Below are 56063 nucleotides of genomic sequence, written 5' to 3' on the forward strand. Positions count from 1 at the left end.
CACCGGGGCGAAAGCGGCGGTGCTGATCACGGCTGCTGCAAGAGTGATGAGGATTCGTTTCATGGTAGTGCTCCTTTCGGTTCGGTGTGAGACCACTATAGCCAGACGTTCCAGTGCACAGTAGAACTGATGCAAGTGCTTACAATCGATACATTTGGCCAGATTCCATTAACAGACTGGAAACCTTATGCTACCTCGGCAGGCGTTTGCCAGCGCACGGTCGAGCTTGCCATTGAATCGGGAATCCACAACAAAACAGCCGGCGCAAAGGCCGGCTGTTCTTCATGCAGGGATCGACGGATGATCAGTCGAGCTTCCATGCGTAGTCGACCTTGGCCCAGGTTTGCGCTGGTGCGCCATCCTTGGTGCCCGGCTTGAACTTGCAAGCCGACAGGCCTTTTTGGGCTGCCTTGTCGAGGCCTTTGAAGCCGCTCGACTTTTCCAGCTTCGAGTCGGCGACGCTGCCGTCGGTGTTGACCAGGAAGGACATCGAGGTCGTGCCCTGCTCTTCATTCATCAGCGAGGCTTTCGGGTATTCGACCTTGCACTTCGACGGGTCGAACGAGGCCGGGACTTCACCGGCGAATGCCGAGCCGGCGATGGTGGCGAAAACGAGGGTGGCGATGGCGCTCAGGTAAGGCTTTTTCATGATTTTTATTTCCCAAAAAGGTAGTTGGTCTGCCGCTGACTGCCTGCGGTCTTTCAGTGAGTCCGGCTGGATTCGCCGTAAATTAAAATTCTTCCCATTCGTCGCTGCCCGCTGCAACCGGTGCCTTCTTCGGCTTGGCCGGAGCTGCCGCAGCGGCGGGCTTCTTCAGTGCCGCGCGCGGCGTACGTGCCGGACGCGCTGCCGGCGTACGCACTGCCGGCAAGGTCGCTACCGGTGCCGCTGGTGCCGGCGCTGCCAAAGTCGGCTCGACGCTCTGCTCTTCGCCTTCGACCAGCTTGAAGATGCTGACCACGCGGCCCAGTTCGCCGGCCTGGTCCTGCAGGCTCTGGGCGGCGGCGGCTGCCTCTTCGACCAGGGCTGCATTCTGCTGGGTCATGCTGTCCATCTCGATGATCGACATGTTCACCTGCTCGATGCCGGCGCTCTGCTCGGCGCTGGCGTTGGCGATCTCGCCCATGATGTCGGTTACGCGCTTGACGCTCGCCACGACTTCATCCATCGTCACGCCGGCCTGGCCGACCAGCTTGCTGCCGCGCTCGACCTTCTCGACGGAATCGCCGATCAGGGTCTTGATCTCTTTGGCCGCCGCAGCCGAACGCTGGGCCAGGCTGCGCACTTCGGAAGCCACGACCGCGAAACCACGGCCCTGCTCGCCGGCACGTGCCGCTTCGACTGCCGCGTTCAGCGCCAGGATGTTGGTCTGGAAGGCGATGCCGTCGATGACGCCGATGATGTCGGCGATCTTGCTGGCCGAGCTGTTGATCTCGCCCATCGTGCCGACCACTTGCGACACCACGTCGCCGCCCTTGCGGGCCACGTCCGAGGCGCTGGCCGCCAGCTGGTTCGCTTCACGAGCGTGCTCGGCGTTCTGGCGGACGGTGGTGGTGAGGGTTTCCATGGCCGAGGCCGTCTTTTCCAGCGAGCTGGCCTGCAGTTCGGTACGCGAGGACAGGTCGATGTTGCCGGCGGCGATTTCACGCGAAGCGGTGCCGATGGTCTCGGTACCGCGGCGCACCTGGCTGACGATGTCGACCAGGCTGTTGCGCATGCCGTTCATTTCGGCCAGCAGGCTGCCTTGTTCAGCGGTACGGGTGTCGATGGCGATCGCCAGGTTGCCGTGGGCAATGCTGCCCGCGATCTTCGTGTGTAGTCCGGCTCGCCGCCCAGTTGTTTGATCAGGCCGCGGGTGATGACCCAGGCCGCAGCGACGCCCATCACGACGGCGACGGCCAGCAGCACCAGCATGAAGTTACGGGCGTTGACGAATGCACTGGCCGCGTCTTCCTGGCTCTGCAGGCTCTGCTTGTCTTCCAGCTCCACCAGCTTGTCGAGCGCTTCGGTCCACTTCTTCTGGACAGGACGCACTTCCTTGATCATGACGCGGGTGGCGCTCATGGCGTCGTTCTTCAGGTACAGCTCGGACGCCTTGGCAATGGCAGGCATCGCGGTGGCTTCATGGCCCTTGATCTCGGCCAGCAACGCCTTTTCGGCGTCGGTGCCTTCGGCGCCGAAGATCTTGCTGACCTTGCTCTGGGCCGCGTCGTACTTGGCGGTCTGCTCCTTGAACTTCTTGAGCTCCGGTTCCATTTCGGTCGCGTCGGTCATCAGGGTCAGCACGCGCAGCGAGGCCAGGCGGTCACTGACGTTGTTGCGCATCTCGATGACGGCGCGGCTCGACACGTTGTTGACGCTGACCACGTGGTCGAGGCGGTCCTGGATCTGCGCCATGCGCAGGACGCCGACCACGGTGACCGCGACGAGCAGCACCAGCACCAGGGCGAAGCCCAGTCCCAGGCGCATGCCGACTTTCATCTTCGATAAATTCATTTCGCTTCCTAGCTGTTGATCAGATTTGCTTCGGTGGTGCCGTCGTCGGAGGCTGCGTTCCCTAACGGCAAGTCTTTCCCGTAGGATAAATCAAAAACTTACCGCCAAGGCTCGAAAACAGTGCAGTTATCAAAAAACGCAGGGCCGGGCGCAGAACGTTTTGTTGCAAATCCTCAATTCCGTGTTCGAAATTATGGAGCGGACCTTGCCATAGAGCAAGCGCAGCCTTCACCTGTCTACACAAATTTATATTTCCGTGTAGTAAATTTCCTACATGCAAGCAAAACAGCACGCATGTTCTTGTCGTACGCACCATAGCTGGTGACATAGGGCAATCGACATGATTGCCTCGACAATAACTGAACTACAAGAAGTGGGATTGGGAGAACGAAGCGCCTGCGAGCGCTGGGAGCAAACAGGAAGGCGAAGCAGGCGGCTGTCTGGCAGCCACCTGCCGGTAAGGCGATGGCCTTACAGGCTGCGGATCTGGGCTGCCGCTTCCAGCAACAGGCCGGGGTTGGCCGTGGCCAGCCTCTTCGGGTCCGACAACATCTGGCGGAAGGCACGCGCCCCCGGCAGGCCGGCCGTCAAACCGAGCATGTGGCGCGTGATGCTGTTGAGCTTGAGGCCATGCCCGCCATATTGCGCGAGCTGGGCGGCGATATACGGCACCATCGCCGCCAGCACCTCGGCGCGCGTCTTCGGCGCGGCGTCGTCGCCGTAGAAGCGGGCGTCCCAGTTCGCCATCGAATACGGGTTGTGGTAGGCCTCGCGGCCGAGCATGACGCCGTCCACGTGCTGCAAGTGCAGCGCGATTTCGTCATCCGTCTTGATGCCGCCGTTGATGATGATTTCCAGCTCCGGAAACTCACGCTTGAGTGCATATGCCACTTCGTAGCGCAGCGGCGGAATCTCGCGGTTCTCCTTCGGCGACAGGCCCTTCAGGATGGCATTTCTCGCGTGGACGATGAAGGTGCGGCAGCCGGCATCGGCGATCGTACCGACGAAATCACGCACAAAACCGTATTCCTCGTCCTTGTCGATGCCGATCCGATGCTTCACCGTGACGTCGATCGACACCGCATCGCGCATCGCCTTGACGCAGTCGGCCACCAGCTGGGGCTCGTTCATCAGGCAGGCACCGAAGGCGCCGCGCTGCACGCGCTCGGATGGGCAGCCGCAATTGAGGTTGATCTCGTCATAGCCCCACTCCTGGCCCAGCTTCGCGCTTTTCGCGAGGTCAAGCGGCTCGCTGCCGCCCAGCTGCAGCGCGACCGGATGCTCGATCTCGTCAAAACGCAGGTGGCGCTCGACGTCGCCGTAGACCAGGGCGCCGGTGGTCACCATCTCTGTATACAGCCAGGTATGGCGCGTGATCTGGCGGTGGAAGACGCGGCAATGGCGGTCGGTCCAGTCCATCATGGGGGCTACACTCAGTAACCTACTGTTTTTGTTACTCTTTTCGTTGTTCATTTTGGCTATGTGCAGCAATCAGTGCACACGTCGTGCACACAGGGTAAATAATTCGTTCATAATCCGGGCATAACTCAACATACATGAATTGCACACGATGGCGACAATAACGAAGCTACCCAGCGGGAAATGGCGGGCACAGGTTAGGAAAGGTGGCATGTACCGGGGAGAGACGTTCACCCGAAAGCGTGACGCTGAGTCATGGGCGAAACAAGTAGAAGTTCAAGCGGAGCACATTGTTGCGAGCGGATACCAGCCCGTACCAGAAGGTTATAGCGTAGGCGACCTAATCGACGGTTACGCCCAAGAGTGTAACATGGGCGGCCGCACCAAACAGGCAACCCATGCCATGCTGAGGCGGGAGCTAGGGAGCGTTCCGCTGAAACGCCTCAACAGTATCCACTTGCGTGACTTCATCGACATAAGAGTTAAAGCTGGTGCTGGCGGCGTGACGATTGCCGCAGACCTGTCCTTCTTCGGGGCGATCTTAAAGTGGGGCAAGCACTCCAGACGGATGGACCTGCCGACTGACCTCGCCCGTGATGCGCGCAGGGATTTGAGCGCCCGAAACGTGAGCACCCGCAGTAGTGAGCGTGATCGCGAGCCAACCACGGCTGAACTCGAAAAGCTTTACGCATTCTGGACTGCCAACAAGCGCCAGACGATCCCCATGGCGACTCTCTGCGCGTTTGCCCTTGCTACAGCCATGCGCCAAGACGAGATTTGCTCGATCCAACTAGAAGATGTGGATGCGGAGAAGCGCACGGTTATCATTCGCGACCGGAAGGACCCCCGCAAGAAAGAAGGAAACCACCAAACGGTTCCCCTGCTACCTGCTGCATGGGCACTAGTCGAACCACTACTGGCAATGCGAAAGATTGGACGGGTGTTTCCATATCAGGCATCCAGCGTAAGTACAGCATTCACCCGTGCATGTGCCAAGGTGGGCATCGAAGACCTTCGGTTCCACGATCTTCGGCATAAGGCCACAAGCGACCTGTTCCGCCTTGGGCTGTCAATTCCAGAGGTTGCGGTACTGACAGGTCATAAAACGTGGACCCAACTGAAACGCTACACCCATACCAATTCGGAAGATGTACACGCGGCTGTGTTGGCGTTATCCAAAGTTCAGACTCAGACACCATGACAAAAATTACTGACGAACCATTCAACGGCTTCCCAGCAGACGGTACACCTGTACAGTTCTTCGAGTGCGTGCAGCGTGCTCTTACGTGGCTTGAACCCTACCTGAACGACAACGACATCAACCACGCTACCTTAGTCGCATATTGCCGCTCATATGCCAATTTGGTGTTCTGTGACGGCGAGCAACAAGCGTACGACAGTCAGGAATCGCTGAATGCAGCGTTGAAACAGGTAGTAGTCAAACAGCAGCAGATCGTGACCGTTTTCAGCGGAGTACGGAACTCCATTTTGTCGGCACAGGCGCTTGCTCAGGTCGAAAGCCATAGCAAGACCCAGAGCGAGCGAGCATCGAAGCCTCGAAAACTGGAGGAAAGCGACTGCCGCCGCATCGCGAAGCGGTACTGGGACAGCAAAGCGGATGGGACCAGCTACGGTATTGTGAAGGCGCTTGCGGCTGAATACGATGTTAGCCCGACAACCATCCACGCCACAGCGAAAAAGTACAACCCGCTGAATTGACAAGTAACCGGGTTGCTGAATACTCGCACCTTACAGTTCAGTCCTCATCAACAACAGCAGAGGATCTGAAATGCAGGCAACCCACACCACCACCCCCAACGTAGCCGACCTAGCCCGGCTTGTGAACTGCCTAGACGAGCATGGCTTTGCCACGCTTGCAGGAGTTAAGGTGTCCACACTTGACGCATGGCGCAAACGAGGCCAAGGCCCGGAGTACGTCTTGCTCGGCAGGAACTACCTGTACCCTATCGCCGCAGTCGAGCGCCACCTTTCTTCACTTGTCAGAACTCGTAGTCCCAGCAATCCAGCGAAGACACTGATGTAGTCGATTCTCTATCGCGAAGACAGAAAACCACAGCCTGGTTGAGCATTTCACTACGTTTTATATGTAATAGCGTTGCTGAATTTTTGAGCAGACTGGATGCGGCGGTACCGCACTGACATCAACTGAGACAGCGCCAACTCAACAGCCTATCCAAGGCAATATAAGGCCCCTAGGAGGCGCTCAAAGAAGAAGTTGGTAGGCAGGTAGCCACCAAGAAGAAATCCACTCAGAAGACCGCTATTCCAAGATAGATAGCAAGCAGCACAGTTTGAAACACGTTATCGACAGGAATCCCGATTCGCCTCTTTGGAAGAAAGCCATTATCTCAGGCTCTCCTATGATGACGGAGTTCTCTTGACCTGTCAATGAAAGCAGTGATTTAAGCCGTTTTAAGCACTCCCATATAGGAGAAACCCCTAACCCGCTCGTGTACCACCGCCAATTTGTACTAGTAAGTAAGGAGAAGCAGTGTAGGAGCAGTAACAGAAGGAGTATCAACAATGAAGAAGGAAGAGACAGCCATTACACTAGCCAACGGTGGAATGCACAGCCAGAAGGCATACCGGAAGATAAAGGATATGCTCAACAATAACTACTACACCTCCCCACGCCTCTACCATCTTGTAATGATGGGTTCGGAACAGAGCCGAGACTACCAAGCAGCCATGAAGGCTCTTTGCCTCGAACTACGCAGGAAGGAGATCCCCTGTCAGTGGAAGGGTTGTCTTGAAGTAGAAGACGAGAAGGGATTGCATTTTCACGTGTTCATCCTGGCCGAAGCAAAGTATCGCAACCCATGCTCCGTCCTCAACCATAACTCCCAGCACTGGCTGAACGTGATGATGCAGAAACGTGAACTGACCTACTACATCGCACCACCAGAGAACCCCATGCACCGCACGAGACTGGGTAAGCGGGTGAACTACGCCACCCTAGCTGGGGACAAACTCGCAGACTGTCTGGTTTGGATTTCGTATCTCGTAAAGAGTCGATCTAAGATTCAAGGGATGAGTCGCACCTACTTCGGGAGCCAACCCAACCGCGCTTGTTAGGAGAAAGCGTCGTACAGGCCAACGCTACTACCTTGGCGAAAGGTAAGCGCAAAGCAGCTCCCAGTTCTGCTCGCGCTACCGTTGTTTTGCAAAGGCCCTGCGACATTTCTCGAACATTCGCTGATAAGCGCTTTTCGATGGGACGTTTTCCTCATACACCCAAAGTACGGTGTTTACAACAAACGGCGCAGCCGAGTCTTTTGAGTCAAGCTTCCCTTCCCTTATGAGTGCTCGAAGAAGCTCGTCTTGAGACACTCCTCTGTCCCGCTGCTCAGCGGACATCTTTGCTAAAGCTGCCATCGGCCTACATACACTATCATCGGCAAATGCATGCGATGCACCTAAGATCGCAAAGGAAAAAATCAGTGTTGTACGAAGCATTTAATTTTCCCGTCGTTAAAGTGATCTAGTATATTAACGAATGGAAAACATTGCTATCTCTAAGCGAGCAACTCCATATTTCTAACAATTATGCTTTCAACAGAGGGTTGGTATGCGAACCGTATTACTTCATCTAGAACGCCTGCAACGTCACTACGAAGCCTCGGTACGATCCTACGATGAAGTTTCATTACTTGATCTCTCGCACTCCCTTCGCGTATGGGCTGATCTCAAAACGGTGTTGCCACAGTTAGCTCCCGCGTTTTCCAAAACCTTGAGCTTCAAAACTTCTACGCCTGCAAAGAAAGTCTTACGCGCAGCACGTGGCTCTCGATTCGTCTTCGCTTTCATGCCCGGGGGAGTGATTACGTACGCAGCCAATGGAAGCATTGTCACAGGCCCTCAGGATATCAAGGATAGATCTTTCACTGTCGGGGTCAGCTGCAAAATCAACACTGATGGCTCGATGGAGCTAAAAAATTACTCTTTTATGGAAGTTGCCAGCGACCAACCAATGGTCAAGGCTGCTGCGGCAGAGGATGTCTCCCGCTGCAACTACTCCCAATGGCTTGGAGCTGAAGCTGTAAGGATGTCGTATCCAGACAAGACCGGCGAGCTGAAAATAGTATCGATTACGAGGGAAATGCTGGCATTCCCCCACCAGCGCGGACACTTTCGATAGGTATGATGTCCCTATCGGAGGAGTTACATGGCACGTGAAAGACGGTTGTTTTCAGAAGAGTTCAAGCGCGAGGCAGTCAAGCTGGTAGGCCAGCCTGGTGCAAGCAAGGCGGCGATCGCCCGCGACCTTGGCATTGGCGCCAATTTGCTGGGGCGGTGGTGCAGAGACGCCAACGTGGATGCAGAGGTTACGGGCGGGGGCGAGAAGGTATCGACCCAGGAATATGAGCGCATGCGGCGCGAGCTGGCAAAGGTCAAGACGGAGCGCGACATCTTAAAAAAGGCGCTCGGCTACTTCGCAGCCGACCTCAAGTGAAGTACGGCTTCATCGCCAAATATAGAGCCATCTGGCCAACGCGAACGATGTGTCGTCTGCTTGGTGTGTCGAGCAGTGGTTTTTACGACTGGCTCGGCCGACCAATAAGTGCGCATGAACGTGAGAATGCGCAGCTCCTCAAGGCGATCAAGCACAGCCACGAAGCCAGCGATGGCACATACGGTTCGCCGCGCGTAGTGCGAGACCTTATCGATGCTGGCTTTGCCTGCAGTGAGAACCGCGTGGCACGGCTGATGAAAGCTGCCGGCATCAAGGCCCGCCACAAGCGTCGCCGCGCACCTGGGCAGCTCGATTCGCCAGTCCACGCCATCGCGCCGAACCTGCTGGACCGGCAATTTGAAGCGCCAGGCCCGAACCAGAAATGGGCTGCTGACTTTACTTACGTATGGACTGGCGAAGGCTGGCTGTTTGTCGCTGTCGTCCTTGACCTGTACTCGCGGCGTGTGGTGGGCTGGTCGATGCAACCGACCATGACAGCGCAGCTGGTAATGGATGCCCTGCTGATGGCCATCTTCCGCCGCGGCCGGCCTCGGGCAGTATTGCATCACTCGGACCAGGGCTCGCAATACACCAGCGAAGACTTCCAGCGCTTGCTCGAATCGCACGGCATCGTTTGCAGCATGAGCCGTCGCGGCAACTGCTGGGACAACGCTGCAATGGAAAGCTTCTTTTCGACGCTGAAAACCGAGCGGCTGAGCAAAAAGCACTACCGGACCAGGGATGATTTACGGGCAGACGTGTTCGACTATATCGAAAGGTTCTACAATCCACGCCGGCGTCATTCCACTCTCGGGTATATCAGCCCGGTACAGTTTGAAAACCTAAAATGCGCCTAACGGAAGTGTCCGTGACGATGGGGGAAGGCCATGCTGATTCGGAGGGTCGCAAATACGCTCGATGGGTCGCATCCGTCAGCAGCTCACGAAGTTAGCGAATTCGAGAACAGCTACGATCCTGCTGTTCATTACTTGCTTCAGTACTCAATGGGAGGGTTATCGCTTCCTTACTTCATCTTGCTGAAGATTGCCCAAGATATCGTCGCTATTGCTCCGAAGCTACTCCGCATCGAGTCCCAAACCGTCCCCACGTAAAATCGTTCTGTTAAATGTGCAAGAAGTACACCTTGATGAACACACTAAAACAGCCGAGAAACACTGTTCAACAAGGCCGTAAAAGATAGTTGTTGCACATATTCCAACAATCTCTTAGACTTTGTTGAACACATCAACGAAGGAGAAGGTGAATGACCGCAGGACAAATAGTTGGGTACGTGCGCGTGAGTTCGGTGGACCAGAACCTCGCACGTCAACTGGACGGTATAAAGCTGGACAGAGTGTTTGAAGATAAGGCATCCGGCAAAGATGTGAAGCGCCCTGCTCTGGTAGCCCTACAAGCTTTTGTTCGTGAAGGCGATACCGTTATGGTGCACTCTATTGACCGCCTTGCCCGTAACCTTGTCGATCTGCGAGCGATCGTTTCGGGCCTGAACGATAAGGGCGTAGCCGTTACCTTCGTCAAGGAAAACTTGACCTTCAGCGCAGACACTTCCAGTCCGATGAACACACTCATGCTTTCCATGATGGGAGCATTCGCAGAGTTTGAGCGGTCGATGATCCTGGAGCGACAGCGCGAAGGTATCGCGGCAGCGAAGGCAGCAGGCAAGCCCGCGGGCCGACCAGAACGGCTCAAGCCAGCCGATGTGGAAGCGATCAAGGCCCGCTGCGCTGCTGGCGATAGTAAGGTAGCACTAGCGGCTGAATACAACGTGTCGAGAGGTACGCTTTACGCCGCCCTGAAGTGATTACGATAGCCGTAAATACGGCTTACTCCTTTCATCCCGTAATGACTCGTACTTCGTTCAAAAACTGCTCAGTATCCAAAAAGTAGTTCGGATATGCTCTTTTGAGTGAATTTATCGAGGACACGGATACGAGAACCACGCGCACTGACGAGCCAGCAGGAATAAGGCTTTCAGCGGTTGTATATTCATGGTGTGCAAGTCTGGACTGTTCTTTGCGATACCCTCTTACGAACACCCTTCGACCAGCAGGTTCGAGCCGGACGAGGAAGTAGCGCGCATTCTTCTGCTGCTCAACCCTCGGCAGAATCGCCCTGTACGCCGCAAACACGTTCGCCATGTGATGACTAGCGTTAAGCTGCCGTATTTCTTCGGAGAGCTTGAGAAAGTCGTCGGACGTTCCTGGAACCGTAGGGCACCCTTCCCGCAGCGCAAAGACAGAACTCATCAGTGCGAAGAAGCGCCTCCATTCCTCGCTCCCTAGGTTCGACTTCAGGGCCTGCCCAGTGAATGTTTCCGCTGCCTCGACAGCAGTAGCCCATTTATGTTGTAACTGTGTCCGAATCTGGATTTCAAGCTTCAGCCCGGCATAGGGACTAGAAGCACCAGCGAACGTGTACATAAGGTGGACACCCCGGTAGCCAGTTGGTTTGGGTGTTGCAATATAGTCCTTGCTGTTCGACAGTGTATGGACTAAAGGCGAATTCACGTACGTCGCCTCCAACCGTCTGACCAATTGGACGGTCGGCATGACGGCTCTACAACCACCAATATCCTGCATTTGCGTCAGCCGCATACTACTCTTGCTCCTGAGCTTGGCCGCAATCGAATCAAGTCGCTTGATACGCTGCACCACTAGTGCTTTCGGGGCAAGCTTCTGAGCACGGTTCTTTAGCGTGGTATGGAAGGTGTTGAGAGGATGTGCATGCGAGGCGCGAAAGTTGTCGATTATTGCCAAGCAGTCAGCGGGGTTTCCAACGGCGTCGGCAAAGGCACGACCAGCAGCGTTGTATTCGGTGCGGGTGAACTGTAGGGTAGCGTACGCCATACTGCCTCTTGGAAAAAAAAGATCATTTTAATCCGTAGAGATGCAGGGCGGAAAATTATGAAGAACTAGGGCCGTGTTCCTTGTGAAGTGAGCGAACGGCAGCAGTCTCTTGTCGATATTTCAATTTCCGGAAATGCTACAGTTCGGTCATCCCCATTGGCGTTAAGCGGCGTAACCGACCTCGCGGATTTTTTTATTTTTTTGACAAACCTAGAGGAAAGATCGGGTTTTGCAGTCACCGATGAGTGCACACATCATGCACACGAACCTCTTGAAACCCGCATGAATACTGGAAATTACGTCCAGTCCATCATGGGGGCAACGCTGAGGGTGCGGGGGCGGTAGGTCATGCGGAACAATCCTTTGCTGGCGCCTCGCGCGATCGGGGAAGGCGCAGGCAAGCCGGGCATTTTACAGAAGAATCGCCCTCCCCCTCAAGCGGGGCCTGTTTATGCGTCAGCCGGCGGTGCGCTGCGGCGGATGCCGTCGGCCAGGGCGATCCGTGGCTGCCAGCCCGGCGGCGGCGCGCCTCCCGTCCAGGGAAGCAGCATCTCGCGCGGTCGGTCGGGGCGCGCACCCCAGTCGGCGGCGATCGGCAGGCCGGCCACGGCCTCGAAGGCGGCCACCAGCTCGGTCAGGCGCAGCGGCGCGCCGGACGATACCCGGTAGTGCAGCTGTCCCGGCGCGGCCGTGCGCAAGGCATCCGCCGCCGCAATATAGGCATCGACGACGTCGTCGACATACACCAGGTCGAGCAGCTGGCGGCCGCTGGACATGGCCAGCCGTTCGCCGCTGCGCGCCGCGCGCCACAGCGCGGTCATCAGCTTGGGGCGGACGTCGCCCGGGCCGTAGGTGTCGAACAGCACCAGCGTCGCGACCCGGAATGCGTGCGCGTTGACGTAATACGCCAGGATCGCTTCGAAGGCCTGCTTGGTGGCGGCGTACAGGTTGACCGGATCGTAGTCGCGGTCGCCGTAGTGCTGCCAGGCGGTGCCGGTATTGACCAGCTTGCGCACGCCGGCGACCCGCATCGCCTCGGCCAGCTGGGTGGCGAACAGCAGGTTCGCCTGCACCAGCGGCGCGACGTCCTGGGGCCGGTGCTCGGCGACGAAAACGGCGGCCAGGTGAAAGACGACATCCGGCGCGGCCTGCTGCACGATCCGGACCAGGTCCTCGGTAGCGCCTTCGAAACGGTGCACGGTCAGGGCCGGCGCCGGTGCCGGAAAGCTGGAACCGGCGCGCAGCAGGACATGCACCTTCCAGCCCGCGGCCAGGAGCCTGCGCGCGAGATGTGACCCGACATAGCCGCTGGCCCCGGTGACCAGGGCGCGGCGAGGTGGCGCTTCGTTCACGTTAGTGCTCTGGACGAACAGGTTCGGCAACCAACGACATCGTCAAGACCTGCGGTAACGCCGCAAACCGGGCTGGCATGGGCTGCTGCCTGTTCCATCTGTCTTCCTCGTGACCCTCATGTGTGATAGCAAGATTATACGCTCGGGCAGCATGAGGCGCGCCGAGCGCTCCCACCTAAAATATTTCCACACGGCACTTAATGAACTGCTGAAAGCGGTCGTCTTGTACTTGTGAGAGCGCGAAGAGGCGCACCATTCAACCGATTCACCCAATACCAGGAGTTCACCATGCTGAGCCTTCACACCAACGCCGCCGGCCTTTCCGCCCAAAACTCGATCTCGCGCACCCAGACCAGCCTGTCGACCTCGATGACCCGCCTGTCGACCGGTTACCGCATCAACTCGGCAATGGACGACGCTGCCGGCCTGCAGATCGCCACCCGCCTGAAAGCACAGACCAGCGGCATGGCCGTTGCAATGCGTAACACCCAGAATTCGACTTCGATGCTGCAGACCGCCGAAGGCGCGCTCGACGAAGTAAGCAACATGCTGGTCCGCATGAAAGACCTGGCAACCCAGGCCGCCGACCAGTCGTCGACCCAGGCCGACAAGGACGCCATGCAGCTGGAATTCGACGCACTCGGCCTGGAACTGGGCAACGTGATGAAGAACACCACCTTCGGCGGCGCCAAGCTGCTGGTCGGCGGTACCGTTGCCAGCGCCATGAAATTCCAGATCGGCGCGAGCTCGACCGAAACGATGGCGGTCGACCTGTCGGGTGACGTGACCGCGGCCGACACCAACGTCGGCCTGGCCACCGCCAACTACGGCGGCGCCGCCACCGGCACCGAAATCGCCAGCGGCGCTGCCGCCACCGCCTCGATCGCCAAGCTCGACACCGCGCTGGCATCGGTCGGCAAGGTGCGTTCGGGCCTGGGCGCTGCCGCCAACCGCCTGGAACACGTGTACAACAACCTGGCCAACGTCAGCACCAACAGCAAGGCCGCAACCGGCCGCATCATGGACACCGACTTCGCCACCGAATCGTCGAACATGACCGCCAAGCAGATGCTGATGCAAGCCGGCACCGCCATGCTGAAGCAGACCAACCAGATGTCGTCGATGGTCATGTCGCTCCTGCAGTAATCGAATTGTCACTGCGGCCTTCCGGGGCCGCGGGACTACCCGAAGCCAACCGCCGCGCGGTTGGCTTTTTTTTGGCCTTCGAATAAACTTCAAAATAATTTCCGTACGGCATTTAATGAATCGATGCGGGCGGTCGTCTTGTATCGTTGAGAGCGCGCAGAACCTTGCTCCAAACGACCCAACCAACCAGGAATAACACCATGCTGAGCCTTCACACCAACGCCGCCGGCCTTTCCGCCCAGAACTCGATCTCGCGCACCCAGACCAGCCTGTCGACCTCGATGACCCGCCTGTCGACCGGTTACCGCATCAACTCGGCAATGGACGACGCTGCCGGCCTGCAGATCGCCACCCGCCTGAAAGCACAGACCAGCGGCATGGCCGTTGCAATGCGTAACACCCAGAATTCGACTTCGATGCTGCAGACCGCCGAAGGCGCGCTGGACGAAGTGAGCAACATGCTGGTCCGCATGAAGGACCTGGCAACCCAGGCCGCCGACCAGTCGTCGACCCAGGCCGACAAGGATGCCATGCAGCTGGAATACGATGCACTGGGCACCGAACTGGGCAACGTGCTGAAGAACACCACCTTCGGCGGCGCCAAGCTGCTGATCGGCGGCACCATCGCCGGCGCCATGAAATTCCAGATCGGCGCGAGCTCGACCGAAACCATGACCGTCAACCTGGGCACCGACGTGGGCCAGATCGCCACCGACGTCGGCGCCGCGACGGCTTCGTACGCTGCGGGTGCAGCCGGTACCGAAATCTCGACCTCCGCCGGCGCCACTACCGCCATCGGCAGCCTCGACACCGCACTGGCGTCGGTCGGCAAGGTCCGTTCGGGCCTGGGCGCTGCCGCCAACCGCCTGGAACACGTGTACAACAACCTGGCCAACGTCAGCACCAACAGCAAGGCCGCAACCGGCCGCATCATGGACACCGACTTCGCCACCGAATCGTCGAACATGACCGCCAAGCAGATGCTGATGCAAGCCGGCACCGCCATGCTGAAGCAGACCAACCAGATGTCGTCGATGGTCATGTCGCTCCTGCAGTAATCGAATTTGTCACTGCGGCCTTCCGGGGCCGCGGGACTATCCGAAGCCAACCGCCGTACGGTTGGCTTTTTTTTGGCCCTTCGAAACCAGCTGAAAATAATTTCCGCACAGCACTTAATGAAACCCGGCGCGTAGTCGTCTTGTATCTTTGAGAGCGCGGAAAACCTAGCGCCAAACGTCTAACCCAACCAGGAATAACACCATGCTGAGCCTTCACACCAACGCCGCCGGCCTTTCCGCCCAGAACTCGATCTCGCGCACCCAGACCAGCCTGTCGACCTCGATGACCCGCCTGTCGACCGGTTACCGCATCAACTCGGCAATGGACGACGCTGCCGGCCTGCAGATCGCCACCCGCCTGAAAGCACAGACCAGCGGCATGGCCGTTGCAATGCGCAACACCCAGAATTCGACTTCGATGCTGCAGACCGCCGAAGGCGCGCTCGACGAAGTGAGCAACATGCTGGTCCGCATGAAGGACCTGGCAACCCAGGCCGCCGACCAGTCGTCGACCCAGGCCGACAAGGATGCCATGCAGCTGGAATACGATGCACTGGGCACCGAACTGGGCAACGTGCTGAAGAACACCACCTTCGGCGGCGCCAAGCTGCTGATCGGCGGCACCATCGCCGGCGCCATGAAATTCCAGATCGGCGCGAGCTCGACCGAAACCATGACCGTCAACCTGGGCACCGACGTGGGCCAGATCGCCACCGACGTCGGCACCGCGACGGCTTCGTACGCTGCGGGTGCAGCCGGAACCGAAATCAAGACCTCGGCTGGCGCCACCACCGCCATCGGCAACCTCGACACCGCGCTGGCGTCGGTCGGCAAGGTCCGTTCGGGCCTGGGCGCTGCAGCCAACCGCCTGGAACACGTGTACAACAACCTGGCCAACGTCAGCACCAACAGCAAGGCCGCAACCGGCCGCATCATGGACACCGACTTCGCCACCGAATCGTCGAACATGACCGCCAAGCAGATGCTGATGCAAGCCGGCACCGCCATGCTGAAGCAGACCAACCAGATGTCGTCGATGGTCATGTCGCTCCTGCAGTAATCACGGCTAGCTCCGGCTGAACCCAGCCGGGCGTAACATGGGCCAGCCGCACTCCGGCTGGCTTTTTTTTGGATCGCGCCATGAATCCTCTTTCGCTCTCGGCTCCCCTTCTCCCCCCGACCATGCCGCAGTTGCAGGTCGGTGCGGTCTCCCCGGTCGCGGCGGTCGCCTTTGCCGCCGCAGAGGCCGAACTGCCGCTGCCCCAATCGCAGCCGCTTCCCCTCGCCCTTGCCGCTGCGGACACCGGGCCGGGAGACGGCGCCGCGATGCGTCCGGACCAGGTGTTCATGTCGCGCCAGATGAGCTTCGGGCCCAGCGATGGCCGTACGCTGGCGGGCAACTGGCGCACGATGGTCGGCAATTACGGGGCGACGCTGCTCGAACGCGACCTGCGCACCCGCGGCGGCGCGCTGGCGCCTGCCTCGCTGCTCGCGGGCCAGGAAGGACGCACGCCGGGGCGCGCACTCGACGGCCAGCTGCTGCCGGCCGATGCCTGGCGCTTCACGGTGCACGCGGGCAGCGCCCAGGCCCAGCATTTGCAGGTCTTGCGCAAGGGAGCCGACGGCAGCGGCGGACGCCGGCGCCAGCCGCGCGCGGCGCTGCGACTGGAACTCGAGCTGGCCGACGGCACCCATGTCGCGGTGCAGGTCGAGCCGGTGCCGGGCGGCGTCGCCATCGAGATGGCGGCGCCCGATGCCGCGGCGCTGGCGCGCCTGCGCGCCCTGCAGCCGGCCCTCGACGCAGCGGTGGAACGCGCGGGACTGGTCGTGGTGAGGTGGCATTTCAGGACCGGCATCGTGCCGGCCGGGGCGGCGCACGCGCTGCTGGCGGCGGAGGATGCGGCGGAGGTGTTGACCTTGCCGGTGTTCCGGGCGGTGGCGGAGTTGGCCTTGATGTTGCCGGCGCAGGGGTGATTGGCTGGCCGTAGTGGTTTGCATGGGTACGAACGCGTGGGCACGGGTGCCCACCCTACGTTACACAAGCGCCAATGGTGAAAAACACCTGCTACCGTCGTGCATCGTAGGGTGGGCACCTGTGCCCACGCGTTTACATCGTGTGCACGTCGCGAATTACCCTACCGTCCCCACGATCGACACTTCCCGGTTCTCGGGAATCTCGTTATACGACAGCACATTCAGCCCCGGCGCAAACAGCTTGGCATAACGCGCCAGCAGCGGCCGCACCTGCGGCAGCACCAGCAGCAGCGGCGGCGTGTGCTGCCCCTTCATCTGCTCGCGCGCGACCGGCATGTTGATCTGCAGTTGCGACAGCAGCTGCGGATCGATCGGGTAGTTGTCCAGCGCGACCTTCCCGCCCCCGCTCTGGCGCGCCTGGTTCAGGGAACCGAGCAGCATGTTTTCCAACTCGGCCGACAGGTTAAAGGCCGGCATGTCCTTCTTCTTGCCGAACAGGCCGGAGACGATCTGGCGCCGCAGCGCGCAGCGCACTTCGGCCGCCAGCAGGATCGGATCCTTGGTGGTTTCCGAAGAGTCCAGCAGCGTGGTGCCGATGACGACGATATCCTTCAGCGACACGCCTTCCGCCAATAACACGCGGAACACCCGCAGCAGCTGGGTGTGGTTCAGCGCCTTTTCCAGTGCGCTCGCGAGCTTCGGCGAGAGCGCAGTCAGGCGCTCCATCAGCGCCGGCACGTCGTCGTGGCGGAACAGTTCGTGCAGGTGGTCGCGGATCACTTTCGAGCAGTGGGTCGCGATCACGCTCGGCACCTCGACCACCTGGTAACCGAGGCCCAGCGCATGGCCCTTCTGGTCGGGCGTGATCCAGGTGACGGCCATTCCAAAGGCCGGTTCCAGGCCCGGGATGCCATCGAGTTCGCCGTAGACGTTGGGCGACGGGATCGCCATCAGGTGTTCGGGATGAACCTCGCCCTCGGCCACGACCACGCCCGACAGGCTGACCGAATACTGCGAAGGCCGCAATGCGAGATCGTCGCGCACGCCGATGGCGGGCAACAGCACGCCCATCGACTCGGACAGGCTCTGGCGGATGCCCTTGATGCGCTTGGTGAGCTGCTCGCCCTGCGCCTTGTCGACCATGTTCACGAGTTTATAACCGACCGCCACCGAAATCGGCTGCACCACCGGCAGCTGTTCCCAGTCGAGTTCCGGCGCGCGGTCGTCGCGCAGGGCCGCTTCGATCGCGGCCACGCCGGCATTGTCGGCCGGCTGCACGCGGGTATGCAGGCGCCAGCCGGCGTAGCCCAGGGCGGCGGCGAAGACGAAGAAGACCAGCTTCGGCATGCCCGGCACCAGGGCCAGGATCACCATCACGCCGGAGGCGGCGAACAGCGTCGTCGGCTGGGCCAGCAGCTGGCTGCCGACCTGTTTATCGAGGTCCCCTGCTTCGCCGATGCGCGTCACCAGGATGGCGGCGGCGGCCGACAGCAGCAGCGCGGGGATCTGCGCGACCAGGCCGTCGCCGATGGTGAGCAGCGCATACACGCGGAAGGCTTCGCCGAGCGGCAGGTCGTACATCAGCGAACCGATTGCGATACCGCCGATCAGGTTGATGATCAGGATCAGGATCGAGGCGACGGCATCGCCGCGCACGAATTTGGAAGCGCCGTCCATCGCGCCGTAGAAGTCGGCTTCGGCGGCGACTTCCTTGCGGCGCAGCTGCGCTTTTTCCTGATTGATCAGTCCCGCGTTCAGGTCGGCGTCGATCGCCATCTGTTTGCCGGGCAGCGCGTCGAGGGTGAAGCGCGCCGACACTTCGGAGATACGTTCCGAACCCTTGGTCACGACCACGAAATTAATGATCATCAGGATGATGAACACCACCAGGCCGACCACGAAATTGCCGCCGATGACGACGTTGCCGAAGGATTCGATGACGTTACCGGCGGCGTGCGTGCCTTCGTGGCCATGCAGCAGGACCACGCGCGTGGAGGCCACATTCAGGGCGAGGCGCATCAGCGTGGTGCCGAGAATGACCGTCGGGAAGACCGAGAAGTCGAGCGGCCGGCGGGCAGAGACCGCGACCAGGATCACGATCAGGGCCAGCACGATGTTGAAGGTGAACAGGACGTCGAGCAGCACCGGCGGCAGCGGCAGCATGATCATCCCCAGCAGCATCAGGAGGAAGACCGGGGCGGCAAACTTCTGGCGCCGCAGTTCGGCGATAAAGGCGTTCAGGGAATTCATGAAGCGGATACCTCGCTCAAATGGTGTGGCACGGCCACGTCATTGGGGAACCGTGGGGGCGCCTGGCGCCGGCCATCACGGAAAGCATTCAATTGCAGCACATAGTTCAGCACCTGCGACACGGCCTGGTAAAGCTGGGCCGGAATCTGCTGCTGCACCTGGCTGGTGTTGTAGATCGCGCGCGCCAGCGGCGGCAGCGACACTGTCTCGATCTTGTGTTTCGCGGCGACGCCCTTGATGTAGAGCGCCATCTCGTCGACGCCCTTGGCCACCACGTACGGCGCCTCGGCACGGTTCGTATCGTATTTCAGGGCCACCGCGTAGTGCTCGGGATTGACGATCACGACGTCGGCCGTCGGCACCGTCTTGTTCACGCTGCGCTGGGCCAGCTGGCGCTGCAACTGGCGCACGCGCTGCTTCACTTCAGGGCGGCCCTCGCTGGTCTTGTGTTCTTCCTTCTGGTCCTGCTTGCTCATCCGCTGGTTCTTCGCAAACTGGAAGGCCTGGATCGGCACGTCGAGCACGGCGAAGATCACGAACACGGCGACCAGCGCGAACAGAGCGTCGAACATCATCGTCCCGCCGTGCACGATGGCGTCGCCCAGGGGCAGGCGTTGCAGGTCGATGTAGCCCGAGATGCCGGAGCGCGTCACGTGCACCAGCACGAAGCCCAGCACGACCGCCTTGCCCACCGCGACCGCAAAGCCGACCAGGTGCTTCTGGCTGAGCAGGTTGCCCAGGTTTTTCATCGGACTGAGGCGCTCGGCCTTCGGCATCAGGTTCTGCCCCGACATCACCCACCCGCCCGGCACCAGGCCGCCGACGACGATCGCCGCCGGCACCACCGCCAGCGGCAGCACCATCTTGACGAACAGCGTGGCGGCGGCCATGAAGACCACCGACATCGCGTTTTCCATCGCCCCCGTTTCTCCGAGCGGAACGAAGACGAGCCTGAAGATCGACCTGAACGATTCCAGGTAGGCCGGCAGCATCATCGAGAACACCTTCAGGCTCACCAGGATACCGATTGCGGTGGCCAGATCGCGCGAGCGGACCACCTGCCCTTCCTGGCGCGCTTTCCTCAGCTTTTGCGCTGAGGCCTTTTCGGTTTTGTCGCCGGTATCAGCCACGAGCGGCCCTCATCTGTTGCTGCAGCATTTCGAGTACCGCATTCGTCACCTGGATATAGTGTTCGGGGATGAAGCGCACCAGCTGCACCAGCATCATCAGGCCGAAGATGGTCACCAGCGAAAAGCCCAGCGAAAACAGATTCAGAGAGGGCGCCACGCGGTTCAGGAAGCCGAAGCCGATCTGCACCACCATCGTCGAAAACACGATCGGGAGCGCCAGCAGCATGGCCGCGGCGAACACCCAGCCCACGTTCAGCGCCACCGTCTGCAGCACGATCGACCCGAGCCCCTGCCCCACCGGCCAGGCGTGGAAGCTCTGGCCCAGGACCGTCGTCAGCACGAGGTGCCCGTCGATCGCGAAGAAGACGAAGATCGCGACCAGCGCCAGCAGGCTCGAGATCACGTCCGACTGCTGGCCGTTGACCGGGTCGTTCATCTGCGCCATCGAAAAGCCGATCTGGCTCGAGGCGAGAAAGCCGAGCATCGAGATGGCCGATGTTGCGAACTGCAGCGCGAAACCCATCACGCCGCCGATCACCGCCTGCTCGAACATGGCGACCACGCCGGCCAGCGAAAACGGATCGGGCATGGCCATGTTTTTCGTCAGCGGCAGCATCAGGAAGGCGATCACCAGCGACAGCAGCGCGCGCACGGGAATCGGCACCATGCCGTCGCCGATCGCCGGCGCGCTCGATAACAGCGCCATGATGCGGCAGAACGGCCACCACAGGGCGCCGATCAACGGCAGCAGGTAGCTGACGAAATCCATCTAGCTTGCTAATGTGGCCGCGCGCTGGAACACCGACACGCAATAGTCCATCAGGTAGCCGGTCATCCAGTGACCGGCCAGGATCAGCGCCGCCAGCGTCACCAGGAGGCGCGGCAGGAAGCTGAGGGTTTGTTCGTTGATCTGGGTGGCCGCCTGCACCAGGGCGACGACCAGGCCCATGAGCAGGCCCGGCACCACCAGAACCAGCACCAGCAGCATCACCACGCGCAGCGCTTCGGCGATCAGGTCGACCGCAACATCAGGATTCATTTGAAGGCTCCGGGCTAATAACCGTGGATACTGCCCACGAGCGTGTTGACGGTCAGGGTCCAGCCGTCCACCAGCACGAACAGCAGCAGCTTGAACGGAAGCGAAATGACGAGCGGCGACAGCATCATCATTCCCATCGCCATCAGCACCGAGGACACCACCAGGTCGATGATCAGGAAGGGAATGAAGAGCATGGCGCCGATCTGGAACGCGGTCTTCAGTTCGGACAGCACGAAGGCGGCCAGCTTGACGGTGAAGGCACGCTCCTCGGGCTTCATCGCAGGCGCTTCGCCGGCCAGGTGCGCAACCTGGGCCAGCGCGCTCTTGCTGGTCTGGGCCAGCATGAAGCGCGACAGCGGGACTTCGGCCGTTTTCAGGGCCTGCTCCAGGCCGATCTTGTTCTGGTCATAGGGCAGGAAGGCTTCGTTCCAGACCTGCACGCCGATCGGGCGCATCACCAGCAGCGTGAGGATCAGCGCGATGCCGGTCACGACCCGGCTCGGCAAGCCTTGCTGCAGGCCGAGGGCCTGGCGCAGCAGCGAGAGCACGATCACGAAGCGGGTGAAGCTGGTCGTCATCATGACCAGCACGGGCAGCAGCCCGAGCAGCGTCATCAGCACCAGGATCTGCGACTTGACGCTCATCCCGGTCTTGGCGCCAGGGATGACGCCCGCCATCAGGTCCTGGGCGTTGGCAGCGGAAGCAAACAACAGAAGAGCGGCGCCCGCCAGCGTCAACGCTGTCGCAGCGCGTAGCGCGGTGTCCCCGACACGGCGCGTAGCGGTGCTACTTACCCTCATCATGCCGTGATCAGGTCCAGGTTCAGGCCGTCGAGATCGATCACCTTCAGGCCGTACTGTTCACCCGACACCACGACTTCAGCGCGCCCGATCGGAGCGCCGTTGACCTTGATGACCAGCGGTTCGCCGGCCACCGCGTCGAGCGGCAGCACGCTCGACGGACCGAGGTCCATCAGGTCCTGCAGCGAGATGCGGGCCGAGCCCACTTCCAGCGTCAGCGTGACCGGGATGCGGCGCATCATCTGCGGCAGGCGAGGATTGCGCGCGGGTGCGCCGACTTCCACGTTTTCGTCCAGCAGCACGTCGACATCCAGTTGATCGTTGAGGTTCATGTCCATTTATTCAGCGTCTTCAAAAGAGGTTAAACACAGCTTGCCCTTGTGCTCGGCGACAGCCGCCGTGAACAGGCGCGCTTCGTCGAGCAGGACGTCGGCGCGGCCGACGGAAACCGGAATCACGTCGCCTACCTTCAGGCCGAACAGCGCCTCCAGCGTGATTTCATGGCTGATCAGGCGTCCGTCCAGCTTGACCTTCAGGCTGGTGCCGATCGATTCACCGGTGCGCTGCGCGCGTTGCGGGCGCTCCGGCTGCAGGGCCTGCAGGATCAGGCCCATCATGCGCGCATCCGGCGCCATGAAGCAGCGCGCGGTACTGCCGCCCTGCGGTTCGCGCAGGGTGACGGCCAATACCCAGGCGTTCTTGCCGGGTGCCGCCGCCGGCGTTGCAGCGGTGGGAGTCGATGCCGCCGCGCGCCGTTCGACCTCGACGCCGGCGGCGCTGGCGGCCACCCGTACGCGCATCGCCAGCACTTCGAACAATTGCTGCGTCAGCGTGACGGCAAGGCGCTCTTCGGTGGCGGTGACGCGCTCGCCGGCCGGATCGCTCAGCGGCCTGGCCGGGCCCTTGGCGCTGTAGCGCGCTTCCAGCAGGCCCACCAGCAGGGCACGCTCGAAAGCGACGGCGGCCACGCCATGCGGTCCGCTCATCGACAGCCAGCGCAGGGCGCCGCCCTCCGGTGCGCGTTCGAAGGCGACCTGCGCCAGTTCGAAGCTGCTCCAGTAGCGGCGCCAGCCGGGTGCGGACAGCATCGCCGTCATATCCTCGGCGAAGGCGCCCGCAAACGACGGCAGCAAATGCACGGGCCGGCCCAGCAGGGCCGGATCGAGCACTTGATGGGGACGCTCTTGAACAGTTGAATTGTTAAACGGCATAAATGTCGTATTTAGAATAATTGGCAGGAAGTGTTTTTATTTCATTCCCTAAGGCAACAATTATACCTGCTTAGATGTTTCGGATCACTTGATATTCCTCTTTGAATTCCCCGTTGCCCTACGGTAAGATCGTATCTTCAATTGCGCGCCTCCCTGCGGCACAGAGCGGCCTTACGAGGGAAAACGTGAACTTTACAGCGGTTTGGATCATGTTTCTATGTAAGTTTAACATGCGCAATATTTAACATTTGGCGTAAAGGTCGCAGATTTTAATCGTCGAATGTCGCAGAAAAGCTACTCAGCCTGTCACCCACACGCAACATTGAACGCATAGGATTTAACAAATGGGAATTGAAATAGCCGGTCAGATCAAAGCCGACCTTGCCGCACTGACAAACGAAGCGCAACGCCTGGCGATTGCATCATCTGTCGAACTGGCAACGCCCAGTGGTCAAACCGACTTCTCTTTTGCCCAGACGATGAAAAATGCGATCCAGGGCGTCGATGCCCAGGACCAGGCAGCGGCCGTCAAGATGGCGGACGTCGACAGCGGCAAGAGCGACGACCTGGTCGGCGCCATGCTGGCCAGCCAGGAAGCCAGCCTCTCCTTCTCGATGCTGATGCAGGTACGTAACAAGGTCATGGGCGCGGTCGACGAACTGATCAAGCTGCCGGTCTGACTTAGTTGGAATAAACGGAAAACCTTAACGTGATTTCGAAACTCAAGAATGCCTTTGGCGGCGCCAGGTTCGGCGCCCTGCCCGGCCTGCCGCCGGCGCTGCGCAACAACCTGACGCCGCTGCTCGTGCTGGCGGTGGTCATTACCGCCGCCGTCATGATGTTCATGTGGCAGGACCAGGCCAACTACAAGCCGGTCTTCGGCGCCCGCGAAAAGGTCGCGGCCAGCGACATGATGACCGTGCTCGAAGCCGAGCACATCCCCTACCGCATCCATCCGGACAGCGGCCAGGTAATGGTGCCGTCCGGCGATCTGGGCAAGGTCCGCATGCTGCTCGCGGCGAAGGGCGTCACCGCCCAGCTGCCGGCGGGCCTGGAACTGATGGACAAGAACGATCCGCTGGGCGTGTCGCAGTTCGTGCAGGACGTGCGCTTCCGGCGCGGCCTGGAAGGCGAACTGGCGCAAAGCATCCTGACGCTGGACGCGATCGCGTCGGCGCGCGTGCACCTGGCGATCGCCAAGACCAATTCGTTTGTCGCCGGCGCCTCGGACCAGAGCTCGGCCTCGGTCGTGATCGCGACCAAGCCTGGCCGCACCCTCGGCAACGAGCAGATTGCCGCCATCGTCAACATGGTCTCGGGCAGCGTCGCCAGCCTGTCCCCGGCGCGCGTGTCGCTGGTCGACCAGGCCGGTAACTTCCTGTCCTCGCGCGTCGACCTGGCCGAAGGCTTCGATGGCGCCTCCCAGGGCGACGCCGCCGCGCTGCGCGTGTCGAACGAAGTGCGCGCCAACGTGAACGAGCTGCTCGGTCCCGTACTGGGCGCGAACAACTACAAGGTCAGCGTCACCGCCGACATCGACAACGACAAGATCGAAGAGACCCAGGAAAAATACGGCGAAGCCCCGAAGGTCACCAGCGAAGCGATGCGCGAAGAGCTGGAAAAGAGCCGCCTCGCGATGGGCGTGCCGGGCACCCTGTCGAACCGTCCTCCGGTCGCTGCCGATCCGGCCACCCCTGCCGCACCGGGCGCGGATGGCGCACCTGCCGCCGACAAGGGCAACGACAACGCCAACTCGCGCAAGAACGCGACCACCCGCCAGTACGCCTACGACCGCGCGATCACCCAGATCAAGCGTTCGCGCGGCCGCCTGCGCAAGCTGTCGGTGGCGGTGGTGCTGAACAACGCCAGCGCGGCCAACGCGAAGACCGGCTACACCCCGGCCGAACTGGCGAACATCGAGAAGATGCTGCGCGGCGGCCTCGGTATCGACACGGCGCGCGGCGACGTTCTCGCCGTGTCGGCCCTGAGCTTCCCGAAAGCCGCTCCGGTCGAGCCGTGGTGGCAGGAGCGCGACACCATCGTCGACGCCACCGGCTACGGCCTCTGGATCGTCGGTGCCCTGCTCGGCTATCTGCTGCTGGCGCGTCCGATGCTGCGCACGGTGACGGCGCGCATGGCGCCGGCCCTGCCGGCCCCGGGTGCGGCCGGTGCCGGCCCGGCCGCCGCGCTGCCGAATGCGACGGCCGCTGCGGCCCCTGCCCTGGCCAACGCCGCGGCCGTGGGCGCATCGCCGAGCGGCGCGGCCGCGGTCGTGCCGCTGCTGGAAAACTATGATCTGCCGCCTGCGGGTTCCGCCGTGGATGTGATGGTCGATCACCTCAAGGTGCTGGCCGGTAAAGAGCCGGAGCGCGTTGCCGAAGTCGTCAAACAATGGGTGCAGAAAAAACATGGCCGAACTGAACAATAACGACGAGGGCGTCGTCCTGACCCCGGTCGAGCAAGCTGCGATCGTCCTGCTGTCGATCGGTGAAGAGCCGGCCGCCGCCGTGCTGCGCTGCCTCGAGCGCGACGAACTGATCGAACTGACCCAGGTGATGTCGCGCATGAGCGGCATCAAGGTCGACTCGGTCAAGTACGCGGTCCAGAATTTCTTCGACGACTACCGCGAACAGAGCGGCCTGCACGGCGCCTCGCGTACCTATCTGAAGCGCTCTCTCGACCTGGCTTTGGGCAGCGACATCGCCAACAGCGTCCTGAACACGATCTACGGCGACGCGATCCGCCCGATGATGGCGCGCTTGCAGTACGCCTCGCCGAAGTGGTTGGCCGAATTCATCTCGCACGAGCACGTGCAGATGCAGGCCGTGTTCCTCGCCTTCCTGTCCCCGGCGCTGGCCGGCCAGATCATCGAAGGCCTGCCGGAAGCCAGCCGCGACCTGGTGCTGCTGAACCTGGCGCGTCTGGACGAGATCGACCGCGACCTGCTGAAGGAACTCGAAGACCTGGTCACGCGCTGCCTGTCCGCGCTCGACACGCAAAGTGCGAGCGTCGAAGGCGTGCGCCAGGTGGCCGAGATCCTGAACCGCCTGCCGAACAACCGCGCCGGCATGGTCGAACTGTTGCGCGCCCACGATCCGGACGTCGTGTCGCAGATCGAGATGTCGATGTACGACTTCTTCATCCTGTCGCGCCAGACCGAACAGGTCATCACGCGCCTGCTCGACGACATCCCGCTCGAGCAGTGGGCGATCGCGCTCAAGGGCGCCGAGCCGGCCCTGCGCGACGCCATCCTGTCCGCGATGCCGAAGCGCCAGGCGCAGAGTTTCGAGGACCTGATGCGCCGTTCGGGTCCGGTGCCGATGTCGCGCATCGAGCAGACGCGCAAGGACATCATGGTTGCCGTGAAGGCGCTGGCCGACGCCGGCGAAATCGACGTGCAGCTGTTCGCCGAGGCTACTGCGGAATGAAGCAATTCCGGCCTTATCACTTCCCGCCCCTGCACCAGGTGCGCGCCGCGAACGGTACCCTGCCTGCCGCCGGTGAGGGTGCGCCCTCGCAGGAGGACTGGGACAGCGCGCTGGCCGCCGGCTACCGCCAGGGCCAGCAGGACGGCTTCGACGCCGGCTACGAAGCCGCGCGCGCCGAAGGCTTTGCCCGCGGCCAGGAAGAAGGACTCGAGCGCGGCCTGGAAGAAGGCCGCGCCCAGGCGCTGGCCCACCTGGAGCAGATCGGCAAGCCGGTCGACAATGCCCTGAAAGCCCTGAAAAAACTGAAAAGCGATTTCAAGGCCGCCCAGCGCAAGGAAGTCGTCGACCTGGTCGGCAAGATCGCGCGCCAGGTCATCCGCGCCGAGCTGGCCCTGCAGCCGACCCAGCTGCTGGCCCTGGTCGACGAGGCCCTGGCCGCGATGCCGCCGGCGCGCGACACCGTCGAAGTGCTGATGAATCCGGAAGAACTCAAGCGCGTCAGCGAACTCGATCCGAAGCGCGTGAAGAAGTGGAGCCTGCTGGCCGACCCTTCCCTGGCGCCGGGCGAGATCCGCGTCAAGGCGGGCGACCACGAAGTCGATGCCGGCTGCCAGGGCCGCCTCGCCGCCTGCATGGACCAGGTGCGCGACGCTGTCGCGGGCACGGAAGAAGAACAGGCATGAGCGATCTCCTCGCCTCCCTGCGTTCGCTCGACATCGGCGCGGTTCCGGTCGCGACGCCGACCGGCCGCCTGGTCGGCGCGCAAGGCCTGCTGCTGGAGTCCGTCGGCTGCAAGCTGCACACGGGCCAGCGCTGCCGCGTCGAACTCAATGACGGCGGCTGGCTCGATGCCCAGGTCGTGGGTTTCCGCGACAAGGTCTCCTACCTGATGCCGTTCAAGAAGTCGAACGGCCTGGCAACGGGCGCGCGCGTGCTGCCGGAGAAGTCCGCAGCGAGCCTGATGATCGGCCCGTCCTGGCTTGGCCGCATGGTCAATGGCCTCGGCGAAGAGATCGATGGCCTGGGCCGCCTCGGCGGCGACCAGCCCCTGAATTTCACCCCGCCGAAGGTCAACCCGCTGCGCAAGACGCCGGTGGACGAACCGCTCGACGTCGGTGTGCGCGCGATCAATTCGATGCTGACCCTCGGTAAAGGCCAGCGTGTCGGCCTGATGGCCGGTTCCGGCGTCGGCAAATCGGTGCTGCTTGGCCTGATCACGCGCCAGACCGTGGCCGACGTGATCGTGGTCGGCCTGATCGGCGAGCGTAACCGCGAGGTGCGCGAATTCGTCGAGAAATCGCTTGGCCCCGAAGGCCTGAAACGTGCCGTGCTGGTCGTGGCGCCGGCCGACGAATCGCCGATGATGCGCGTCATGGCCACCGAATTGTGCCATTCGGTCGCGGCCCATTTCCGCGACCGCGGCCAGAACGTGCTGTTGCTGGTCGACTCCCTGACCCGCTATGCGATGGCGCTGCGCGAAGTGGCGCTGTCGCTGGGCGAACCGCCGGCCACGCGCGGCTATCCGCCGTCGGTGTTCTCGAACCTGCCGCAATTGGTCGAATCGGCCGGCAACGGCGAAAACCCGAACGGCAGCATGAGCGCCATCTATACCGTGCTGGCCGAAGGCGACGACCAGCAGGACCCGGTGGTCGACACCGCGCGCGCGATCCTGGATGGCCACATCGTGCTCACGCGCGAACTGGCCGAGCGCGGACACTATCCGGCGATCGACGTCGCCCAGTCGATCAGCCGCTGCATGGCGCAAGTGGTGACGCCCGAGCATTCGAACGCGGCGCGCAAACTCAAGGCCGCGATGGCAAAGCATGCGCGCGTGCGCGACCTGATTCCGCTGGGCGCCTACACGCCGGGCGCCGATCCGGAAACCGACCGCGCCGTGCGCCTGCAGCCGCACATCGACGCCTTCCTGTGCCAGGGCACGCGCGAAGGCGCGCCGCTCGACACTTGCGTCACCCAGCTGCAAGGGATGATGGCATGACCCGGCGCGACCAGATTCAGAGCCTGGGCACGCTGGTCGACCTGCGCAGCCTCGAGGTCGACAAGCTGCAGACGGAACTCGCGCGACAGCAGGCGACGCGCGCGCGCTACCAGGCCAACCTGGAACGGCTGCAGGCGCTGGCCGAAGGCAGCGGCGCGTCAGGCAATCCCCCCGCGGGCCGCCTGGCGCCGGCGCTGGCCCTGAACTGCGGACAGTACAAGCAAGCCGTGTTCGCCATGGCCGACACCCACCGCACCGACCTCCAGCTGCATGAGGCGAACATGGCGGTCTCGCAGCGCAACCTGGCGCAAGCCTGGACGCGCCGCGAACTGCTCGGCAAGGTGCTCGAGCAACAGCAGGACGCGCTGGCGCGCGAGCAGGATCGTGCCGCCCGCAAGCGCGAAGACGATATCGCCACCCAGTCGTGGCTGGCAGGCCGGGCGTAACGCCCCTCACAAGGAAAACTCATGGCAACTATCGGCACCTATGACCCGACAACGACGGCCCAGGCACTGGCGCAAAGCTTTACCGCCGGCACCCAGCAGATCCTGACGCGCCAGACCGGAACCGCCACCGCCGTCCAGAAGGCATTGACGTCGCTGAGCTCGGCGCTGTCCGGTTTCCAGACCAGCCTCTCGGCCCTGACCGGCGTGGGCAAGAGCCTGTCGGCCAACAGCGCCCTCTTCAGCGACACGAGCGTTGCCAGCGCCACCGCGACGCCGACGGCCGCAGCCGGCACCTATTCGTTCTTCGTCGAGCAGGTCGCCACCGCGCACAAGCTGTCGTACAGCGGCATGACCGACTTTGCCGGCACGGGCTCGATCACGCTGGGCGTCGGCAGCGGCTCGTTCACGATCGACCTCAGCACCAAGGCGACCTGGACCACGCGCGACCTGGCGGCGGCGATCAATGGCGCCACCGGCAACACCAGCCTGTCAGCCTCGGTCGTCACCACCGGCGCCACCTCCGAACTCGTGCTGAGCTCCACCGCCACCGGCGCGGCGAATACCATCAGCGTCAGCACCAGCGCCACCGCCGACACCGCACTGAAGACGAAAGTGGGCGCCGCGCCGACCCTGCTGTCGGCGGCACAGGACGCGATCGTGCACATCGGCTCGAGCAGCGGCACTGCCATTACCCAGCCCGGCAACACCTTCAACGTGATCGACGGCGTCAGCATGACGCTGACGAAAGCGCAGGCCCCCGGCAGCACGCCGGTCATGCTCACCGTCGCCGCCGACGCGTCGAAAACGACCTCCAACGTCCAGGCCTTCGTCGACGCCTACAACAAGCTGAAGACGGCGATCGACGGCATGGTGAGCCCGGGCGACACCGTCAGCGGCGGCGCGGCCGGGGCCTTTGCCGGCGACAGCGGCGTACGCGCCCTGCGCGACCGGCTCGTCAGCCTGGTGCGCGGCAGCGGTGGGACCAGCCTGGCCGTGTTCGGCATCATCGCCACCCGCGAAGGCACGCTTTCCGTCGACAACGCCAAGCTGACCAAGGCGCTGGCGGCCAACCCCACCGGACTCGATACCCTGATCGGCAGCAGCGGCGCCACGTCGACCGGCATCGCCGGCAAGCTCGACACCTACCTGAAGACCTGGACCAGCAGCAACGGCCAGATCAGCAGCCGCAAGGAGGCCGTCACCAAGCTGCAGGCGAGCTTGACGGATCGTCAAACCTCGCTCGACCGCCAGTACGACAGCGCCTACAAGCGCTACCTGGCGCAGTTCACGCAGCTGCAGTCCGTTCAAAGCAGCATGTCCTATAACACCTCGCTGTTCGACGCTTTGTTCAGCAGCGCCAAAGAGTAAACTCATAGCCATGTCCTATCAAGAAGCTTACGGTAATTATCATGCGGTCAATCTCGATGCGCAGACCTCGCGCGCGACTCCGGTCGAGCTTGTTTTACTGCTGACCGACGGCCTGCTCGACGAACTGGCGCGCGTGCGCGGCCACATCGTCGGCAAGCGTTACGAGCAGAAAGCGGCCGGCATCGACAAATGCTGCGAAATCATCAACGGCCTGGCCAGCTCGCTCGACTTCGAGCAGGGCGGCGAAGTCGTGGCCAACCTGGCCAACCTGTACGACTTCTGTTCCTCGCGCCTGCAGGGCGCGGGCATCAAGATGGATCCGGCGATGGTCGACGAAGTGGTCGGCGTGCTGACCACGATCCGCCAGGGCTGGCAAGGCGTGCAGGAACGCAATGCCTAAAAGTGCTGCGATCGGCAAGCTGGCCGCCGCCTTCCACGATGCCGGCGCCACGCGCGACTGGGAACGCCTGGACGCCCTCGCCCGCGCCCTTCCGGCGCAGTTGTCCAGCCTCGGCGCGCGCGCTTCGTGGAGCCCGGCCGAACTGGCCGCGCTGGCGCAGCTGCGCGCGGCCCACGACGGCGCCGCCGCTGCCTGCGGCGTGGCGCTCGACACCCTCGGCGCGCGCCTTGCCGACATGCGTAACAACAAGGATGGCTGGATCGCGTATGCGCTCACCAGCGAAACCGAATTAGCCGGACACCAAGAATGAATGTGACCCTGACCAACCTGAACCAGCCGGCCGCATCCGCCTCATTGGCAAAAGGCGCAGCTCCCGCGGCGGCGAACGATGCCGCGTCGCCCGCCGCGCCCGTCGCGTCCGATACTGCAGGCGCGGCGCCTGCCCAAGCTGCGGCACTCGACGTCGGCCAGCCGATCCCGGCCCAGCCGGCGCTCGGCTTTGCCCAATGGCTCGGGCTCGACCAGCTGGCCGCGCCGGCCGCCGACGCGGCCCCCGCCACACCGGACGGCGCGGTGGCCGCGGCCGAAGCCGACGCCGGGACTGCGGCCGACGAACAGCAAACCGCCGACACGCCCCTGCTGGGCGCAATGGCCATGTCGATGCCGCTGATGCCGGTCGCGCAAGCCACGCTGGCGGCGGTCGTCGCCGCGCTGCCGGGCGTACCGGCTGCTAAAGAATCCGAACCAGCCGCCGATACCGACATTTCGCTCCCGGGCGCATCGGCCAGGACCGGGCGCGCCGAACCGGCCGCGCAGTCCACCATCGCCGCCGCGCCTGCGCTGCCGCTGACCCAGGCCGCCGTCGAGGCGGCACCGGCCAGCGCACCGAAAGCGGCACCGGTCACGCTGGCCGCCGACACCCCGGCAGCGAACGGCGACGCATCGCGGGACCAGGCCGCGCCGGCCGTCGAGCGGGGCACAGCGAACAGCTTCGGCGTGGCCGCACCGGCGCCTGGCGCCGCGCAGCGCACGGCCGATACGGTCACGCTGTCGGGTCCACCGACCGCCTGGCGCCAGACCCTGCAGGAAGCGCTCGGCGAGCGCCTGCACCTGCAGGTCGGCAAGAACGCCGAGCAGGCCGTGATCCGCCTCGAGCCGCCGATGCTGGGCCGCGTCGAGATCGCGATCCGTCACAGCGCCGGTTCGCTGGAAGTGCATATTTCGGCGACCAACGGCGAAGTGCTGCGCCAGCTGCAAAGCGTCAGCGAAGGCTTGCGCAACGACCTGGCCCAGCGCCAGTTCACCGACGTCGCGGTCAACATCGCCCAGGCGCCGCGTGGTGCGAGTTCGGCGCCGATGTTCGCCGGCGGCGAAGGCCGCGGGCGCCAGCAGGACGGCCGCCAGCAGGAGCAAACCCCGGGCGAAGCCCTCGCAGAAGCGAATACCGGCAATTCCCCGTTCTCCTTGAACGGGCGCGGTTGATCCGGACATTCGGCCGTAGCTAACTAACTGAACGAACAATGAACAGCAAGATGAAAATGATTGTCGGCGTGTTCGCCGTCGTGCTCGTGGCAGCCGGTGCGGCCGGTGGCGCCATGTGGTGGATGAAGTCGCAGGAAGCCGCGCCCGGTGCGGAAAAAGTCGCGCACGCCGAGCCGAAAAAGGAAAAGAAGTCGGACAAGCCGGCCAAATACGTCACCCTCGACAAGGTGATCGTGATGCTCAAGCGCGGTCCGAACGAAACGACCACGCACTACCTGTCGACCGACCTGGTGCTGGCGACCGACGAGGAAGGCGAGAAGCCGACCAAGGAACACCTGCCGCTGCTGCGCGCGGTCGCGGTGCGCTCGCTGTCGGCCTACACGCTGGCGGAAGCCTCGACGATGTCGGTCGAGCAGTATGCCGCGCAGCTGAACAAAACCTTCAATGCCAGTTATGCCAGCGAAGAACGGGAAAAACCGTTCGGCGAAGTCATGATCGGCAAGCTGATCGTCGAATAAGGCCCGGGGATCGAATGGCCTATTCAGCCGACTACCTTGACGCCTCCTGCGCCAGCGACTACCAGGAGGCATCCGCTGCCGCCGGCATGAGCGCGCGCGAGGAGCAGCAGCACCTGGTCGCCTATGCGCCGCTGGTCAAGCGCATCGTGCGCCAGTTGAATTCGCAAGTGTCCGGCGTGATGTCGCGCGAGGACATGGAGCAGATCGGCCTGATGGGCCTGTTGGAGGCGCTGCGCCGCTACGGCGCGCCCGACACCGGCTTCGGCAGCTTCGCCTCGCTGCGCATCCGCGGCGCCATCCTCGATGAGCTGCGCCGCCAGGACTGGCGCCCGCGCGCCGTGCGCCAGGACGCGCACCGCGTGCGCGACGGCCTGCGCGCCCTCACCCGCAACCTGGGCCGCGAGCCGACCCCGCAGGAAGCCGCCGATTCGCTCGGCATCACCCAGGAAGCGTATTACCAGCACCTGCTGGACGACGGCGCCGAAGAGATGCTGAGCTTCGACGAAGTCCTGCAGGAAGCGACCGAGAATGCCCACAGCACGCCCGGCCCGGAAGATTCCTTCATGGTGCGCCGCAGCCTGGAACAGGCATTGGGCGCGCTGTCCGAGCGCGAACAGCGCGTGATCCAGATGATCTATGAGTTCGAGCTCAGCTACAAAGAAATCGCCGCCGTGCTCGACCTGTCCGACGCCCGCGTCTGCCAGCTCAACAAGAGCGCGCTGGCCAAGATGAAGGCCGCCATCGGGGCGCGCTGACCACAACAAGAGAAACAACCATGATCCTCATCCAGAAAGGCCTGTCATGCAGCAATTCCTAGGTATCTTCATCGTGCTCGGCTGCGTGTTCGGCGGCTTCGCGCTGATGGGCGGCACGGCCACGGCCATCTGGCACCCGGTCGAGATCCTGATCATCGTCGGCGCGGCCTTCGGCGCCCTCGTGATCGGCAACGAGAAGCACGTGCTGGCCGAGATGGCGCACCAGCTCAAGAAAATCGCGTCGCGCAAAAAGCACGACTCGGAATTCCAGCGCCAGCTCCTGCTGCTGATGTACGAACTGTTGCAACTGGCCGCCGGCGGCCTGAAGGCGCTCGACGCCCACGTCGAGGCCCCGCGCGAAAGCGCGATCTTCCAGCGCTACCCGCGCATCCTGGACGAGCCGAAGCTGCTGGCCTTCATCGTCGACAATTTCCGCCTGATGGCGATGGGCAAAATCAACGCCCACGAACTGGAAGGCGTGCTCGAACAGGAACTGGACGCGATCCACGAAGAACTGACCCAACCGTCGAAATCGCTGCACAAGATCGCCGAAGGCATGCCGGGCTTCGGCATCCTGGCCGCCGTTCTCGGCATCGTGATGGCGATGTATTCGGTGGCGGAAGGCGCGGATTCGGGCGCGATCGCGGAGAAGGTCGGCGCGGCGATGGTCGGTACCTTCATCGGCATCTTCTTCTGCTACGGCCTGCTCGACCCGCTGTCGAACATGATGAAGCAGCTCGTCAACGGCGAAGCGTCGACCATGGAAACCGTGAAGGTCGTGCTGTGCACCCACGTGGCCGGCAAGCCTGCCCTGCTGGCGATCGACGCCGGCCGGCGCCTGATCCAGCTGAACACGAAGCCGAGCTTCGCCCAGCTGGAACAGTGGATCAACGCGATGGGCGGCGACGACGAATCGCAGAACAAGCGGCGCCGTAACAGCGATCGCATGACGGGGTAAGCTGTGTCCAAGCTGAACGACAAGCATCACGAACAGACCATCATCAAGCGTGGTGGCGGCAAGCACGACCACGACGAGCACGGCGGCGCCTGGAAAGTCGCGTTCGCCGACTTTTGCCTGGCCCTGCTGTCGCTGTTCCTGGTGCTGTGGCTGATGGCCGCGCGCGAGAAGGAAGCGATCCAGGCCATGACGAAGGACGCCGCGGCCGGCCAGCTGGAAGGTCCCGGCAAGCGTCCGGAAATCGCCACATCGCCGAGCGGCAGCCTGATCGAACGCTTCCCGACCATGCATGACGGCATGGGCCCTGCCCAGGGCACCGGCGCCACGGCCGACACCCGCGTCTCCTACGACTCGCCGGCCGACCTGAAGTCGCTGTCGAAAAAGCTGGAAAAGATGAGCGAAGAAGCCGGACTGGCTGCCAACCTGCACGCCGAGGTGACGCCCTACGGCCTGCGCGTGATGCTGCACGATACCGACCGCCAGGGCATGTTCATGCGCGGCAGCGCGCTGCCGACCGGACGCTTCGCGCGCCTGCTGCAGAAAATGGGCCCGCTGTTCGCGCAGATGGAAAACCAGATGCTGATCGTCGGCCACACCGACTCGGTGCAGTACACGTTTGCAGAGAAGACCGGCATGTCGAACTGGTCGCTGTCCTCGAACCGTGCGATGGCCGCGCGCGCCCAGCTGCTCACGGGCGGCATGCGCAGCGACAGCGTGCTGCAGGTGGTCGGCATGGCCGACCGCGCCCCGCTCGACGACAAGCGGACCGATGCCGACGTCAACCGCCGCATCGAGCTGATGATTTTGACCCGCGCCCAATCGCGCTCGGTGGCCGCGATGTTCGGCGCACCCGGCGCGACCGAGCTGCTGACTGACGGCGTGTCGGTCAGCGCTCCTGGCGGAGAGACCAGGCCGCTGCGCGGCCAACTGGCGAAGTAACCATGACGATTCAATCCAAGACCCGAGGTACCCGCATGAAAATCACTGGAACCGGCGCCCCGACCATGACGCCTGCGATTGGCGCAGTTGCCGCTCCTTCCGATGCCGCTCCTGCCGCGGCCCCGGTGGCGGACAGCAGCCCTGCCCTGCAATCGGAAGTGCTGCAGCCCGCCGCCAGGGCGCTGGCCGCCCTGCCCGACTTCGACGCCGCGCGCGTGGCCGAACTGCGCGACGCGCTGGCCAAGGGCGAACTGCCTTTCGATGCGGGGCGCCTCGCGGGCCTGATCCAGCGCTTCCACGGGAGCCGCTAATGTCCGCTTATTCGCCCGCAGTTTCCCCTCGCATGACACGCCAGCAGGCGGCGGCCTCTCTGGTTGAAGGCGTCGAGCAGGACCTGGGCGCCGCGAGCGCGATCCATGCGCTGCTCGAGCGCCAGTTCCAGGCTGCCCTGCGGCACCAGGGCGCGGAACTGGGCGCCCTCGCCGAGGAGCTGACGCCGGCGCTGGACGCCATGGATGCGCGCCGCCGCCAGCGCGTGGCGCTGGTGCGCGCGCTGCAGGGCCCCGAAGGCACGATGGCCGGCTTCATCGCGGCCCAGCCGGAACCCGGCCGCGCCAGGCTGGCGGCGTCGTGGGGCGAGCTGGAACGCCTGGTCGTGCTGTGCAAGAGCGCGACCACGCGCAACAGCAACCTGCTGGCCGAACAGTTCTCGACCATGCAGCGCGTGCTGCACAACGCGGACGGTACCTATGCGCCACGCTGAGTTCTCGACGTCCTCGATCGCGGCCACGCTGCCGACGGAATCGACCCGCCCGACCGCCGCGATCGGTGGCGGCAGCGGCTTCGGCCAAACCTTCGCCAGGGTGCAGGGCGAAGTCGCCGATTTCATCCAGAACGGCGGCGGTGCCTCGGCGCCCGACCTGACGCCCGAGGGCAGCCTGTGGCGCGCGCGCAGCGCCGCCTCGGTGCTGGCCGCGCCCGAGGTGGATGGAAATTCCGACGACAAGTCGACCAGCGAAGACCAGCAGGCCTTCCTGGAAAGCATCGCGCCGTGGGCGAAGGAAGCGGCCGATAAACTGGGCGTTGCGCCGGAACTGGTGCAGGCTCACGCCGCGCTCGAATCGGGCTGGGGCCAGCGCCCCATCATGCGCACCGGCGCCGGCGACGGTGCGAGCAGCCACAACCTGTTCGGCATCAAGGCCGGCGGCAAATGGGATGGCGCCGTGGCCGAATCGGCCACCACCGAATACGTGGGCGGCGCCGCACTGAAGACGAAGGAACGCTTCCGCGCCTATCCGGATGCGGCCAGCGCCTTCCGCGACTACGCCCGGATGCTGCTCGATAACCCGCGCTATAAAGGCGCGATCGGCGCCGGCAACGACGCGCATGCCTTCGCCCAGGGCCTGGCGAAAGGCGGCTACGCCACCGACCCGGCCTACGCGTCCAAGCTGGCGCGCCTGGCCGGCAAACTGCAAGGCATCAACGGCTGATGAATCAGCGGGTCAGGCGAGACATCTCGCTCGGTTCCACCGTGCCGGGCGCGACGACCCGCATGCGCAGGGTCTGGCCGCTGGTGCTGTTGCGCACGCGGATCGTTGCACCTTTGGTACCGGCATCGAGCGCTTCGCCGGCCGTGCTGACCTCGATGCCTTCGATGCGCGCAATCATGACGACGGCGTCGCCGCGTTTGACCAGGACGGGTGCCGATAGCGAACTGTTACGGAGAACGTCGCCCGCGCGCAACATTCTGCGGCTCGTTTGGCCGACAGCGTCATTTGGATCAATCACAGGGTCCGTAATGCTGGTAATGTCCCGTTGCTCTACGGTAACATGTGACTCCGTGAGTGCTTCGTTTGCCGCGACCGGGGCGGCCATGACGACGACCTCCGCCGAAATGCGGGCCCGGACGATGTATTCGAGGCGGGAATTGCCGGTTTGAGGGCAGCGCACCGCGAAGCGCATACGGTTCGGTTGCCGGGTGTCGAGCGTTTCGACCTCGACCGGCCCCGGACACGCGATTGGTGCCCGCGGCGGTACCACGGCCAGCTCGAAGCGGGGAGCGCGCAAGCCGGAGGCGCTGGCCTGTTTTTCCAGCTGGGCGCGGGCAGCCTCCTCGACCTGGGTGGCGACGGAGGGCGCGGCGCACACCGGCGCCGAGGCCAGCGCAAGGGGCAGGACGAGAACAAGAACAGCACGAAGAATCATTGCAGCAACCCTGGCAATCAAAGATTTACCCATTCTAACGAAACACACTGCAGTTCACCGATGGAGGATCGAGCATGACGATTAATTTTAAGGACGCACTGGGAGTCCATGCCGACGCGCTGCAGGTACGCGCCGAGCGGACCAAGGTGTTGGCCGCGAACATCGCCAACGAAAGCACGCCCGGCTACACGGCGCGCGACCTCGACTTCGGCGCAGTGATGCAGGATCGGGCCGCCGAAGAAAACGGCGAACTCTCGCTCGACGGAAGCAGCGAAGCGCTGTACCGCGTGCCCTTCCACCCCAGCGCCGACGGCAACACGGTCGAAATCGGCGTCGAGCAGGCGGCGTTCTCGCAAAATGCCTCGGACTTCCAGACCAGCCTCACCTTCATCAACATGAAGCTGCGCGGTCTGGCCAAAGCCATCAATGGTCAATAAGGCGGGTCAATAACCATGAGCTTCAAGGACATCTCCACTATCGCAGGTTCCGCGATGACGGCGCAGTCGGTACGCCTGAACACCATCGCCTCGAACCTGGCCAATGCCGATACCGCCGCGCGATCGGAGGCCGAAGCCTATCGCGCGCGCAAACCGGTCTTCGCCGCCGTCATGGAAAACGACGCCGGCGGCCGCGTGCAGGTACTCGACGTCGTGCAGAGCGCCGACCCGGTGCGCAAGGTCTACGAGCCGGGCAATCCGCTGGCCGACGCCGAAGGCATGGTCGTCTACTCGAACGTCAACTCGGTGGCCGAGATGGCCGACATGATGTCCGCCTCGCGCGCCTTCGAGACCAATGTCGAGGTGCTGGGCCGGATCAAATCGATGCAGGCCTCCCTGCTGAAACTGGGCGAAGGCTAAGACCATGCTGACCAATAACTCCCTCGCCGCCTCGAACAACACCGCCGGCACCGACTCGGTCGCGCCCAGCGCCGAGGTCTCCGCCAACAAGGACATGTTCACCAAGCTGCTCGTGGCCCAGATCCGCAACCAGGATCCGCTGGCGCCGTCCGACCCGAGCCAGTTCGTCAACCAGCTGTCGCAGTTGTCGCAGACCGAAGCGCTGCAGAACCTCTCCAAAACCACCAGCGCCAGCGCCAGCGTGCTGCAAAGCCTGCAGGTGCTGGCGATGGGCGGCCAAGTGGGCTCGCAAGTGACGGTCGCCACCGACCGCCTGCGCCTGGACGGCGCGCCTGTCAGCGGCAGCATCCAGCTGCCGTCGGCGTCCGGCGCGACCAACCTGGTGCTGACCGGTGCCGACGGCCAGGCGCACAACCTGGCCCTGCCCTACCACGCGGCAGGTTCGCAAGCATTCACGATCGACCCGAGCGCCCTGGGCCTGGCGCCGGGCAGCTATTCGATCGCGGCCCGGACCGCAGACGGCGCCGCCGTGCCCGTCGAAATCGCCGGCACCGTGAGCAGCGTGCGTCTGTCGGGTACCGGTTCCGTCGTATTGCAGGTGGCTGGTGTCGGCGACATCGACCCGTCCGCCATTACTGGTTTCAACGGCAAGGCTCCCGCCTTCGCCGCTAACTGATATTCAAGGATCAAACAGCCATGAGCTTTAACATCGCCCTCTCCGGTATCCAGGCCATCAACGAGCAGCTGGAAGCCGTCTCGAACAACATCGCCAACTCGAGCACCTACGGTTTCAAGAGCAGCCGCGCCAACTTCTCCGCCATGTACGCAGGCGAGCAGGCGAACGGCGTCTCGGTCGGGTCGCTGACCCAGAACATCGGCACCAACGGCTCGGTCGAATCGACCGGCCGTTCGCTCGACGCCGCCATCGAAGGCCGCGGCTTCTTCGTGACCCGCGACAGCCAGGGCACGATGTCGTACAGCCGCGTCGGCATCTTCGCCGCCGATAACGCCGGCAACCTGGTCGACGCCGCCGGCCGCAAGGTGCAGGGCTATGGCCCGGCCGTCAATGGCGCGCTCGGCACCATGGGCGACATCAAGATCCCGACCGGCCAGATCGCGGCCAAGGCCTCGACCAGCGTCACGTTTGTGGGCAACCTGTCGGCCGACTGGAAACCGCCGGTCAATCCGACCTTCGACGCCAGCAAGTCCGACAGCTACAACATGGTGAAGCAGTCGGTCCTCTACGATTCGCTCGGCAGCCAGCACACCGTGTCGCAGTACTTCGTCAAGTCGGGCAATAACGTCAATGTGTATTACGGTTTCGACGGCGCGCTCCCGACCGCCGCGACCGCGACGCCGAATACCCTCACCTTCGACGGCAAGGGCCAGCTGACCAGCACCCCGACGTCGGGCACGCTCACCCTGACCACGACCAATGGTTCGAACCCGATCGCCTTCACGGTCGACTACACCGGCACCACAAAGTTTGCCGGAGAAGCGACCAGCACCACCAACCGCACCGACGGCTACGCCTCAGGCAACTACGTCGGCGTCGAGCTGGCGGCCGACGGTTCGGTCGTGGCGCGCTACAGCAACGAGCAGAAGCAGACGGTCGGCACCATCGCGCTGGCCACCTTCGGCAACGAAGGCGCGCTGACCGCGACCAGCGACACCAGCTGGCAAGCCAACGCCGCCTCGGGCCTTGCCCTGTACGGCACCCCGGGCTCGGGCCTGGCCGGCAAACTCAATACCGGTGCGCTCGAAGGCTCGAACGTCGACATCACCTCCGAACTCGTCGGCCTGATGACCTCGCAGCGTAACTACCAGGCGAACTCGAAGGTCATCACGACCGAGAACCAGATGATGCAAACCCTGATGCAGGCGCTGGGCTAAGGACTGACGCGCGATGGATAAACTGATCTTCACCGCCGTCTCCGGCGCCGAGCACACGCTGCGTGCCCAGCAGGTCCACGCGAACAACCTGGCCAACATGGACACGCCGGGCTTTCGCGCCAACCTGGAACTGGTGACCACCCAGAAGCTCGGCGGCTACGGTTACGACGACGTGCACATGGCCCGCACCCAGGCCGACGCCGTCTCGACCAAGCCCGGCACCGTGCGCGAGACCGGGCGTCCGCTCGACGTCGCCATCAACGGCACCGGTTATTTCGCGGTCGAATTCGGCGGCGCCGAGGCCTATACCCGCGCCGGCGCGATCGACATCGACGCCAACGGCGCCTTGTCGGTGGCGGGCCGCCCGCTGCTGGGCGAAGGCGGGCCGATCGTGCTGCCGCCGCATTCGGCGGTGGAAGTCGGTACCGACGGCACGATTTCGGTGATGGCCGAAGGCGCGACCACGATGCAGGTGATCGACAAGCTGCGCCTGGTGAATGCGGAAGGCCCCGAGCTGACCAAGAACGAAGCCGGCCTGCTTGTCGCCCGCAACGGCGACCAGCTGCAGGCGGATGCGAACGTCACCGTGCGCGCCCGTTCCCTGGAAGGCAGCAACGTGTCGGCCGTCGAAGAGATGGTCGCGACCATGGCCCTGAACCGCAGTTTTGAGCTGCAAATGAAACTGTTCCAGGCCGGTGACAAGATGAATGAGGCGGGTAACCGCCTGCTCGGCGCCTAAGCACGCTGACAATCAAAGGAGAATTTAATGAATCCAGCAATGTGGATCAGCAAGACCGGTGTTCAGGCGCAAGACGCCAAGCTGCAGGCGATCGCCAACAACCTGGCCAACGTCAACACCGTCGGCTTCAAGCGCGACCGCGTCGTCTTCGAAGACCTGCACTACCAGGTCGACGCCCAGCCGGGCGCGCAGAGCGCCGACAACACGGTGTCGAACGGCGTCCAGCTCGGTAACGGTACGCGCCTGGTCGGCACCCAGAAGGTGTTCACCAACGGTTCGATCCAGACCACCAGCCAGCAGCTCGACGTCGCCATCTCCGGCAACGGCTTCCTGCAGGTGCGCCGCCCGAACGGCGACGCCGCCTTCACCCGTGCCGGCCAGCTGCAGGTCGACGCCAACGGTACCCTGGTCAATGCCCAGGGCCTGCCGCTGGTGCCGCAGATCACCGTGCCGAACAACGCCACCGCGATCACCATCGCCGAAAACGGCACCGTCTCGGCCACCGTTCCCGGCCAGGCCGCCCCGACCGAAATCGGCGCCCTGACCCTGACCGGCTTCGTCAATCCGGCCGGCCTGCTGGCCCTCGGCGAAAACCTGTTCTCGGAAACCGCCGCCAGCGGCGCGCCGAACGAAGGCCGTCCTGGCGACGGCGCCCTGGGCAAGCTCAAGCAAGGCGCGCTCGAAGGTTCGAACGTGCAGGTCGTCGAAGAAATGGTCGACATGATCGCTGCACAACGTACTTATGAGATGAATACCAAAGTGTTGTCGGCGGCTGACAATATGCTGCAATACCTGGCGCAGGCGGCCCGATAATGCTCCGTTCTAGCCTTGCGGCAACTATCATGACGGTGTTGCTGGTGGGTTGTGCTTCCCGCGCACCGATTGATGCCGCCCCCGACCAGGATGCGGTACCGGTCGCGCGCACTGCCCAGCACGGCGTTTCCGGCGGCGTGTTCAGCAGCGACGCGCTGTCGCTGACCTCCGACGCCCGCGCTTACCGCGTGGGCGACGTGGTCACCGTGATCCTGCAGGAGACCACGCAGGCGAGCAAGCGCGCCGGCACCAGTTTCAGCAAGGGTTCGTCGGTGGGCGTTGCTCCGCTGGGCGCGCTCGGCAAGACCTTCGGCAAGACCCAGCTCGACATGTCGGCCGACCGCAGTTTCAAGGGCGACTCGACCAGCACCCAGCAGAACGCCCTGTCCGGCGCGCTGACCGTGATCGTGCAGGAAGTGCTGCCGAACGGACTGCTGCGCGTGTCGGGCGAGAAGAACATGACCCTGAACCAGGGCGAAGAATTCCTGCGCCTGAAGGGCTATATCCGCGCCGCCGACGTCGATGCCGACAACCAGGTGTCCTCGCTGCGCGTGGCCAATGCCCGGATCGCCTATTCGGCGAAAGGCGTGCTGGCCGACGCCAACTCGGCAGGCTGGTTGACGCGTTTCTTCACCGGACCGCTGATGCCCTTTTAAATTAGGACCGACATGATCCAGATTCGCCGCACTGCCCGACTCCTTCTCGCCGCTGCGCTCGCATTGAGCGCCGTGGTGCCCGCGCAGGCCGCCCAGGCCCTGCGCAACCTGGTCAGTATCGAGGGCGTGCGCGAAAACCCGCTGGTCGGCTACGGTCTCGTGGTCGGCCTGAACGGCTCCGGCGATTCGACCCAGGTGAAGTTCGCCAGCCAGTCGGTCGTGAACATGCTCAAGCAGTTCGGCGTCAAGCTCCCCGAGGGCCAGGACGCCAAGAACAAGAACGTCGCCGCCGTCATGGTCTCGGCCGTGTTCCCGCCGGGTTATCGGCGCGGCCAGGCGATCGACGTTACCGTGTCCTCGCTCGGCGACGCGAAAAGCCTGCGCGGCGGCACCCTGCTGCTGACGCAAATGCGCGCGGCCGACAACGAAACCTATGCGCTGGCCCAGGGCAACCTGGTGGTCGGCGGCCTGAACGCCACCGGCAAGAGCGGCTCCTCGGTAACGGTCAACACCCCGACCACCGGCCGCATCCCGAACGGCGCCATGATCGAGCGCGAGATCGCCACCGATTTCGCCACCCGTCCGCAAGTGCTGCTGCGCTTGCGCCACCCGCATTTCGAGACCGCGACCAATGTCGTGGAAGCGATCAACCGCCGCTTCGGTCCGGTGGCCACCACCGCCGACGGCACCAGCGTCGAAGTCGTGGCCCCATCCGATCCGACCGCGCGCGTCGCCTTCGTCGCCAAGCTGTCCAACCTCACCGTCGAATCCGGCGTCGAAGTGCCGAAGGTCGTCTTCAATTCGCGCACCGGTACCGTCGTCATCGCCGAGGGCCTGCGCGTGAAATCGGCCGCCGTCACCCACGGCTCGCTGAAGGTCGTGATTTCCGAAAGTTCGAACGTGAGCCAGCCCGGCCCGCTCTCGCGCGGCCAGACCGCGGTCACGCCGCAGTCCCAGCTGTCGGTCGACCAGGGCGGTGGCCGCCAGATGTTCAAATGGCCGGGCGGCGCCAAGCTGCAGACCATCATCGACGTGGTCAACAGCCTGGGCGCCTCGCCGGACGACATCATGGCGATCCTGCAGGCGCTCGACCAGGCAGGCGCCATCGAAGGCGAACTGGTGGTGATCTGATGGACCGCACCCTCCCCCTGAATCCCCTCTTGCCCCGCGCCGGTGCCGACAAGCCGGATGCGGTGACGCCGGCAGCCGAAGATGCCGCCCACGTCGCCAGGGCTACCCGCGCCGCGGTCGAGTTCGAGAGCTTCTTCATCTCGCAGATGCTCAAGGACATGCGCGCGACCACGCGCGAGATGGCCGACGAGGACAGCGTCTTCAAGGACAAGGTCAACCAGGACATGCAGGACATGGCCGACGGCATCCTGTCGAAGCAGATGGCCGGCCAGCGCGCCTTCGGCGTCGCGGACGCGATCCTGCGCCAGCTCGTCCCTGCAAAAATTACTCCAGGCAACACTTAATATTTCCATGCAACTGGTCGCCTGTCTCTGATAGGCCCCATGTTTCTCGAGAAAGACCTCCATGACCATCATGACCAACGCCCTGTCGGGCGCGCTCGCTTCGCAGATGGCGCTGTCGGCAACCAGCCAGAACATCGCCAACCTGCAGACCAAGGGCTATACGCGCCAGGCTGCCTTACTGTCGGCAGTGGGCGCCGATGCCAGCGGCAAGGCCGTCGGCAACGGCGTACAGGTCAGCTCGCTGCTGCGCTTTGCCGACAGCTACAAGAGCCAGCAGATGTGGCGTGCGGCCGGCGAGACGGGCCAGTATTCCCAGACCCAGCCCTACATCACCCAGCTCGAGCGCGTGATGGGCGACGACACGGCCAGCCTGTCGGTCGCGGTCGACCAGTTTTTCGCGGCGCTGAACGCCGTCGGCGGGGACAACGCCACCTCGACGCCGCTGCGCCAGCAGGTGCTGACCGCCGCCGGCGTGCTGTCCCAGCGCTTCAACAGCCTGAACAACGTCTACAACGCCCAGCAGCAATCGGTCAGCCAGCAGCGCAGCGCGATCGTCGACTCGGCCAATTCGAACATTGCCAAGATCGCCGCCCTGAACGCCCGCATCACCCAGGCGAATGCCGTCGGGACGCCGGCGTCAAGCCTGATCGATGCGCGCGACCTGGCCATAGACGAACTGGCCAGCCAGATGGGCCTTGAAGTGTCGGACCAGCCGGGCGGCGTGCGCGACGTCTCGCTCAAGACCGGACAGGCCCTCGTGATCGGCAACGTCCCCGGCAAGCTCGAGGCCATTGGCGGCGTCGGCGCCCAGACCTTCGTCCTGAAGTTCGCTTCGACCACCTTCGGCCTGGACGCGGCCAAACTCGGCGGACAGCTGGGCGGCCTGACGACCTATGAACAGGACGTGCTGAAGCCGATGCAGCAGGGCGTCGCCGACATCGCCAGCCAACTGGCGACCAAAGTGAACACCCAGCTGGCAAGCGGCTATGCCATGGACGGCACCGCGGGCAAGCCGCTGTTCGTCTACACGCCGGGAACGACCAACATGATGGGTGTCTCGGCCAGCCTCGATCCGACCGGCCTTGCCTTCTCCAGCGACGGCAGCCAGGGCGACAGCGGCAACCTGCTGCAACTGGTGAACATCAACAGCCAGGCGATCAACGTCACGGGCCTCGGCTCGGTCCTGCTGAGCGACGCCGACACCCAGCTGGTCGGCAAGCTCGGCCTGCTGAGCCAGCAGAACCAGGCGGGCCTGGCCACGGCCCAGACGATGCGCACCCATGCGGTCGACGACTGGCAGTCCACCAGCGGCGTCAACCAGGACGAGGAAGCCGTCAACCTCGTCGAGTACCAGAACATGTACCAGGCCAACATGAAAGTCATGTCGGTCGCCAACTCCCTGTTCGACGCCACGCTGGCGATGATGGGTTAAGGAAGAATCATGCGCATCGCTACCGCCCAGTACCAATCGAACATGAACCAGTCGCTCCAGCTGAACCAGGAGCGCATGAGCAACCTGACCCAGCAAATGGCCACCGGCAAGCGCATCCAGCTGCCCTCGGACGATCCGGTCGACAGCGTGCGCCTGTCGCGCCTGCAGCGCGAGGAAGCGGCGATCGGCCAATACCGCGACAACATCGCCTCGATCAAGATCCGCCTGACCAAGACCGAAGGCTACCTCGGCAGCATGGTCAACGACATCAACTCGGGCCGCGACCTGATGGTCTGGGCGCTCGACGGCAGCAACACGCCGGCCGACCTGCGCGCGATGAGCACGCCGCTCGAGGCGCTGCGCGACAGCCTGTTCTTCAATGCCAATTCGGTCGACCAGGAAGGCCGCTACGTCTTTTCGGGCACCAAGACCGCGACCCCGCCGATGGCCTACAACCCGAATGCCGCCCCGGGCTCGCGCTACAGCTATGCCGGCAACACCAACGAGCAGCGCGTGGTGGTCGGCAACGGGCTGACCCAGGTTGCGAATGACAACATGAAGGGCATGGAAGCGCTGCTCAACAGCATCGACGCCACCATCGCCACGCTCGCCGGTCCCGCCATCAACGTGAATGCCCCGGCCACGCGCAACGTGCTGGTGGCCAACCTCGATGCCTTCGACGCCGGGCTCGACATGGTCTCGAGCAAGATCGCCGTCCTCGGCGGCAAGCAGAACATCCTCGACACGCTCGACGCCAACCATGGCAATATCAGCCTGTCGAACCAGATGGCCATCACCGACATCGGCCAGCTCGACATGGGCCTGGCGGCGACCGAGCTGAACGGGTATTCGACGGCCCTGCAGGCCACCTACAAGGCGTATGGCCGCATCGGCACGCTGTCCCTCTTCTCTGCCCTGTAACCGATGGACACCACCCTGCGAACCGCTTCCACCACGCTTCCCGTCAACACGACGGTCACCGCCGGCGCCGCCCAGGGCGCGCCGGCGCTGGTCCGTACCCAGCCGCCGCAAGACAACACGCCAGAAGCGCGCTCGGCCAAGCGCCCGGCCGCGCAGGCGCTCGCGTCCCGCAACAAGGCGAACTACGATACCCGCCTGCAGAGCAATGTTGCCAGCGCCCAGCAAGCCCGCGATTACCTCGAGCGCGTGGCGGCCCAGCTCGAATCGGTGAAAGCGGCGCTGTCCGCGAAAATCGCCGGCATGAAGAGCGGCGCGCGCGACCTCGAAGCGCGCGCCCGCCAGCTCGGCGCCACCATCGCCGCCCGCAGCGCCCAGGCCGGCGGCTCGGTCGATGCCCAGCTCGAATTCTCGGACGGCGAACCGGCCCAGCAGCGTTTCCGCATCACCGGCCTGGACGTGAGCATGCTGCAGGCGGCCGCCCCGCTGTCGCTGGCCTTCTCGGTCGGCGGCGCCGGCGGTCCGCAGCTGGCCGCCGCGTTCGAACCCGACATGACGCCCGAGCAGATTGCCGGCCGCCTCGACCGCACCCTGGCGCCGGTGAACGTGCGCGCGCGACTGGACAAGGGCGGCCGCATCGAATTCACGACTCCTGAATCCAACTGGTCGGGCGTGCGCGACAGCATCGCCATCTCCGGCCGCGGCCGGGTGACGACCGAGACCGTCGCACCTGACGCCAAACTGCAGGACCTCGGCACCGGCAACGCGGAAGCGCTGCGCCAGAGCCTGCGCGAAGTGGTGCAGGCCCTGGAGCGCGTGCGCCGCTCGCAGGACGCCGCCAGCGCGGCCCTCAGCGCCGCCACCCAGCGCGCGGCACAGTCGGAACTGAGCGCCGACGACCTCGTCCTCACGGCCCAGGATTTCGCCTCGACCGCGGTCAGCCACGATTACGAGTCGCTGCTGGCGATCACCTCGGCCCTCGTGGGCGTGAGCCGCGAGCGGGTCGTCGCTTTGCTGGGCTTGCGTTAAGGGGCCGGGAGCGGCCCCGGCCGCTCCCCGATCTGCTGCCGCCACATCGCGTAATACAATCCGCGCGCCTCGACCAGTTCGTCGTGCGTCCCACGCTCGACGATCCTCCCCTTCTCCAGCACGAAAATCGTATCCGCATGCATCACGGTCGAGAGCCGGTGCGCGATCAAAATCGTCATCTGCGCCGCGCGCCGTGAAATCTCGCGCACCGTATTCGTGATCTGCTCCTCGGTAATCGAATCGAGCGCCGACGTCGCCTCGTCGAAAATCAGCAGCGCCGGCTGGCGCACCAGCGCCCGCGCGATCGACAGTCTCTGCTTCTCGCCGCCCGACAGCTTCATCCCGCGCTCGCCGATCACGGTGTCCAGCCCCTCGGGCGAACGCTCCAGCAGATAGGCACAGGAGGCCTGGCGCATCGCCGCCACGATCTCGTCGTCGGTCGCATCGGTCTTCACGAAGCGGATGTTGTCGCGGATCGTACCCGCAAACAGATAGGTCTCCTGAGTCACGAAACCGATCTGGCGGCGCACCCGGTTGTAGCGCAGGTCGGTCGTGCGCACGCTGTTGTACGAGACCTCTCCCGCGTTCGGCGTGTACAGCCCCACCAGCAGTTTGACCAGGGTCGACTTGCCCGAGCCCGAGGGGCCGACAAAGGCCACCGTCTGCCCCAGCGTGGCCGCGAACGAGATCCCGGCCAGCGCATCCTCGGGCGCGCCTTTGTGCCGGAAACGGACCTCATCGAAACGCAGTTCGGTCAGCGGCCCGATCTCGACCGGATCGGGCGGGCGCCGCTCGACCGGCTTGTCCATCAGCGTTTTAAAATTCAGCAGCGAGGCCTCGGCTTCGCGGTGCGCCAGGATGATGTTGCCCAGCTCCTGCAGCGGCGCGAAGATCGACACCGAGATGAACTGCATCGCGATCAGCTCACCGGTCGAGAGCACGTCCCGAAAGATCAGCCACAGCAGCGCAAACAGGATCGCCAGTTTCAGAAGGCTGAGCGTCGAACCCTGCAAAAAGGAGAGCATGCGGATGCGTTTGACCTTTTCCATCTCGAGGGCAAAGATCGCATCGGTCTGGCTGCGCAGGCGCCGGATCTCGGGAAAGGTCAGCCCCAGGCTTTTGATGAGCTCGATGTTGCGGAGCGACTCGGTGATGAAGCCGGAATTGCGGTTGGTCTCGCGCGTAATCGAGCGCTGCTGGGTCTTGATCTCGCGGGAGAGTAGTCCCGTCAGCCCGCCCAGCACCAGCACCCCGACCAGGAACACCGGCACCAGCAACCAGTGCCTGGTGACCGCATACCACGCGAGAAAACTGACGCCGACCAGGGCCGCAAAGGCCGTGTTGATGAAGGTGTTGATCAGGCGCTCGCTGTCGGCCCTCACCTTCTGCAACAGGGACAGCATCTCGCCGCTGCGCAGGTCCTCGAATTCCTGGAATTTCAGCCGCAACAAGTGCCGCAGGCCGTCATTGAAAATCGCCACACCCAGCTTCTGCACCACCAGGCGCGTCACGTATTCCTGCAGGGCTTTCGCCAGGCGCGACAGGACGGCCACCAGCACGGCCAGGCCGAGCAGGCGCATCACGTAGGGCATCGGATCGGCGTCGCCGGGATGGCGCTGCGTGACGTGGTCGATGATGCGGCCGAAAATGATCGGATCGACCAGGGCCAGCACCTGGGCGATGCCGGCGAACAGCAAGGCCAGCAAGGCCAGGCGCCAATGGGGTTTCAGGTAAATCCAGAGGATGCGCATGCGGCATCTTAGCAATCCGGCAGGAACTTCCGCACACGGATGAGCCGGGCGCCGGACCGCCGGAACGAAAAAAACCGCTGCCCCGCATTTGCATGCGGTGACAGCGGTTTTTCGAAACGCGGAGACGAACTCCGCGTTGTCTTACGCTTCGCGCGAAGCCTTCTTGCGCTCGTGCTCTTTCAGGTAACGCTTGCGCAGGCGGATCGACTTCGGCGTGATCTCGACCAGCTCGTCGTCCTCGATGAACTCGACGGCGTACTCGAGCGACATCTGGATCGGCGGCACCAGGCGCACGGCTTCGTCGGTACCCGACGAACGCACGTTGGTCAGCTGCTTGCCCTTGATCGGGTTGACGACCAGGTCGTTGTCGCGCGAGTGGATGCCGATGATCATGCCTTCGTACACCGGATCGTTGTGCGACACGAACATGCGGCCGCGGTCCTGCAGCTTCCAGATCGCGTAGGCGACAGCGGCGCCGTCATCCTGCGAGATCAGCACGCCGTTACGGCGGCCGGCCATTTCACCGCGGGTGTTGTCGACTGGTGCGTATTCGTGGAACACGTGGCTCATCAGGCCGGTGCCGCGGGTCAGGGTCATGAATTCGCCCTGGAAGCCGATCAGGCCACGCGCCGGGATCAGGTACTCGAGACGCACGCGGCCCTTGCCATCCGATTCCATGTTCTGCAGGTCGCCACGACGGCGGCCCAGTTCTTCCATCACGCCGCCCTGGTTGGCTTCTTCGACGTCGACCGACAGGTTCTCGAACGGCTCGTGGCGCACGCCATCGACCATCTTGAAGACCACGCGCGGACGCGACACGGCCAGCTCGAAACCTTCGCGGCGCATGTTTTCGATCAGGATCGTCAGGTGCAGCTCGCCGCGGCCCGACACTTCGAAAATCGTGTCGTCGTCGGTCGGCGCCACGCGCAGCGCGACGTTGGCTTTCAGTTCGCGGTCGAGGCGGTCACGCAGCTGGCGGCTGGTGACGAACTTGCCTTCGCGGCCGGCCAGCGGCGAGTTGTTGACCATGAAGTTCATGGTCAGGGTCGGCTCGTCGACGGTCAGCATCGGCAGCGCTTCCGGGGTGTCCGGTGCGCAGATGGTCGAGCCGATGCCGATTTCGTCGATACCGTTGATCAGGCAGATGTCGCCGGCGACGGCTTCGTCGACCAGCACGCGCTCCAGGCCCTTGAAGTTCAGCACCTGGTTGATGCGGCCCTTGATCGGGGTGCCGTCAGGACCGTTCATGACGACCACGTCCTGGCCGGTCTTGACGGTGCCGCGGTTCACGCGGCCGATGCCGATCTTGCCGACGTACGACGAGTAGTCGAGCGAGGTGATCTGCATCTGCAGCGGGCCTTCCGGATTGTCGTCACGGACCGGCACGTGTTGCAGGATGGCGTCGAACAGCGGCTTCATGTCGCCGCTGCGGACGTCTTCGGTCAGGCCGGCGTAGCCGTTCAGGCCCGAGGCGTAGACGATCGGGAAGTCCAGCTGGTCATCGCTCGCGCCCAGCTTGTCGAACAGTTCGAAGGTCTGGTTGATCGCCCACTCGGCGCGCGCGCCCGGACGGTCGACCTTGTTGACGACGACGATCGGCTTCAGGCCCAGGGCCAGCGCCTTGCGGGTCACGAAGCGCGTCTGCGGCATCGGGCCTTCCTGCGCATCGACCAGCAGCAGCACGGAGTCGACCATCGACAGCACGCGCTCGACCTCACCGCCGAAGTCGGCGTGGCCCGGGGTGTCGACGATGTTGATGTGGGTGCCTTCGTACTCGACCGCGCAATTCTTCGACAGAATCGTGATGCCGCGTTCTTTTTCGAGGTCGTTCGAGTCCATCACGCGGGTGTCCACCGCCTGGTTTTCACGGAAGGTGCCGGACTGACGGAGCAGCTGGTCGACCAGGGTGGTCTTGCCGTGGTCAACGTGGGCGATGATTGCAATATTACGAATTGCGCGTTTGGTATTTGACATGTATTTTCAGCGTGATTTGCGTGATTTGCGGATGAACTCGCGGATGTGTCCGATGCTGCCGATTTCGGAAACCGCGTAGTATAGCACGTTGCCGTCGGCTCACCTTGGAAAAGGCGAGCATTTTCAACGAGTTGCTGTGTTTGCACCGAACCGGCGCGGTTCGGTGCGCTCTGGCCGACAGTGTGGCCCTGTTTTATTGCGGGGGTATGAAACGCCCCGCACGGTCTATTGCTGCGCCGCGATCAGGCGTTCCGGCGCCAGGATCGCATACTCCTGCAGGTTCGCGGTACCCAGCAGCTTGCCCTCGGCGTAGACCCGCACGCGGCCAAGTTCCGTCGGCACGACGACCGCTTCCTTGCCCAGCGCCAGCCGCTGCCCGTTCAGGAAACGCTTCGCCAGTTCCGGCGTCAGCTCGACCGACGGAAAACTCGACAGCAGCGCATCGACCGGCGCCAGCAGCGACAGCGGGTCACTGTGCGCCTGCAGGTCTTCCAGCGTGATCATCGCCTCCGCCGTCAGCGCGCCCACCTGGATCCTGCGCAGCGCATTCAGGTGCGCGCCGCAACCCAGGGCCGCACCGATGTCTTCGCCGAGCACGCGCACATAGGTCCCCTTGCTGCAGGTGACGCGGATCTTCAGCATCGGCGCTTCGTAGCCGATCAGTTCCAGGCCGTGGATCGTCACCGGCCGCGCTTCGCGTTCCAGCGTAATGCCTTCGCGCGCGTATTCGTAATAGGCCTTGCCGTCGCGTTTCAAGGCCGAGTACATCGGCGGCACCTGCAGGATCGGGCCGCGGAAACGCGCCAGCGCCGCCTCGATCTGCGCGATCGTCACGTCAACGGGAAGCGTCTCGATGGGCTCGCCCTCGGTGTCGCCGGTATTCGTCATGATGCCCAGGTGGACCGTGGCGTCATAGGTCTTGTCCGCTTCCAGCAAGTCCTGCGAGAACTTGGTGGCTTCGCCGAAGCACAGCGGCAGCAAGCCGGTCGCGAAGGGGTCGAGGGTGCCGGTGTGGCCGGCCTTTTTCGCGTTCATCACGCGTTTGGCCTTGATCAGGGCGTCGTTCGAGGACAGGCCGACCGGCTTATCCAGCAGCAGGACGCCGTCGACGAGGTCACGCGGCTTTTTTTGCGGGCGGGCGTTCACTTCGGCTGGTCGTCCGCTTCGGATGCTGCCTGGCCGTCGTCGAAGTCGGCGGCGCGCACGGCGTTTGCCTGGTCGATCAGGGCCGACATCTGCAGGCCGCGCGAGGTCGAGGTGTCGTGCATGAAGTGCAAGGCGGGCAGCGTGTGGATGTGCAGGCGCTTGCCGAGCATGTTGCGCAGGAAGCCGGCGGCCTTGTTCAAGCCCTCGAGCGTCTGCTTGACTTCTTCCTTGCTGTCTTTGAGCAGGGTGAAATAGATCTTGGCGTGGGCGTAGTCAGGCGTCAGCTGGACTTCGGTCAGCGTGATCATGCCGACGCGCGGGTCCTTCAGCTCGAAGGCGATCAGTTCCGACAGGTCTTTCTGGATCTGGTCGGCGACGCGCAGGCCGCGCTGGGGAATGGTTTTGCTGTGTTTTGCCATGGTGTTTATTTGAGGTTTTTCCGACGATGGTACATCGATTGGGGGCGCAGGGGCGTACGCGCGCGTGCGCGCGTGGGTGTAAAAAAAACGCCACCGGCTGGGCGTGAACCCGGCGGATGGCGCTTTTCGATCGCGCTGATGGATTAGAGCGTACGAGCCACTTCCGTCACTTCGAACACTTCCAGGACGTCGCCAACCTGGATTTCGTTGTTGCCCTTCAGCGAGAGGCCGCACTCGAGGCCGGCGCGCACTTCTTTCACATCGTCCTTGAAACGCTTGAGCGAGTCGATCTCGCCGGTCCAGATGACGATGTTGTTGCGCAGCAGGCGGACCGAGGAGGTACGTTTGACGACGCCATCGGTCACCAGACAGCCGGCAATCGCGCCGACCTTCGAGACCAGGATGACCTGGCGAATCTCGACCTGGCCGGTGATGGTCTCGCGCTTCTCCGGCGCCAGCATGCCCGACAGTGCCGTACGAATCTCGTCGATCGCATCGTAAATGATGCTGTAGTAACGGATGTCGACGCCATTGGCTTCGGCCACCTTGCGCGCCTGGGCGTCGGCACGGGCGTTGAAGCCGATGATGACTGCCTTCGAGGCGGTTGCCAGGTTGACGTCGGATTCCGTGATACCGCCGACCGCCGCATGGACGATCTGCACGCGCACTTCCGAAGTCGACAGCTTCTGCAGCGAACCGACCAGCGCTTCCTGCGAACCCTGCACGTCCGTCTTGATGATCAGCGGCAGGTTCTTGACCTCGCCCTCGCCCATCTGGTCGAACATGTTTTCCAGCTTCGCTGCCTGCTGCTTGGCCAGCTTCACGTCGCGGAACTTACCTTGACGGAACAGACCGATTTCACGCGCCTTGCGCTCGTCGGCCATGACCATGACTTCTTCGCCGGCTGCCGGCACTTCGGTCAGGCCCTGGATCTCGACCGGGATCGATGGGCCGGCTTCGGCGATCGCCTTGCCGTTTTCGTCCAGCATTGCACGGACACGGCCATAAGCGGAACCGGCCAGCACCACGTCGCCGCGGCGCAGGGTACCCGACTGCACCAGGATCGTCGCGACCGGGCCACGGCCCTTGTCCAGACGGGATTCGACCACCAGGCCACGGGCCGGCGCACCGACCGGTGCCTTCAGTTCCAGCACTTCGGCCTGCAGCAGCACTTGCTCGAGCAGGTCGTCGATACCGGTACCGACTTTCGCGGACACCGGCACGAACGGCGAATCGCCGCCGTATTCTTCCGGCACGACGCCTTCGGCCACCAGCTCCTGCGTGACACGGTCGGTGTTCGCACCCGGCTTGTCGATCTTGTTGATCGCGACAACCAGCGGCACGCCGGCGGCTTTCGCGTGAGCGATCGCTTCCTTCGTTTGCGGCATCACGCCGTCGTCCGCCGCCACCACCAGGATGACGATGTCGGTCGCCTTGGCGCCACGGGCACGCATCGCGGTGAACGCCTCGTGACCCGGGGTATCCAGGAAGGTGATCATGCCGCGCGGGGTGTCCACGTGGTATGCACCGATGTGCTGGGTAATGCCGCCGGCTTCGCCCGCGGCAACCTTGGCGCGGCGGATATAGTCCAGCAGCGAGGTTTTACCGTGGTCGACGTGGCCCATGACGGTCACGACCGGTGCACGTGGGGTCGCCTCGAACTCGGCGTGCTCGCCCTGGTCGGCCAGCAGCGCTTCCGGATCGTCCTCGGCGGCAGCGAAGGCTTTGTGGCCCATCTCTTCCACCACGATCATCGCGGTTTCCTGGTCCAGCACCTGGTTGATGGTGCACATCTGGCCCAGCTTCATCAGCTGCTTGATGACCTCGGAGGCCTTCACCGACATCTTGTGGGCGAGCTCGGCCACGGTGATCGTTTCAGGGACGTGGACGTCCTTGACGATCGCCTCGGTCGGCGCCTGGAAGTTGGTTTCGCGGTCGTCGTGCGAATTGCGGCGGCCACCACTACGGCCACCCGAACGCCAGCCATCGCGGCCGCTCGGCGCGCTTGGGGCGCCACGGCCCTTCGCACCGCTCGGTGCGCCACGTTTCTTGGCATCGTCAGACCAGGTCGAGGAGACATTCGCCGACTTGATCGACTTCTTGTCGCCCGGCTTCTTGTCGCCCGGCTTGGCGGCGGCACCGTCGGCCGGCTTCTTGTCGGCAGGCTTGTGCAGCGTGCCGGCAGGTGCGGCCGGCTTGGCCACGACCGGTGCTGGAACGGGTTCCGGCGCCTTGATGACGCGGCGCGGCTGCGCCATCATCAGCTTGATCTGGGCTACTTCGTCGGCCACGGCCTTGCGTGCACGCTCGGTGGCGGCAGCGCGTTCGGCGGCTTCCTTGGCGGCTTCTTCCGCCTTGCGCTTGGCGTCGTCGGCGGCGGCCTGCTTGGCCTGCTCGCTGGCAGCCGAATTGGCGGCGGCGGTGGCGGCGGCATTGCGCTTGGCGGCTTCCGCAGCGTCGCGCTTGGCCTGCTCCTCATCGGCCTTGGCCTGTTCGGCGCGCTCGGCTTCGAGCTTGGCCAGGCGTTCCTGCTTTTCACGCAGGTCCGCTTCCTGGCGAGCGACGAGCTCGGCGTGACGGCGCGACTCTTCCTCGCGGCGGGCGATTTCGGCGGCGTCGACCACAGGGGCCGCCGCTTCCGTTGCCGGCGCCGGCGTGGCGACGACGTCGTCGCGCTGGACGAAGGTGCGCTTCTTGCGCACTTCGACCTGGATCGTGCGCGACTTGCCGGAAGCATCCGCCTGCTTGATCTCGCTCGTTTCCTTGCGGGTGACCGTGATCTTCTTCTTCTCGGTCGCATCGGCTGCACCGTGGGTACGGCGCAGGTGGTTCAGCAGCTTGTCCTTATCATCCTTTGACAAGGGATCTGACGTCGAACTTTTATCGACGCCGGCAGAACGCAGCTGCGTCAGCAGCAAATCTGCAGGCATCTTCAGTTCGGTGGCAAATTGGGCTACGTTGTTACTCGCCATTCAGTCCTCTTTTCTATGTGTCGCGGAGATGATAAAGATTTGCAAATTATGCCTTGGCCGTTTCTGCCAGGCTCCAGGCTTTCGCCTGCAGCGCCTTGACGCGGTCATCATATTTACTGTCGACCAGCTTCATCTCATCGTCGGTCACATCATTAAATTCATTCTTGATCAGTTCACGTGCGCGGTCCGACGACAGGGCCAGGATCGCGCCGAATTCGTCGTAGGCCAGGCCGGCAAATGCTTCCACCGTCTTGATACCTGCGAGACCGAGCTTGCC

General features: G+C 63.6%; 57 protein-coding genes and 1 pseudogene (1 of these 58 running past the window's edge). 39 read left to right on the forward strand and 19 right to left on the reverse strand.

The window, feature by feature from the left end; all coding sequences use genetic code 11:
* Window positions 1-304 precede the first annotated feature (304 nt).
* The 3 genes and pseudogenes from LPB04_RS00005 to dusA form a co-directional block, all read right to left on the reverse strand.
* Window positions 305-649: an energy transducer TonB gene (locus LPB04_RS00005; RefSeq protein ID WP_193686785.1), complete on the reverse strand. Its 345-nt coding sequence runs from the start codon at window positions 647-649 to the stop codon at window positions 305-307.
* A gap of 82 nt (window positions 650-731) precedes the next feature.
* Window positions 732-2482 (reverse strand): annotated as a pseudogene (locus tag LPB04_RS24325) (methyl-accepting chemotaxis protein).
* Window positions 2483-2968: 486 nt separating this feature from the next.
* Window positions 2969-3970 carry a tRNA dihydrouridine(20/20a) synthase DusA gene (dusA, locus tag LPB04_RS00015; RefSeq protein ID WP_193686786.1) on the reverse strand — a complete coding sequence of 334 codons (1002 nt, stop codon included), beginning with the start codon at window positions 3968-3970 and terminating at the stop codon, window positions 2969-2971.
* A 316-nt stretch (window positions 3971-4286) separates the two neighbouring features.
* Between dusA and LPB04_RS00020 the strand changes: the two genes are divergently transcribed.
* From LPB04_RS00020 to LPB04_RS00045, 6 genes are all read left to right on the forward strand, one after another.
* The gene (locus tag LPB04_RS00020) at window positions 4287-5117 is read left to right on the forward strand and encodes a site-specific integrase (protein ID WP_193686787.1); all 831 of its coding nucleotides are present in this window, start codon (window positions 4287-4289) and stop codon (window positions 5115-5117) included.
* On the forward strand, window positions 5114-5635 hold the full coding sequence (locus LPB04_RS00025; RefSeq protein ID WP_193686788.1) for a hypothetical protein: 522 nt from the start codon (window positions 5114-5116) through the stop codon (window positions 5633-5635). Before LPB04_RS00020 ends, LPB04_RS00025 begins: the two co-directional genes overlap by 4 nt.
* An 825-nt stretch (window positions 5636-6460) precedes the next feature.
* The gene (locus LPB04_RS00030; protein ID WP_193686789.1) at window positions 6461-7012 is read left to right on the forward strand and encodes a hypothetical protein; all 552 of its coding nucleotides are present in this window, start codon (window positions 6461-6463) and stop codon (window positions 7010-7012) included.
* Between the two features lie 493 nt (window positions 7013-7505).
* Window positions 7506-8075, forward strand: a complete 570-nt coding sequence (locus tag LPB04_RS00035) for a hypothetical protein (protein WP_193686790.1) — start codon at window positions 7506-7508, stop codon at window positions 8073-8075.
* Between the two features lie 27 nt (window positions 8076-8102).
* Window positions 8103-9247 (forward strand): IS3 family transposase gene (locus tag LPB04_RS00040; protein ID WP_193686218.1). Its coding sequence is split into 2 segments (ribosomal slippage): window positions 8103-8361 and window positions 8361-9247, totalling 1146 coding nucleotides; the frame shifts between segments, so codons are not numbered across the junction.
* 407 nt (window positions 9248-9654) lie between these two features.
* Complete coding sequence (locus LPB04_RS00045; protein WP_193686791.1) at window positions 9655-10212, forward strand: recombinase family protein; 558 nt, start codon at window positions 9655-9657, stop codon at window positions 10210-10212.
* A 31-nt stretch (window positions 10213-10243) separates the two neighbouring features.
* Here the strand turns inward: LPB04_RS00045 and LPB04_RS00050 are convergent, their stop codons facing one another.
* Window positions 10244-11257 carry a RelA/SpoT domain-containing protein gene (locus LPB04_RS00050; RefSeq protein WP_193686794.1) on the reverse strand — a complete coding sequence of 338 codons (1014 nt, stop codon included), beginning with the start codon at window positions 11255-11257 and terminating at the stop codon, window positions 10244-10246.
* A 449-nt stretch (window positions 11258-11706) separates the two neighbouring features.
* Entirely contained in the window at window positions 11707-12609 is a 903-nt protein-coding gene (locus LPB04_RS00055) for an NAD-dependent epimerase/dehydratase family protein (protein ID WP_227496558.1), read from the reverse strand.
* A 288-nt stretch (window positions 12610-12897) separates the two neighbouring features.
* Between LPB04_RS00055 and LPB04_RS00060 the strand changes: the two genes are divergently transcribed.
* From LPB04_RS00060 to LPB04_RS00075, 4 genes are all read left to right on the forward strand, one after another.
* Window positions 12898-13755 (forward strand): flagellin N-terminal helical domain-containing protein, encoded by an 858-nt coding sequence (locus LPB04_RS00060; RefSeq protein WP_193686796.1) that lies wholly within the window; start codon window positions 12898-12900, stop codon window positions 13753-13755.
* Window positions 13756-13955: 200 nt separating this feature from the next.
* Window positions 13956-14813, forward strand: coding sequence for a flagellin N-terminal helical domain-containing protein (locus LPB04_RS00065; RefSeq protein WP_193686797.1), 858 nt, complete (start codon window positions 13956-13958; stop codon window positions 14811-14813).
* A 202-nt stretch (window positions 14814-15015) separates the two neighbouring features.
* A complete protein-coding gene (locus LPB04_RS00070; protein ID WP_193686798.1) occupies window positions 15016-15873 on the forward strand; it encodes a flagellin N-terminal helical domain-containing protein in 858 nt (285 codons plus the stop codon).
* Between the two features lie 80 nt (window positions 15874-15953).
* A complete protein-coding gene (locus LPB04_RS00075; RefSeq protein ID WP_193686799.1) occupies window positions 15954-16787 on the forward strand; it encodes a hypothetical protein in 834 nt (277 codons plus the stop codon).
* Between the two features lie 156 nt (window positions 16788-16943).
* Here LPB04_RS00075 and LPB04_RS00080 read toward each other — a convergent pair whose 3' ends face one another.
* The 7 genes from LPB04_RS00080 to LPB04_RS00110 are packed head-to-tail and all read right to left on the reverse strand — an operon-like array spanning window position 16944 to window position 23175.
* Entirely contained in the window at window positions 16944-19037 is a 2094-nt protein-coding gene (locus tag LPB04_RS00080; RefSeq protein WP_193686800.1) for a flagellar biosynthesis protein FlhA, read from the reverse strand.
* On the reverse strand, window positions 19034-20167 hold the full coding sequence (gene flhB, locus LPB04_RS00085; protein WP_193686801.1) for a flagellar type III secretion system protein FlhB: 1134 nt from the start codon (window positions 20165-20167) through the stop codon (window positions 19034-19036). Before flhB ends, LPB04_RS00080 begins: the two co-directional genes overlap by 4 nt.
* Window positions 20160-20936, reverse strand: coding sequence for a flagellar biosynthetic protein FliR (gene fliR / locus LPB04_RS00090; RefSeq protein WP_193686802.1), 777 nt, complete (start codon window positions 20934-20936; stop codon window positions 20160-20162). The genes flhB and fliR overlap by 8 nt, the downstream gene beginning before the upstream one ends.
* On the reverse strand, window positions 20937-21206 hold the full coding sequence (gene fliQ, locus LPB04_RS00095) for a flagellar biosynthesis protein FliQ (RefSeq protein WP_193686803.1): 270 nt from the start codon (window positions 21204-21206) through the stop codon (window positions 20937-20939).
* 14 nt (window positions 21207-21220) lie between these two features.
* A complete protein-coding gene (gene fliP, locus LPB04_RS00100) occupies window positions 21221-22006 on the reverse strand; it encodes a flagellar type III secretion system pore protein FliP (RefSeq protein WP_193688799.1) in 786 nt (261 codons plus the stop codon).
* A complete protein-coding gene (locus LPB04_RS00105) occupies window positions 22006-22344 on the reverse strand; it encodes a FliM/FliN family flagellar motor switch protein (RefSeq protein ID WP_193686804.1) in 339 nt (112 codons plus the stop codon). The genes fliP and LPB04_RS00105 overlap by 1 nt, the downstream gene beginning before the upstream one ends.
* On the reverse strand, window positions 22345-23175 hold the full coding sequence (locus tag LPB04_RS00110) for a FliM/FliN family flagellar motor switch protein (RefSeq protein ID WP_193686805.1): 831 nt from the start codon (window positions 23173-23175) through the stop codon (window positions 22345-22347). It lies immediately after the preceding gene.
* A gap of 386 nt (window positions 23176-23561) precedes the next feature.
* On the opposite strand from LPB04_RS00110, the gene LPB04_RS00115 reads away from it, so the two are divergent.
* The 17 genes from LPB04_RS00115 to LPB04_RS00195 are packed head-to-tail and all read left to right on the forward strand — an operon-like array spanning window position 23562 to window position 36997.
* A complete protein-coding gene (locus LPB04_RS00115) occupies window positions 23562-23897 on the forward strand; it encodes a flagellar hook-basal body complex protein FliE (protein WP_193686806.1) in 336 nt (111 codons plus the stop codon).
* Window positions 23898-23926: 29 nt separating this feature from the next.
* A complete protein-coding gene (gene fliF, locus LPB04_RS00120) occupies window positions 23927-25645 on the forward strand; it encodes a flagellar basal-body MS-ring/collar protein FliF (RefSeq protein ID WP_193686807.1) in 1719 nt (572 codons plus the stop codon).
* Window positions 25626-26645 (forward strand): flagellar motor switch protein FliG, encoded by a 1020-nt coding sequence (locus tag LPB04_RS00125; RefSeq protein WP_193686808.1) that lies wholly within the window; start codon window positions 25626-25628, stop codon window positions 26643-26645. Before fliF ends, LPB04_RS00125 begins: the two co-directional genes overlap by 20 nt.
* Window positions 26642-27328: a flagellar assembly protein FliH gene (fliH, locus tag LPB04_RS00130; RefSeq protein WP_193686809.1), complete on the forward strand. Its 687-nt coding sequence runs from the start codon at window positions 26642-26644 to the stop codon at window positions 27326-27328. Before LPB04_RS00125 ends, fliH begins: the two co-directional genes overlap by 4 nt.
* The gene (gene fliI / locus LPB04_RS00135) at window positions 27325-28641 is read left to right on the forward strand and encodes a flagellar protein export ATPase FliI (RefSeq protein ID WP_193686810.1); all 1317 of its coding nucleotides are present in this window, start codon (window positions 27325-27327) and stop codon (window positions 28639-28641) included. The genes fliH and fliI overlap by 4 nt, the downstream gene beginning before the upstream one ends.
* Window positions 28638-29087 (forward strand): flagellar export protein FliJ, encoded by a 450-nt coding sequence (fliJ, locus tag LPB04_RS00140; protein ID WP_193686811.1) that lies wholly within the window; start codon window positions 28638-28640, stop codon window positions 29085-29087. Before fliI ends, fliJ begins: the two co-directional genes overlap by 4 nt.
* Window positions 29088-29108: 21 nt before the next feature.
* Window positions 29109-30455, forward strand: coding sequence for a flagellar filament capping protein FliD (gene fliD / locus LPB04_RS00145; protein WP_193686812.1), 1347 nt, complete (start codon window positions 29109-29111; stop codon window positions 30453-30455).
* Window positions 30456-30465: 10 nt separating this feature from the next.
* Entirely contained in the window at window positions 30466-30855 is a 390-nt protein-coding gene (gene fliS, locus LPB04_RS00150; protein WP_193686813.1) for a flagellar export chaperone FliS, read from the forward strand.
* The gene (locus LPB04_RS00155; protein WP_193686814.1) at window positions 30848-31165 is read left to right on the forward strand and encodes a hypothetical protein; all 318 of its coding nucleotides are present in this window, start codon (window positions 30848-30850) and stop codon (window positions 31163-31165) included. The genes fliS and LPB04_RS00155 overlap by 8 nt, the downstream gene beginning before the upstream one ends.
* On the forward strand, window positions 31162-32337 hold the full coding sequence (locus LPB04_RS00160) for a flagellar hook-length control protein FliK (protein WP_193686815.1): 1176 nt from the start codon (window positions 31162-31164) through the stop codon (window positions 32335-32337). The genes LPB04_RS00155 and LPB04_RS00160 overlap by 4 nt, the downstream gene beginning before the upstream one ends.
* A 50-nt stretch (window positions 32338-32387) precedes the next feature.
* Entirely contained in the window at window positions 32388-32855 is a 468-nt protein-coding gene (locus LPB04_RS00165) for a flagellar basal body-associated FliL family protein (protein WP_227496559.1), read from the forward strand.
* Between the two features lie 14 nt (window positions 32856-32869).
* The gene (locus LPB04_RS00170) at window positions 32870-33610 is read left to right on the forward strand and encodes a FliA/WhiG family RNA polymerase sigma factor (RefSeq protein ID WP_193686817.1); all 741 of its coding nucleotides are present in this window, start codon (window positions 32870-32872) and stop codon (window positions 33608-33610) included.
* Window positions 33611-33656: 46 nt separating this feature from the next.
* On the forward strand, window positions 33657-34568 hold the full coding sequence (motA, locus tag LPB04_RS00175; protein ID WP_193686818.1) for a flagellar motor stator protein MotA: 912 nt from the start codon (window positions 33657-33659) through the stop codon (window positions 34566-34568).
* A 3-nt stretch (window positions 34569-34571) separates the two neighbouring features.
* The gene (locus tag LPB04_RS00180) at window positions 34572-35507 is read left to right on the forward strand and encodes a flagellar motor protein MotB (protein ID WP_193686819.1); all 936 of its coding nucleotides are present in this window, start codon (window positions 34572-34574) and stop codon (window positions 35505-35507) included.
* 35 nt (window positions 35508-35542) lie between these two features.
* Window positions 35543-35818 (forward strand): flagellar biosynthesis anti-sigma factor FlgM, encoded by a 276-nt coding sequence (gene flgM, locus LPB04_RS00185; RefSeq protein ID WP_193686820.1) that lies wholly within the window; start codon window positions 35543-35545, stop codon window positions 35816-35818.
* A 32-nt stretch (window positions 35819-35850) separates the two neighbouring features.
* Window positions 35851-36270: a flagellar export chaperone FlgN gene (flgN, locus tag LPB04_RS00190; RefSeq protein WP_227496560.1), complete on the forward strand. Its 420-nt coding sequence runs from the start codon at window positions 35851-35853 to the stop codon at window positions 36268-36270.
* Window positions 36257-36997: a glycoside hydrolase family 73 protein gene (locus LPB04_RS00195; RefSeq protein ID WP_193686822.1), complete on the forward strand. Its 741-nt coding sequence runs from the start codon at window positions 36257-36259 to the stop codon at window positions 36995-36997. The genes flgN and LPB04_RS00195 overlap by 14 nt, the downstream gene beginning before the upstream one ends.
* A gap of 4 nt (window positions 36998-37001) precedes the next feature.
* Here the strand turns inward: LPB04_RS00195 and flgA are convergent, their stop codons facing one another.
* A complete protein-coding gene (flgA, locus tag LPB04_RS00200; protein ID WP_193686823.1) occupies window positions 37002-37712 on the reverse strand; it encodes a flagellar basal body P-ring formation chaperone FlgA in 711 nt (236 codons plus the stop codon).
* Between the two features lie 74 nt (window positions 37713-37786).
* Between flgA and flgB the strand changes: the two genes are divergently transcribed.
* From flgB to LPB04_RS00260, 12 genes are all read left to right on the forward strand, one after another.
* A complete protein-coding gene (flgB, locus tag LPB04_RS00205) occupies window positions 37787-38149 on the forward strand; it encodes a flagellar basal body rod protein FlgB (protein ID WP_193686824.1) in 363 nt (120 codons plus the stop codon).
* Between the two features lie 15 nt (window positions 38150-38164).
* Entirely contained in the window at window positions 38165-38569 is a 405-nt protein-coding gene (gene flgC / locus LPB04_RS00210) for a flagellar basal body rod protein FlgC (RefSeq protein ID WP_193686825.1), read from the forward strand.
* Window positions 38570-38573: 4 nt separating this feature from the next.
* Window positions 38574-39245, forward strand: a complete 672-nt coding sequence (locus LPB04_RS00215) for a flagellar hook capping FlgD N-terminal domain-containing protein (protein ID WP_193686826.1) — start codon at window positions 38574-38576, stop codon at window positions 39243-39245.
* Window positions 39246-39265: 20 nt separating this feature from the next.
* The gene (locus LPB04_RS00220) at window positions 39266-40462 is read left to right on the forward strand and encodes a flagellar hook protein FlgE (RefSeq protein ID WP_193686827.1); all 1197 of its coding nucleotides are present in this window, start codon (window positions 39266-39268) and stop codon (window positions 40460-40462) included.
* Between the two features lie 13 nt (window positions 40463-40475).
* Window positions 40476-41201 (forward strand): flagellar basal body rod protein FlgF, encoded by a 726-nt coding sequence (locus tag LPB04_RS00225; RefSeq protein WP_193686828.1) that lies wholly within the window; start codon window positions 40476-40478, stop codon window positions 41199-41201.
* 27 nt (window positions 41202-41228) lie between these two features.
* Window positions 41229-42014 carry a flagellar basal-body rod protein FlgG gene (gene flgG, locus LPB04_RS00230; protein ID WP_193686829.1) on the forward strand — a complete coding sequence of 262 codons (786 nt, stop codon included), beginning with the start codon at window positions 41229-41231 and terminating at the stop codon, window positions 42012-42014.
* A 29-nt stretch (window positions 42015-42043) separates the two neighbouring features.
* Entirely contained in the window at window positions 42044-42670 is a 627-nt protein-coding gene (flgH, locus tag LPB04_RS00235) for a flagellar basal body L-ring protein FlgH (protein WP_229514998.1), read from the forward strand.
* A 12-nt stretch (window positions 42671-42682) separates the two neighbouring features.
* The gene (locus LPB04_RS00240) at window positions 42683-43801 is read left to right on the forward strand and encodes a flagellar basal body P-ring protein FlgI (RefSeq protein ID WP_193686831.1); all 1119 of its coding nucleotides are present in this window, start codon (window positions 42683-42685) and stop codon (window positions 43799-43801) included.
* Complete coding sequence (locus LPB04_RS00245) at window positions 43801-44145, forward strand: rod-binding protein (protein WP_193686832.1); 345 nt, start codon at window positions 43801-43803, stop codon at window positions 44143-44145. The genes LPB04_RS00240 and LPB04_RS00245 overlap by 1 nt, the downstream gene beginning before the upstream one ends.
* Window positions 44146-44206: 61 nt before the next feature.
* The gene (flgK, locus tag LPB04_RS00250) at window positions 44207-45577 is read left to right on the forward strand and encodes a flagellar hook-associated protein FlgK (RefSeq protein WP_193686833.1); all 1371 of its coding nucleotides are present in this window, start codon (window positions 44207-44209) and stop codon (window positions 45575-45577) included.
* Window positions 45578-45586: 9 nt separating this feature from the next.
* Entirely contained in the window at window positions 45587-46498 is a 912-nt protein-coding gene (flgL, locus tag LPB04_RS00255; protein ID WP_193686834.1) for a flagellar hook-associated protein FlgL, read from the forward strand.
* Between the two features lie 3 nt (window positions 46499-46501).
* Window positions 46502-47524: a hypothetical protein gene (locus tag LPB04_RS00260; protein ID WP_193686835.1), complete on the forward strand. Its 1023-nt coding sequence runs from the start codon at window positions 46502-46504 to the stop codon at window positions 47522-47524.
* Here LPB04_RS00260 and LPB04_RS00265 read toward each other — a convergent pair.
* The 6 genes from LPB04_RS00265 to nusA form a co-directional block, all read right to left on the reverse strand.
* A complete protein-coding gene (locus LPB04_RS00265) occupies window positions 47521-49275 on the reverse strand; it encodes an ABC transporter ATP-binding protein (protein WP_193686836.1) in 1755 nt (584 codons plus the stop codon). The genes LPB04_RS00260 and LPB04_RS00265 overlap by 4 nt on opposite strands.
* Before the next feature lie 141 nt (window positions 49276-49416).
* The gene (gene typA / locus LPB04_RS00270) at window positions 49417-51249 is read right to left on the reverse strand and encodes a translational GTPase TypA (RefSeq protein ID WP_193686837.1); all 1833 of its coding nucleotides are present in this window, start codon (window positions 51247-51249) and stop codon (window positions 49417-49419) included.
* A gap of 225 nt (window positions 51250-51474) precedes the next feature.
* A complete protein-coding gene (gene truB, locus LPB04_RS00275) occupies window positions 51475-52395 on the reverse strand; it encodes a tRNA pseudouridine(55) synthase TruB (protein ID WP_193686838.1) in 921 nt (306 codons plus the stop codon).
* Window positions 52392-52814, reverse strand: a complete 423-nt coding sequence (gene rbfA / locus LPB04_RS00280; protein WP_193686839.1) for a 30S ribosome-binding factor RbfA — start codon at window positions 52812-52814, stop codon at window positions 52392-52394. The genes truB and rbfA overlap by 4 nt, the downstream gene beginning before the upstream one ends.
* A gap of 143 nt (window positions 52815-52957) precedes the next feature.
* Complete coding sequence (infB, locus tag LPB04_RS00285) at window positions 52958-55786, reverse strand: translation initiation factor IF-2 (protein WP_193686840.1); 2829 nt, start codon at window positions 55784-55786, stop codon at window positions 52958-52960.
* 46 nt (window positions 55787-55832) lie between these two features.
* Window positions 55833-56063, reverse strand: the 3' portion of a protein-coding gene (gene nusA / locus LPB04_RS00290) for a transcription termination factor NusA (RefSeq protein ID WP_193686841.1). It continues 1335 nt past the right edge of the window; only the last 231 of its 1566 coding nucleotides appear in the window; its start codon lies beyond the right edge, outside the window; it ends in the stop codon at window positions 55833-55835.

The sequence above is a fragment of the Massilia litorea genome, from assembly GCF_015101885.1.
In the GTDB taxonomy this organism is placed as follows: domain Bacteria; phylum Pseudomonadota; class Gammaproteobacteria; order Burkholderiales; family Burkholderiaceae_D; genus Telluria; species Telluria litorea.

Excerpts from the sequence above, each read along its gene's own strand:
- LPB04_RS00005 (WP_193686785.1), bottom strand. The coding sequence starts at position 649 with ATGAAAAAGCCTTACCTGAGCGCCATCGCCACCCTCGTTTTCGCCACC.
- dusA (WP_193686786.1), bottom strand. The coding sequence starts at position 3,970 with ATGAACAACGAAAAGAGTAACAAAAACAGTAGGTTACTGAGTGTAGCC.
- LPB04_RS00020 (WP_193686787.1), top strand. The coding sequence starts at position 4,287 with ATGGGCGGCCGCACCAAACAGGCAACCCATGCCATGCTGAGGCGGGAG.
- LPB04_RS00025 (WP_193686788.1), top strand. The coding sequence starts at position 5,114 with ATGACAAAAATTACTGACGAACCATTCAACGGCTTCCCAGCAGACGGT.
- LPB04_RS00030 (WP_193686789.1), top strand. The coding sequence starts at position 6,461 with ATGAAGAAGGAAGAGACAGCCATTACACTAGCCAACGGTGGAATGCAC.
- LPB04_RS00035 (WP_193686790.1), top strand. The coding sequence starts at position 7,506 with ATGCGAACCGTATTACTTCATCTAGAACGCCTGCAACGTCACTACGAA.
- LPB04_RS00045 (WP_193686791.1), top strand. The coding sequence starts at position 9,655 with ATGACCGCAGGACAAATAGTTGGGTACGTGCGCGTGAGTTCGGTGGAC.
- LPB04_RS00050 (WP_193686794.1), bottom strand. The coding sequence starts at position 11,257 with ATGGCGTACGCTACCCTACAGTTCACCCGCACCGAATACAACGCTGCT.
- LPB04_RS00060 (WP_193686796.1), top strand. The coding sequence starts at position 12,898 with ATGCTGAGCCTTCACACCAACGCCGCCGGCCTTTCCGCCCAAAACTCG.
- LPB04_RS00065 (WP_193686797.1), top strand. The coding sequence starts at position 13,956 with ATGCTGAGCCTTCACACCAACGCCGCCGGCCTTTCCGCCCAGAACTCG.
- LPB04_RS00070 (WP_193686798.1), top strand. The coding sequence starts at position 15,016 with ATGCTGAGCCTTCACACCAACGCCGCCGGCCTTTCCGCCCAGAACTCG.
- LPB04_RS00075 (WP_193686799.1), top strand. The coding sequence starts at position 15,954 with ATGAATCCTCTTTCGCTCTCGGCTCCCCTTCTCCCCCCGACCATGCCG.
- LPB04_RS00080 (WP_193686800.1), bottom strand. The coding sequence starts at position 19,037 with ATGAATTCCCTGAACGCCTTTATCGCCGAACTGCGGCGCCAGAAGTTT.
- fliR (WP_193686802.1), bottom strand. The coding sequence starts at position 20,936 with ATGGATTTCGTCAGCTACCTGCTGCCGTTGATCGGCGCCCTGTGGTGG.
- fliQ (WP_193686803.1), bottom strand. The coding sequence starts at position 21,206 with ATGAATCCTGATGTTGCGGTCGACCTGATCGCCGAAGCGCTGCGCGTG.
- fliP (WP_193688799.1), bottom strand. The coding sequence starts at position 22,006 with ATGAGGGTAAGTAGCACCGCTACGCGCCGTGTCGGGGACACCGCGCTA.
- LPB04_RS00105 (WP_193686804.1), bottom strand. The coding sequence starts at position 22,344 with ATGGACATGAACCTCAACGATCAACTGGATGTCGACGTGCTGCTGGAC.
- LPB04_RS00115 (WP_193686806.1), top strand. The coding sequence starts at position 23,562 with ATGGGAATTGAAATAGCCGGTCAGATCAAAGCCGACCTTGCCGCACTG.
- LPB04_RS00125 (WP_193686808.1), top strand. The coding sequence starts at position 25,626 with ATGGCCGAACTGAACAATAACGACGAGGGCGTCGTCCTGACCCCGGTC.
- fliH (WP_193686809.1), top strand. The coding sequence starts at position 26,642 with ATGAAGCAATTCCGGCCTTATCACTTCCCGCCCCTGCACCAGGTGCGC.
- fliI (WP_193686810.1), top strand. The coding sequence starts at position 27,325 with ATGAGCGATCTCCTCGCCTCCCTGCGTTCGCTCGACATCGGCGCGGTT.
- fliJ (WP_193686811.1), top strand. The coding sequence starts at position 28,638 with ATGACCCGGCGCGACCAGATTCAGAGCCTGGGCACGCTGGTCGACCTG.
- fliD (WP_193686812.1), top strand. The coding sequence starts at position 29,109 with ATGGCAACTATCGGCACCTATGACCCGACAACGACGGCCCAGGCACTG.
- fliS (WP_193686813.1), top strand. The coding sequence starts at position 30,466 with ATGTCCTATCAAGAAGCTTACGGTAATTATCATGCGGTCAATCTCGAT.
- LPB04_RS00155 (WP_193686814.1), top strand. The coding sequence starts at position 30,848 with ATGCCTAAAAGTGCTGCGATCGGCAAGCTGGCCGCCGCCTTCCACGAT.
- LPB04_RS00160 (WP_193686815.1), top strand. The coding sequence starts at position 31,162 with ATGAATGTGACCCTGACCAACCTGAACCAGCCGGCCGCATCCGCCTCA.
- LPB04_RS00165 (WP_227496559.1), top strand. The coding sequence starts at position 32,388 with ATGAAAATGATTGTCGGCGTGTTCGCCGTCGTGCTCGTGGCAGCCGGT.
- LPB04_RS00170 (WP_193686817.1), top strand. The coding sequence starts at position 32,870 with ATGGCCTATTCAGCCGACTACCTTGACGCCTCCTGCGCCAGCGACTAC.
- motA (WP_193686818.1), top strand. The coding sequence starts at position 33,657 with ATGCAGCAATTCCTAGGTATCTTCATCGTGCTCGGCTGCGTGTTCGGC.
- flgM (WP_193686820.1), top strand. The coding sequence starts at position 35,543 with ATGAAAATCACTGGAACCGGCGCCCCGACCATGACGCCTGCGATTGGC.
- flgN (WP_227496560.1), top strand. The coding sequence starts at position 35,851 with ATGACACGCCAGCAGGCGGCGGCCTCTCTGGTTGAAGGCGTCGAGCAG.
- LPB04_RS00195 (WP_193686822.1), top strand. The coding sequence starts at position 36,257 with ATGCGCCACGCTGAGTTCTCGACGTCCTCGATCGCGGCCACGCTGCCG.
- flgA (WP_193686823.1), bottom strand. The coding sequence starts at position 37,712 with ATGATTCTTCGTGCTGTTCTTGTTCTCGTCCTGCCCCTTGCGCTGGCC.
- flgB (WP_193686824.1), top strand. The coding sequence starts at position 37,787 with ATGACGATTAATTTTAAGGACGCACTGGGAGTCCATGCCGACGCGCTG.
- flgC (WP_193686825.1), top strand. The coding sequence starts at position 38,165 with ATGAGCTTCAAGGACATCTCCACTATCGCAGGTTCCGCGATGACGGCG.
- LPB04_RS00215 (WP_193686826.1), top strand. The coding sequence starts at position 38,574 with ATGCTGACCAATAACTCCCTCGCCGCCTCGAACAACACCGCCGGCACC.
- LPB04_RS00220 (WP_193686827.1), top strand. The coding sequence starts at position 39,266 with ATGAGCTTTAACATCGCCCTCTCCGGTATCCAGGCCATCAACGAGCAG.
- LPB04_RS00225 (WP_193686828.1), top strand. The coding sequence starts at position 40,476 with ATGGATAAACTGATCTTCACCGCCGTCTCCGGCGCCGAGCACACGCTG.
- flgG (WP_193686829.1), top strand. The coding sequence starts at position 41,229 with ATGAATCCAGCAATGTGGATCAGCAAGACCGGTGTTCAGGCGCAAGAC.
- flgH (WP_229514998.1), top strand. The coding sequence starts at position 42,044 with ATGACGGTGTTGCTGGTGGGTTGTGCTTCCCGCGCACCGATTGATGCC.
- LPB04_RS00240 (WP_193686831.1), top strand. The coding sequence starts at position 42,683 with ATGATCCAGATTCGCCGCACTGCCCGACTCCTTCTCGCCGCTGCGCTC.
- LPB04_RS00245 (WP_193686832.1), top strand. The coding sequence starts at position 43,801 with ATGGACCGCACCCTCCCCCTGAATCCCCTCTTGCCCCGCGCCGGTGCC.
- flgK (WP_193686833.1), top strand. The coding sequence starts at position 44,207 with ATGACCATCATGACCAACGCCCTGTCGGGCGCGCTCGCTTCGCAGATG.
- flgL (WP_193686834.1), top strand. The coding sequence starts at position 45,587 with ATGCGCATCGCTACCGCCCAGTACCAATCGAACATGAACCAGTCGCTC.
- LPB04_RS00260 (WP_193686835.1), top strand. The coding sequence starts at position 46,502 with ATGGACACCACCCTGCGAACCGCTTCCACCACGCTTCCCGTCAACACG.
- LPB04_RS00265 (WP_193686836.1), bottom strand. The coding sequence starts at position 49,275 with ATGCGCATCCTCTGGATTTACCTGAAACCCCATTGGCGCCTGGCCTTG.
- typA (WP_193686837.1), bottom strand. The coding sequence starts at position 51,249 with ATGTCAAATACCAAACGCGCAATTCGTAATATTGCAATCATCGCCCAC.
- rbfA (WP_193686839.1), bottom strand. The coding sequence starts at position 52,814 with ATGGCAAAACACAGCAAAACCATTCCCCAGCGCGGCCTGCGCGTCGCC.
- infB (WP_193686840.1), bottom strand. The coding sequence starts at position 55,786 with ATGGCGAGTAACAACGTAGCCCAATTTGCCACCGAACTGAAGATGCCT.